The following is a 55,029-nucleotide window of genomic DNA, read 5'->3' on the forward strand; positions in this document are numbered from 1 at the left end:
CGCCCCGCTCAACGTGCCGCCGATCACCGAGAAGGAAGTGGCCCCCGCGCCGCCGCCGGCCGCCGAGGCCAAGCCCCCGGGCGTTCCCGAGCGCCGCGCGCGCTACGACGTCGCCGTCATCGAGGCCCTCGACAAGGTGACCGCCCAGAGCCTGCGCTTCGAGGCCGCGGTGGGCCGGCCGGTGCGGTTCAAGAGCCTGGTCTTCACGGTGAAGGCCTGCGAGCGATCGGCGCCCGAAGAGGCGGTCGAGGACTCGGTGGCCTATGTCACCGTCGACAGCCAACCGCGCGGGGCGCCGGGCAAGCCGGCGCTGGCGCCGCGCCAGGCCTTCAAGGGGTGGATGTACGCCTCGTCGCCGGGGCTCCATCCGCTGGAGCACCCGGTCTATGACGCCTGGCTGATCACCTGCAGGGCCGCCGCGCCGCCCATCGCGCCCGCGCGCTGAAACTCGCCCTCGGCCGACAGCGCCGTGTTCAGCCGGCGGTGATAGTCGCGCCGTGAGATCTCCACAGCCCCGAACTGGGTCAGGTGCGCGGTCATGAACTGGGCGTCCAGCAGGCGGTAGCCGCCGGCGATCAGTCGGGCGACCAGGTGGACCAGGGCCACCTTGGAGGCGTCGCGGCGGCGCGAGAACATGCTTTCGCCGAAGAAGGCGCCCTCCAGCGATACGCCGTAGAGGCCGCCCACCAGCTCGCCGTCCTCCCAGCATTCCACGCTGTGGGCGAAACCCAGCTCCTGCAGCCGGACATAGAGATCCTCGATCGGGTGATTGATCCAGGTCTCGAGCCGCCCGGGGCCGGCCTCGGCGCAGGCCTGGACCACGGCGCGGAAGGCGGTGTCGGTGCGGATCTCGAAGGGCTCGGCGCGCACCGTCCGCGCCAGGCGACGGGAGACGTGGAAGCCGTCGAGCGGGATCACGCCGCGCCGCTCCGGATCGATCAGGAAGACGCGCTCGTCCTCGCGCGCGTCGGCCATCGGGAAGACGCCGCGCGCGTAGCAGGCCAGGAGATCGCGGGCGTCGAACTGCGCCATGGGCCGACAGTACAGAGGTTCGGCGTGGCCGGTAGCGTCTAGCCGCCCGCCGGCGCCACCGGCAGCACGATCCGCGAGGCCATGTCCGGCGCCGCATAGACCTTCTGGGTCGCGGCCACGAAGTCGCCGGCCTTGGCGTCGTAGATGCTGGGGGTGAAGGTCTGCGGATTGCGGTCGATCAGCGGGAACCAGCTCGACTGGACCTGCACCATGATCCGGTGCCCGGCCTTGAACACATGGTCGCGGTCGCGCAGCGGCACGTCCCATTTCACCGGCTTGTCGGGCGTCAGCGCCTGCGGGTGCTCGAAGCTCGTCAGATACCGGCCGCGGCGCACCTCCATGGCGATGGGCAGCTCATACCCGTCGGGGCTGCGGGCGTATTGGCCGGGCAGGGGGCCGTCGTCCGGCGCCCATGCCGGCTTCTGGGCGTCCTCCGGGGCCACGTCGATCAGCTTGACCACGAAGTCGCTGTCGCTGCCGGAGGTGGAGGCGAACAGCTCCGCGGCCACCGGGCCGGAGACGGTCAGGTCCTCGGTCAAGGGCGCGCTGACGTAGGTGAGCACGTCGGGGCGATGATCCACGAACCGCTGGTCGGCCGACTCCCAGGTGCGCCAGTCGCCGCCCGGGTAGGTCGGCGAGATCGGGCGCTGGCGATAGGGCACGGGGTTGGCCGGGTCGGAGACGTAGGTGCGGTGCGCGCCGGCCTCGCCGGGGCCGGGCGCCGTGAAGCTCAGGGTCCCGTCGGCGTGGAAATAGAGGCTGGTCGGCTTGGCGGCGGCCGGCGGCCACGCCGCGTAGGTCTTCCAGGCGTTGGAGCCGGTCTGGAACATGGTCGCCGCCCAGGCGGGCTTCTGCCCCTTGCCGTGCAGCCAGTAGGCGAAGAACGGCGCCTCGATCGTTTCGCGGAACGCGAGGCTGGTGTCCTGGCCGAGCGGGGTGGCCCCGATCGTGCCCACGCTGCGCCGCCAGCCGCCGTGGTACCAGGGGCCGGCCACCATCAGGTTGGTGTGCTTCGGATCGTTCTGGGCGGCGTGGCGATAGATCTGCCAGGGGCCCCAGGGGTCCTCCTGGTCCCAGAACCCGGCGACGTTGAGGTTCGGCACGGTCGAGCCGTGCAGCGCCTGCACCCAGGCCTGGCTCTTCCAGAAGTCGTCATAGTCCGGGTGGGCGATCGTCTCGTTCCAGTAGCGGATCTTGCCGTGGGTGTAGTCGGCGTTGAGCGTCGAGAGCGGCCCGGCGGCCAGGTACCACTCGTAGGTGTCCCACCTGTCGAAGGCGAAGTGGGTGTTGGCGTTCTTGTCGGCCTCCTCGTAAACCGCATATTCGAAGTCGTAGCTGAGCCGCAGGGCGCCGTAGCGGTGGTCGTCGTCGTTCATCCACTGATCGACCGGCGAGGCCTGTTCGCTGACCGCCTTCAGCGCCGGGTGCGGGCCGAGCAGCGTCGCCCCGGCGGTATAGCCGTCGTAGGAGACGCCGTAGATGCCGACGCGGCCGTTGTTCCCGGCGACGTTCTTCACCAGCCAGTCGACGGTGTCGTAGGCGTCGCGGGTCTCGATGGTGCCCTTGCCGGGGTCGACCTTCACGTCCTCCGACAGGCTGAAGGTCCCCTCGGACTTGAAACGCCCGCGGATGTTCTGGATCACGAAGATGTAGCCGTCGGCGTAGAGCTGCTTCAGCGGGTCCGGCACGTCCGTGTAGGGCTTGTCTGGCACCCCGTAGGGCGAGCGCCGCAGCAGGATCGGCAGGGGCCCCTTGGCGTTGGTGGGCGTCATGATCACGGTCTGCAGGCGCACCCCGTCGCGCATGGGGACCATGACTTCCTGATAGGTGAAAATCTGGGAGGCCGCGGGCGCCGCCGCGGCAGGCGCCGCCGTCGCCGGAGGTTGGGCGAGCGCAACCCCGCCGCCTGCGCAAACAGCCGCGGCCGCCACCCAAGCCAACACTGTCTTCATGCCAGGCTTCCCCCGAGACTCCCGCGAGCCTAAGGGATGGCGCGGCGCGCTGGAAGGCCGCCCGTTCAGGCGGCGGCCTGGGCCTTCATCCAGTTTTCCAGCCAGTGGATGTTGTAGTCGCCCGCGATGATGTCCGGCTGGGTCAGAAGCTCCTGGAAGAGCGGGATGTTGGTGTCGATCCCGGCCACCACCACCTCGCCGAGGCAGCGGTTCAGGCGCGCGATGCACTCGGCCCGGTCGCGGCCGTGAACGATCAGCTTGCCGATCAGGGAGTCGTAGTAGGGCGGGATCGTGTAGCCGGCGTAGAGGGCGCTATCCATCCGCACGCCCAGGCCGCCCGGCGCGTGGAAGTCGGTGACCAGGCCTGGCGAGGGGGCGAAGGTCTTCGGGTTCTCGGCGTTGATCCGGCACTCGATGGCGTGGCCCTCGAAGACCACGTCCTTCTGGGCGAAGCTGAGCGGCAGGCCGGCGGCGATGCGAATCTGCTCGCGCACCAGGTCGATGCCGGTGATCGCCTCGGTGACCGGGTGTTCCACCTGCAGGCGGGTGTTCATCTCGATGAAGAAGAACTCGCCGTTCTCGTAGAGGAACTCGATGGTGCCGACGCCCAGGTAGCCGATCGCCTTCACCGCATCGACCACCACCTTGCCGATCTTCTCGCGCGCGGCGGCGTCGATGGCCGGCGAGGGCGCCTCTTCCAGGACCTTCTGGTGGCGGCGCTGAAGCGAGCAGTCGCGTTCGCCCAGGTGGCAGACGTTGCCGAAGCTGTCGGCGACCACCTGCAACTCGATGTGCCGCGGGGTCTGGAGGTAGCGCTCCATGTAGACCGCGTCGTCGCCGAACGCCGCCTTGGCCTCGGAGCGGGCGGTGGACACCGCCTCGTAGAGATCGGCTTCGGTCTGGGCGACCTTCATGCCGCGCCCGCCGCCGCCCGCGGCGGCCTTGATCAGCACTGGGAAGCCGATGGCCTTGGCCGCCGCGAAGGCTTCCTCCTCGCTGGTCACCGCGCCGTCCGAGCCGGGCACCACCGGGATGCCAACCGCCTTCACCGCCTGCTTGGCGGTGATCTTGTCGCCCATCATCTTGATGTGCTCGGGCTTGGGTCCGATGAAGGTGAAGCCGTGAGCGCCGACGATCTCGGCGAAACGGGCGTTTTCCGAAAGGAATCCGTAGCCTGGATGGATCGCCTGAGCCCCGGTGATCTCCGCGGCGGCGATGATCGAGGGGATGTTCAGATAGCTCTTGGCCGCCGAAGGCGGCCCGATGCAGACGCTTTCGTCGGCGAGCCGCACCCACATGGCGCCCGAGTCGGCCTCGGAGTGCACGGCGACGGTGGAAATGCCCATCTCCTTGCACGCGCGGTGCACGCGAAGGGCGATCTCGCCGCGGTTGGCGATGAGGATCTTGTCGAACATGGGTCTAGTGTCCCGACCTCGAAATTCGCCAGCGCCTGGATCGATCTCGGGCGAATTTCGAGGTCGATGAGGACACTAGCAAGTATATGTTTTCTAGCGTGGTTTTCGGATTTGAAGTTCCCAGCGGCGCTTGCCGCTGGCGGGGTGGGAACTTCAAATCCACCACGCTAGCCGATGACCGCGAGCGGCTCGCCGAACTCCACGGGCTGGCCATCCTCCACCAGGATCGCCACGATCCGGCCGGCCTTGGGCGCGGGGATCGGGTTCATGGTCTTCATGGCCTCGATGATCATCAGGGTCTGGCCGGCCGCCACGGTGTCGCCGACCTTCACGAAGGGGTCGGCGCCCGGCTCGGGCTGCAGGTAGACGCTGCCCACCATCGGCGACTTCACCTCGTCGCCGGCGGCGCGGGCCGACGAGGCGGCCTCGGCGGAGGCGGCGGCCGACGCCACGGCGGCCGCGGCGACGGGTGCGGCCATGGCGGCGGGCGCGGCGTGCATCACCTGCATCGGCTGGGCGGTCAGGGTCTTGGCCACGCGGATCTTAAGGCCCGAGTGCTCGACCTCGATCTCCGACAGGCCGGTTTCCGTCAGGATGTCGGCCAGTCTGCGCACCAGGCGCGCGTCGATCGGATCGGCGGCGGGGGCCTTGGGAGGGCTAGCCATGGAGTTACCTTCGCTTCTTGTCTTTAGGCGTGTGGTCTAGGTCGGGCCGGTCAGGCCCGCGGCAGCCTCGACGGCCAGTTCATAGCTCGCGGCGCCGAACCCGGACACGACGCCGGTCGCGGCGAGGGAGACGTAGGTCTGATGCCGGAACGCCTCGCGCGCGGCGGGGTTCGAGAGGTGGCATTCGATCACCGGGACCCCGACCATCTTCAGCGCGTCGAGGATCGCCACCGAGGTGTGGCCATAGCCCGCCGGGTTGATGACCACGGCGCAGGCCTTCTCGCGGGCCTCCTGGATCCAGTCGATCAGCTCGCCCTCGTGGTTCGATTGCCGGAACACGACGGTGCGGCCCAAGGCCGACGCGCGGGCCTCGCAGAGCCGCTGCACGTCTTCCAAGGTCTGATGTCCGTAAATCTCCGGCTCGCGGGCGCCCAGGAGGTTGAGATTGGGCCCGCTCAGCACATAGATCGGTTTCGGCATTCGGCTCCGCCGTCGATTCCGGTGTCTTGTACCGGTAGGGCGACAGGGTCACAAGCTTGCTGGATTTCGAGGAGCCCGCATGAACCTCATCGTCAACGGAGAGGCCCGCACTTTCGAGCCGCTGCCGCACCTGGCGGCCCTGGTTTCGGCCCTGGGCCTGGACGGGCGCAAGGTGGCGATCGAGCGCAATCTGGAGATCGTGCCGCGGTCGGCCTATGGGAAGATGGCGCTCGCCGACGGCGACCGGATCGAGATCGTGCACTTCATCGGAGGCGGCTGACATGGACGGATCGACCCACGCAGCCCCGGACACCTGGACCGTCGCCGGCCGCACCTTCACCTCGCGGCTGATCGTCGGCACGGGCAAGTACAAGGACTATGCCGAAAACGCCGCGGCGGCCGACGCGGCGGGGGCCGAGATCGTCACCGTGGCGCTGCGCCGGGTGAACCTGTCGGACCCCAGCCAGCCCATGCTGGTCGACTATGTGAAGCCCGACCGCTTCACGTTCCTGCCCAACACCGCCGGTTGTTTCACCGGCGAGGAGGCCGTCCGCACCCTGCGCCTGGCGCGCGAGGCGGGCGGCTGGGACCTGGTGAAGCTGGAGGTGTTGTCCGACACCAAGCACCTACTGCCGGACATGGAGGAGACGCTTCGGGCGCTGAAGCTGCTGATCGCCGACGGCTTCCAGGTGATGGTCTATTGCTCGGACGACCCGGTCTACGCCCTGAAGCTGGAGGAGGCCGGCGCGGCGGCGATCATGCCGGCTGCGGCGCCGATCGGGTCGGGGCGCGGCATCCAGAATTTCCTCAACCTCGGCCTGATCATCGAGCAGGCGAAGGTGCCGGTGCTGGTGGACGCCGGCGTCGGCACGGCCTCCGACGCGGTGCTGGCCATGGAGGCCGGCTGCGACGCGGTGCTGATGAACACCGCCATTGCCGGGGCCAAGGACCCGATCCGCATGGCGGTCGCCATGAAGCACGCGGTGATCGCGGGCCGCGAAGCCTTCCTCGCCGGACGGATGGCCAAGAAGTCCTACGCCGATCCGTCCTCGCCGATGGCGGGGTTGATCTAGACCCCTTCCTTTCCCGCGTTGTGGCAAGGGAAAGTCAGGCGGCGGCGCGCTCGCGCACCCGCTCGATGTCGAGCTCCGGCGAGAGCCCGAGGCCCTGCAGCATCTCGGTCCGCTCGGGACCGCCGCGGGGCCGGTAGGCCTCGGCGTTGGCCGCCTTGCCGCGCGCCCAGTAGCCCAGCACCTTGGCCAGGTTCTTCGGCCGCTTCAGCCAGGCCTGCGGGTCCTCCAGCATGTGGAAGCCGCGCAGGGCGGCGCGCAACAGGTCCACGTCGGAGCGCACGGCGATGGCCACGCCGTCCTCCAGAAAGCCCTTGGCCAGGCGGCTCCTGAGGCTGGGCTGGTGGCCGGGGGTCAGCGCATGGCGGGCGCGGCGGATGGCGCTGCGGTCGGCGTCGCGCATGACCTTGTAATAAGGGCGAAGCTCCGCCTCCGTGCGGCGCTGATAGGCCTCCAGCCGCGCGGCCGGGTCCTCGAACATCTGCAGGGCGTCGCGCAGCAGGTGGGCGCTGACCGCGGCGAAGGAGCAGCCGCGCCCATAGAGCGGGTTCGACCGCACCAGGCTGTCGCCGACGGGGAAGAAGCCCAGCGCCGCGGCCTTGCCGCCGGGTGCGAAGTCGCGCCAGCGGCTGTGCAGGTCGCCCATGCCGAACACCCGGCTGATCGGCGTCGCGGTCGCCGGGTCGATCCAGGGCGCCAGGCCGGGCAGGCGCGCGCAGACGCCGTCGAACGTGGCCGGGTCGACCACCTTCTTGCGCAGCTCTTCCTCGACCTCGGGCACGCACAGGGTGATGGAAAAGCAGCCGTTGTCCCCCGGGAAGACCCCGAACTTCAGGTATTCCAGGTCCCCGGTGACCGGCGCCTTGCCGCGCGGCGGCTCCTCGACGCCCGGGTTCAACCGGTAGTGGCGGGTGAAGTAGAGGATGCCGCAGTCCTCGGACTCCTCGATGATCGTGGCGCCGGCCTCGCGCAGTTGCTCCACGGCGTCGGAGGTGCGGCCCGCGGCGTCGACCACGATGTCGGCCGAAAGCTCATGGACCCCGTCGGCGTCCTCGACGATCACGCCGGTGACGGTTGGAACCGGGCCGGGCGCGATTCTGAGCCCCTTCACGAAGGCGCTCGGGCGGATCGTGACATTGGGCTGGCGCTCGACGTAGCGGCGGATGATCAGCTCCAGCGTGGTGCGCCGGCTGGTCAGCACGGCCAGATCGCGGTCCACCGGATCGGGCGCGTAGCTGCGCTTGTGGATGTCGGTCAGGCCGCCCTCGAAGCCGAGGTCGCGGCAGCCGGCCGCCAGCAACTCCGCCAGCAGCTCCGGGTGCTGGTCGCGGATCAGCAGGCGCAGGCGGGCCAGGAAGGCGTGGCTGTGCCGCAGGTGGCCGACGCCGCGCCGGGCCCAACTGTCGAAGGCCGCGTCCGCGCCGCCCTCCGGCGGGCACGGGTCGCGTTCCAGCAGGGTCACGTGGCGACCCGTCGGCGCGAGCGCCAGCGCCGTCCAGAGCCCGGCCATGCCGGCGCCGATCACCAGCACCCGTTGCATCATCTCGTCGGCTCCCATTCGTCAGGACCGAACACTACGCCAAATGCTCGCTGCCCTCGCGTCAAGGCGCCGACCGCGGGTCAACTTGTGCTTTTGGCCGGGGCCGGGCCGCCCTTGGCGGCGGCGATGGCGGCCCGCAACGCGGGCAGGTCGGCGCCCGGGATCATGGTGTCGCCGATGATGAAGGCCGGCGTGCCTTCGATCTTCAGGTTCTCGGCGAGTGCGTGCGAATCGAGGATCTGGCGCTCGATCAGCGGATGCTCGGCGTCCTTGCGCGCCGCGGCGGGATCGATCCCCAGCTCGGTCAGGTGGCGGTCCAGCGCCGCGTCGTCCAGCGCCTTCTCGCTCATCAGGGCCTGATAGAGTTGCACGCCCTTGGCCTTGGCCTCGCGGGTGAGGGCCACCTTGGCGGCGGTGTCGGACACCTCGCCGAAGATCGGGAATTCCTTGAAGACGAACCGGATGTCCGGGTTCTGGTCGATCAGCTTGACCACCTCAGGCGCGGCCAGCTTGCAGTAGCCGCAGCGGTAGTCGAAGAACTCCACCACCGTGACCTTGCCGTTCGGGTTGGCGACGAAGTCGCGCGGGTCGTGCTCCAACTGGCCGCGAAACTTGGCGATCGCGTCGGTGGAGGCCTTCTCGGCCGCCAGTTTCTCGTTGTGATTGAGCTTCTCGGCCGCCTCGCGGATCACCTCGGGATGGGCCATCAGATAGGCGTGGACGCGTTGGCCGAAGGCCGCGTCGTCGGCTCTCTGGCATCCGGCGAGGCCGGCCGCGGAGAGGACCAGGACAGCGAGGGTGCGGGCGCGCAGGCCGCGAAGCAGGAATGTCATGCCCGCCAGATAGGCCGGATTGGCGACTTTTGCGAGGCGATCCAGCTAGACCCTGTCCCGGCTGACTTGGATCAAGTCAGCCGGGAAAGAACAGGGTCGTCGCCTATATCTGGAGCCCTTCTGGTCCACTGAGGTTGATTCAACCTGAGTGGGAAGGGCTCTTGGCCGTCAGTGGAACTGGCTGGTGATCTGCAGGCCTTGCCCGCCGCCGCGCCGCAGGTCGTCGCCGGTCGGCTGGGAGACCAGCACGATGTCCGTGGCGCGCCGCCAGTCGGCGCTGTCCTTCGGCAGCCGGTCACGGGCGCGGATCGCGAACTGGCGGGCCAGGACCATGTTGCCGACATTGAACTGGAATTCGGCGGTGGCCAGCCGCGCGAGGCCCTCGTCGCCATGCTTGTCATAGGCCTCGGCGAGGACCCGCCAGGCCGCGGCGTTGTCCGGTTCCTGGGTCAGCGCCTTCTTGAGCTCCGAGATGCCCTCCTCGGTCTTGGGGCGGCTATTGAGCGCGATCAGCGTCTGGCCAAGGTTGATCCGCAGCAGCGGGGCGTCAGGGCGCAGCTCCACGGACTTGCGCTGCGGCGCTTCCGCGCCCTCGACCTGGCCGAACTCGAACATGATCTGGCCCTTCAACTCGTAGAGGAAGGCGTTGTTCGGCTGTTCCTCGAGCAGGGCGTCCACCCGCTTCAACGCCTTTTCGGGCTCCTTCATCTGGTAGTAGGCGATCGCCCGGGCGTAGCGCGCCGGATAGGACGTGTCCTTCTCGTCGTACTTGCTGGCCGAGACCTGCGGATTGATGAAGCCGTCCAGCTTGGCCTTCATGATCTCGTGCTCGGCGATCGCCTCGGGGCTGTCCTTCTTGTAGTAGTGCGGCAAGGCCGCCACCCGGCTCTGCAACGACTCGATGCGGTCCGACGACAGCGGGTGGTCGATGAAGAACTTGTAGCGGCGGTACTGGGCGAAGACTTCCTGGTAGCGGTACTTGTTGAAGAACTCGGCCAGGCCGCGGGCCGAAAGGCCGGCCTTCTCCATGTAGGTGGCGCCGGCCTGGTCGGCTCGGCCTTCCTGTTCGCGGCTATAGCCGGCGGCGCCCAGGGCGCCGAAGTAGGGCGCGCTGGAGATGAGCCCCGCCGCGGCGTCCCCGGCGCCGGCGACGGCGGCCAGCACGCCCAGGCCCATGGTCAGGATCATCGGAACCATGCCGGCGCGCTGCATCTCCCCGGATCGGAAGCTGTGGCCGCCGGCCAGGTGGCCGATCTCGTGGGCCATGACGCCCTGCAACTCGTTGGGATTGTCCGACTGCAGGATCAGCGCCGTGGTGACCATCATCACCCCGGGCGCGGCCGCGGCGTTGGGCTCCTTCGAGCCCACCAGGACGATCTGGATGCCCTTCGGGTCGATTCCCGCGGCGGCGAAGATCGGCGCCACGTCGCGGTGCAGGATCTCCTCGATCTCGGTGTCGCGGATGAGGCTGTCACCGGGCGCGAATTGCGCCGCCGCGATCCCCGGCCTCAGCACCGTGCTGAAGGCCAGGGTCGCAGCCAGGGCCATGCGGAAGACCGAACGGGCAGGAGCGGCCATGCTCAACTCTCGACTGCGCCCCCCTGTTCGGAACCTAGCGCGTCAGCCGCGCCGCCACCAGCCTTTGCGGGGCGCGGCGGGCGGCGCGGAAATCTCCGCAGGGTCCGGCTCGCGCGGGGCGACGGCCACGGGTTCCGGAGCCGGTTTCGGCTCGGGCGCGACGATCGCTTCCGGTGCGGGCTCGGCGACCGCCTTCGCCTTCGCCCGGCTGGCGCGCGGCTTCTTGGCGGGCGGCGCGGCCTCGGCGGCGACAGGCTCCGGCGTGGGCTCGGGCTCCGGCGCCGCGACGGCGACCGCTTCCGGCTCCAGGACAGGCGTCGGGGCCTCGACGAGGGACTCCTCTGCGCCGCCGCGGCCGCGGCCGCGACCGCGGCGGGGACGCTTCGGGCGATCCTCGGCGGCGGGCAGCTCGACCCAGATCTCCTCGCCGCCGCTGTCGGCGGCGCGGGCCGCGGTGGTGGGAGCGGGGGCCGCGGCCTCAGCCGCCACGCGCGGCGCCTCACGCTGGTCGTTGGCGGGCGACGGCGCGGGTTCCTGCGCCTTCTTCATGTCTTCCGACGGGTCGTACCAGACGAACGGGTCGTCGCCGTAGGGCACCCAGGGGCGGGTCCAGGAGAACGGGTCGGCCGGGCGGCTGTCGTCGCGCATCCGGCGTCCGCCGCGGCGGCCCCGGCGGCGGCGGCGGCCCTCGCCGCCCTCGCTGTCGTCGCGCGGACCGTCGGCGGGGCGAGGCGCGGAGGCGCCGGCTTCGCGCGGCTCCCGCGGTTCGCCGTCCCTGCGGCCCCGGCGGCGGCGGCGGCGGCCGCGGCGGGCGCCTTCGCCCTCCTCGGACTCGTCGTCGCGCCGGGCGCGATCGGCGCGGGCGTGCGGCTCGTCGTCGTCGGTGTCTTCACGCTCGAGAGCGACCTCTTCCTCTTCGTCTTCCTCGTCCTCGTCCTCGACGGCCTCGTCGTCGTAGCCGTCGTCGACCATCGGCGCATAGGCCGCGGCCGGCGCGGCGACCAGGGCGTGGTCAGGCCGCTGCTCCATCGAGGTGCGCTCGATCAGGCAGTCGGCCTGGGTCATGGCGTCGTCCACCAGGATGGTGACGAACAGCCCGAGCGTCTGCTGCAGCCGCGCCAGGTGGGCGCGCTTCTCGTTCAGGATGTAGAGGCCGACCGCGCGGGGCGTCTTCAGCGTCGCCTCGCCGCCGCCCTTCAGGGCCTCCAGCTCCAGGCTGCGCAGGGCCGCGAGCGCGCTGGACTCCACCGAGCGCACCCGGCCGGTGCCGGCGCAATGTTCGCAGACGTGGGTGGTGCCCTCCAGCACGCCGGTGCGGCGGCGCTGGCGGGAGATTTCCATCAGGCCGAAGGCCGAGATCTTGCCCATCTGGACGCGCGCGCGGTCGTCCTTCAGGCAGTCCTTCAGCTTCTTCTCGACGGCGCGGTTGTTCTTCGACTCATCCATGTCGATGAAGTCGATGACGATCAGGCCGGCGAGGTCGCGCAGCCGGAGCTGGCGCGCGGCCTCCTCGGCGGCTTCCATGTTGGTCTTGAGCGCCGTGGCCTCGATGTTCCGCTCGCGCGTGGACTTGCCGGAGTTCACGTCGACGGCCACCAGGGCCTCGGTCTGGTTGATCACCAGGTAGCCGCCGCTGCGCAGCGGGACGACCGGCGAATAGATCTGGCTGAGGTGGTCCTCGACCCGGTGCTTGACGAACAGCGGCGTCGGCTCGCGGTAAAGCTGCACCTTCTTGGCCTGGCTGGGCATCAGCATGCGCATGAACTCGCGTGCTTCCTTGAAGCCGGCCTCGCCCTCGACGAAGACGCCGTCGATGTCCTTGTCGTAGAGGTCGCGGATCGCCCGCTTCACCAGGTCCTCTTCCTCGTAGATGAGGGCCGGCGCGATGGAGTGCAGCGTGGTCTCGCGGATGTTTTCCCAGAGCCTGAGCAGATAGTCGTAGTCGCGCTTCAGCTCGGCCTTGGTGCGCTTGGCGCCGGCGGTGCGCACGATCAGGCCCATGCCCTGCGGCACGTCCAGGCTCTGCACGATGCCCTTCAGGCGGCGGCGGTCGGTGGCGGTCTCGATCTTGCGGCTGATGCCGCCCCCTCTTGCCGTATTGGGCATGAGCACGCCGTAGCGGCCGGCCAGCGACAGGTAGGTGGTGAGCGCCGCGCCCTTGTTGCCGCGCTCTTCCTTGACGACCTGGACCAGCATGATCTGCCGGCGGCGGATCACTTCCTGGATCTTGTACTTGCGCATCAGCCGCCGGCGGCGCCGGGCGACCTCTTCCTCCATGACGTCGTCATCGTCCTCGGAGACGGCGTCGTGATCCTCGTCCTCGTCCTCGGAGCCGCCCTCGGAGGCGTCGGCCGACTTGCGGCGGCCGCGCGGTTCGTGGTGGTCATCCTCTTCCTCCGCCTCTTCGCGCATCAGCGCTTCGCGGTCGGCGACCGGGATCTGGTAGTAGTCGGGGTGGATTTCGTTGAAGGCCAGGAAGCCGTGGCGATTGCCGCCGTACTCGATGAACGCTGCCTGCAGCGACGGCTCAACGCGCGTCACCTTGGCGAGATAGATATTTCCCCTGAGCTGCTTTCGGTTGGAGCTCTCGAAATCGAACTCTTCAACGCGGGTTCCGTCGACCACCACCACGCGCGTCTCTTCCGCGTGGGCAGCGTCGATCAACATGTTCTTGGACATTAAGATTATCTCCGCGGCGCGCTCTGGGCTTTCGGACCAGGCGCAGCTCGCTTTTTGTGGGATGGACGCGCGCGCCGGCGGAGCAGGCGCCGCGAACGGCGTCTCCGAGGGCCTGAGGCCGGTATGTGGCGTGAGCAGCGCTGCCCATCGAGTGTGTTCCTAGGCGCGCCGGAATGGCGCGGATCGGATAGGGCGTCGGTCGCCGAGAAACGGTCAGCTGACGCGGGCTTTTGTTCGCGCGACCCTTCGCCCCGCATGACGCGAGAGGCGGTTTGGCGCGCGGCGGGACATTGCAACACCAGGCGGCAAAAGGAAAGCCGAACCGCGAAGGTCGCATGCCGCAAGGTGTGGTTAATCTTTTCTCCACCGGCTCAGCGCGTATATGGCTGTCGGATTGAGGACTTGAAGTACTCCTCGAGGGGTTGAGGCCAGAATGCGGTTGGGGGCAGGGGTCCTGATGCGGAACCGGGGGCGCGTGGCGATAGCCGCGGCGGCCGCCGTCGCCGTGGGCCTGGCCGGCGCCGTGGCCTCGCACGCCGCGGGCGCGCTGGGGGGTCTGCTGAAGGTGCGCCTGGGCGGCGATGCGCAGGCGACCCGGCTGGTCATGGACCTGGACCAGGCCGCCAGCGGCCGGCTGGTCGCCGACGGCGCCGGCGACGGCCACGCCGTCCTCGTCCTGCCCACCGTTTCGGCCGCCGGCGGCCTGCAGGGCCAGGGCCAGGGCCTGGTGAAAGCCTGGTCCGTCGACCAGACCTCCGGCGGCGCACGCCTGCAGATCGACCTCGCGCCCGACGCCAGGATCAAGGGCCGCTTCCTGCTGCCGCCCGCCGACGGCATCGACCACTACCGCTATGTGGTGGACGTGATTTCCGCGCCGGGCCAGGTGCGGATGACCAGCGCCAAGGCCTCTGCGATTCCGGTGTCCCTGAAGCTACGGCCGCAGATCGTGCCGGTGATCCACGCCGCGCCGGTCTCGCTGAAGAAGGTCATCGTCATCGACCCGGGCCACGGCGGCCACGATCCCGGCGCGGTCGGGGCCCAGGGCTTCGAGAAGGACGTCAACCTGGCCGCGGCCCTCGCCCTGAAGGAGCGCCTCGAGCGCTCGACCCGCTATCGCGTGGTGCTGACCCGCGAGGACGACACCTACGTGCCGCTACAGGACCGGGTGCGGATCGCCCAGCGGTCCGGCGCCGACCTGTTCATCTCCTTGCACTCCGACTCGGGCGGCGACGCCAGCGTGCGCGGAGCGTCCGTCTACACCCTTTCCGACAAGGCCTCGAACCGCGCCGCGCGATTCGTGAAGCAGGACGACTGGTTCATGAAGGCGAGCCTCACGGGCGACCGCGGGGTGCAGGACATTCTCTTCGACCTGACCCAGCGCAACACCAAGAACCGCTCGGCGGCCTTCGCCAACACGCTCGTCACCCACATCGACGGCAAGGCGCCGCTGCTGCGCCGCAGCCAGCGCGACGCCGGCTTCATGGTGCTGCTGGCCCCCGACGTGCCGGCCGTCCTGCTGGAGATGGGCTTCGTCACCAACGCCGAGGACGAGGCGTTCCTGCGCGACCCGTCCGAGCGCAAACGCCTGATGAGTTCGGTCGGCGACGCCATCGACGACTACTTCGCCGAGGCCACGCGGTTGGCGTCGCGCTGACGCAGGCGCGGCGCGCGCCCCGTTGGCGCCGCATTCGAAGCCGTTTAGACCGGGCCTGATGGGGCGGGGCGCCTCTGGAGGCCGTTAGTCCGTTGGATCTTCCCCGCGAAAGATGGGTCGCGATCGCCGGCGTGACGGTGCTGAGCCTCATCGCCGTGGCCGGCTTCGCCGTCGCCATCTGGGCCGCGTGGCTGTTCCACGACATGCCCGACGCCTCGGACCTGGCCGACTACCATCCGCCGACGGCCACCCGCGCCTACGCCTGGGACGGGACCCTGATCGGGGAGTTCTCCCGCGAGCGGCGGATCTTCGTGCCCTACGACAACATCCCGCCGCAGCTCGCCCAGGCCTTCCTGGCGGCGGAGGACCGCAATTTCTTCAAGCACGCCGGCCTCGACTACACCGGCATCGTCCGCGCCAGCGCCAAGGACATCATCAACATCGCCCAGGGCCGGCGGCTGGAGAGCGGCTCGACCATCACCCAGCAGGTGGCCAAGAACATCCTGCTGACCAACGACGCCACCCTCGGCCGCAAGCTGAAGGAGGCGATGATCGCCCAGCAGCTCGACGGCGCGCTCTCCAAGGAGCGGATCCTCGAGCTCTATCTGAACGAGATCTGGCTGGGCTACCGGTCCTATGGCGTGGGCGCGGCGGCCTACAACTATTTCGGCAAGTCGATCACCGACCTGGACCTGGCCCAGTGCGCGTACCTGGCGTCCCTGCCCAAGGGGCCGGACAACTACCACCCGATCCGGCACAAGGCCCAGGCCATGCAACGCCGCAACTGGGTGCTGGATCAGATGGCCGATTCCGGCTGGGTGACCCGCGCCCAGGCCGCCGCCGCCAAGCAGGAGGACCTGGTCGTCCAGCCGGAGCCGACGCGGGCGAAGTACCGCGACGCCGACTATTTCGTCGAAGAGGTGCGCCGCCGGGGCCTGGCGACGCTCGGCCCCCGCCTCACCGAGGGTGGCTACTACATGCGCACCACCCTGGACCCGCGCCTGCAGAGCGCGGCGCGTACGGCGCTGATGGACGGGCTGGAGCGCTACGACCACCGCCACGGCTGGCGCGGCGCCTGGGGCCATGTGGCGACCTTGGCCGGCTGGGAAGCCGTCGCCAAGAAGACGGTCACGCCCGCCGAGCGCCGCACCTGGCGCGCCGCCGTCGTCACCGACGTGAAGGGCGGAGCCCATATCCAGACGGTCGAGGGCCAGTCCGGCGCGCTCGCGCCCGAGGACGTCGCCTGGGCCCGCGCGGGCAAGGGCATCGGCGCCGGCGATCTGATCTTCGTGGCGCCCAACGAAAAGGGCGGGCCTGACTTCCGCCTGAAGCAGGTGCCCGCGGTGAACGGCGCCCTGGTGGCCATGGACCCGGACTCCGGGCGCGTGCTGGCCATGGTCGGCGGCTATTCCTTCTCGCTCTCCAGCTTCAACCGCGCCACCCAGGCGCTGCGCCAGCCCGGCTCGGCCTTCAAGCCGATCGTCTACGCCACGGCCCTGGAGAACGGCTACACGCCGGCCAGCGTGGTGCTGGACGGGCCGATCACGCTCACCGGCGCCAACGGCCAGGCCTGGACGCCGGAGAACTACGAGCACGACTACCTGGGCCCGCTGCAACTTCGGAAGGGCCTGGAGCTCAGCCGCAACACCATGACCGTGCGCCTGGCCCAGGGCGTCGGCATGCCGAAGATCAGCGCCTCGGCGATCCGGCTGGGCGTCGTCACCAAGATGGAAAACGTGCTGGCCATGGCGCTGGGCGCCGGCGAGACCACGGTGTTCAAGCTGACCGGGGCCTATTCCGCCTTCGTCAACGGCGGCCGCAAGGTCGAGCCGCACCTGATCGAGCTGGTCCAGGACCGCGAAGGCAAGACCATCTTCAAGGCCGACCAGCGCGAGTGCGACCGCTGCACCGCGGGCTTCAACGGCGACGAGAGCCCGCGCATTCCGCCGACCGGCGCCCAGGTCTGGGACCCGATCACCGCCTATCAGATCACCTCCATGCTGCAGGGCGTGGTCCAGCGCGGCACGGCGGCGGCGGCCAACGTCCTGGGTCGGCCCACCGGCGGCAAGACCGGCACCACCAGCGAGTTCCGCTCCGCCTGGTTCGTGGGCTTCACCCCGCACATCGTGGTGGGCACCTATGTGGGCTTCGACGACAACCGCAGCCTCGGCAACGGCGAGACGGGCGCCCAGGCCGCCCTGCCGATCTTCATCGGCTTCATGCAGGAGGCCAACAAGCTCTACGTCCCCGACGACTTCAAGGCGCCGGTCAACGCCCGCTACGCCATGGTCCGCGGCATCCGCGAAGCCTTCAAGCCCGGCACCGAGCCGAGGGTGGCCGACATTCAGGACCTGACCGGGCCGCAGCCCTACGACAAGGTGTTCGGCGCGGGGATCACCGGCGCCCCCAACGCCGCGGCCGCCGTCAACCCGCCGCCCAAGCCGCCCGCCAAGAAGGACGAGGTCAACGGCCTGTACTGACCCCAATCCTCTCCCCCGAGCGAAGCGAGAGAGGGAAGAGGCGAGGAGAGGGCGGCCCGACATTTCAGCCGCGCCGGAGGTTGACCGAGGATCATGGCGTGAACGTCTCGACGGGATCGTGCGCCGGCGCCGCTCTCTCCCGGCCCCTCCCTCTCGCTTTGCGGGGGAGAGGAGTTGTCGCGCCCGCTTGTCCTCGCGCCCGGAGCAGCCTATCTGGCCCGTCCGCTACCTGGAGTGTCCCCATGAGATTGGATGTCGAGGCCGCCAAGGCCGACATCGAGCAGTCGGTCGAACTGCTCAGGAGGCGTCTTTGACTGGGAGCCCGCGCTCCGCAGGCTCGACGAGCTGAACGCCCGGGTCGAGGACCCGACCCTCTGGGACAACGCCGAGGCCGCCCAGGCCCTGATGCGCGAGCGCAACCGCCTGGCCGGCCAGATCGAGGCCGTGAAGGGGCTGGAGCGCGATCTCGCCGACGCCCTGGGCTACGCCGAAATGGCCGACGAGGAGGGCGACGAGGCCTCGCTCGAGGAAGCCCGCGGCCAGCTCAAGGCGATCAAGGAGCGCGCCGGGCGGGCCGAGCTGGAGGCCCTGCTGAGCGGCGAGGCCGACGGCAACGACGCCTTCGTGGAAATCAACTCCGGCGCCGGGGGCACCGAGTCCTGCGACTGGGCCGGGATGCTGCTGCGCATGTACACCCGCTGGGCCAACGCCCACGGCATGGAGGTCGACTTCCTGGAAGAGACCGCCGGCGACCAGGCCGGCATCAAGTCGGCGACCCTGCAGGTCAAGGGGCCCAACGCCTACGGCTGGCTGAAGACCGAGGCTGGCGTGCACCGCCTGGTGCGCATCTCGCCGTTCGACGCGGCCGCCAAGCGGCATACCAGCTTTGCCTCGGTCTGGGTCTATCCGGTGGTGGACGACACCATCGTCATCGACATCAATCCCGCCGACGTGCGCACCGACACCTACCGGGCCTCGGGCTCCGGCGGCCAGCACATCAACAAGACCGATAGCGCCGTGCGCCTGACGCACATCCCGACCGGGATCGCGGTGGCCTGTCAGGCCGGCCGATCGCAGCACCAGAACCGGGAAGAAGCCTGGAAGATGCTGCGCGCGCGGCTCTATGAGGCGGAACTTCAGCGGCGCGAGGCGGCGCAGCAGGCGCTGGAAGACCAGAAGACCGACATCGGCTGGGGCCACCAGATCCGCAGCTACGTCCTGCAGCCCTATCAGATGGTCAAGGACCTGAGGACCGAGGTCGAGACCTCCGACAGCCAGGGGGTCCTCGACGGTGACCTCGACCCGTTCATGGGCGCGGCCCTGGCGCAGCGCGTGGGCGTGACGCGGGAAGCCTAATCATCCTTCCCCATGAAGGGGAGGGAAGGCTACTCCGCCGCCATCGGCAGGCTGAGCTGTTCCTGTTGCGGCTCGCCCAGCTTGACGCTGCGGCCGGCGAAGTGGGCGCCGGGTTCGATGGCGAGCTGGGCGTGGGTGATGTCGCCGTCGACCTTGGCGGTCGCGTAGAGGCGCACCGTCTTGGCGGTGATCGTGCCGGCCACCCGGCCGCGGATTTCCACGGCCTCGGCGCTGATCGCGCCTTCGACCTGGCCGGTCTCGCCGATCGACAGGTGGGCCACCTTCAGGTCTCCGTGCACCGCCCCGTCGAGCTGGATGTCGCCGTCGCTGGCGAGGTCGCCGTCGACGCTGACGTTCTCGGCGATCAGCGACATGGCGATCGCCTTGCGCGGCGCGGCGTCCGCCAGCTCCTGGCGGGCGGAGGAGGACGGGGCCTTAGCCGGCTTGCTGAACATAGTCGCCTGCCTTGAGGAAACGGTCCGGGTTCATGGCGCGGCCGTTCAGCCACACCTCGTAGTGCAGGTGGGTGCCGGTGGAGCGGCCGGTGGAGCCCATGCCGCCCAGGCGCTGGCCCACCGCCACCTGCTGGCCGACGGCGACGGAAATTACCGCCAGGTGGGCGTAGCGGGTCTTCAGCCCCTTGCCGTGGTCGATCTCGACGGTATTGCCGTAGCCGGACCGCACGCCGGTGAAGGAGACGACGCCGGGGCCGGTGGCGTGGATCGCCTCCATGCGCGCGCCGGAGAAGTCCTGGCCGGAGTGGAAGGCCGGCCGGCCGGTGAACGGGTCGACCCGCACCCCGAAGCCGCTCGACCGCTCGGCGTCGGTCGTAGGCTTGGCGAAGGGCAGGTCGTGGGCGGCCTGTTCCAGGGCGTGGGCCTCGCTCATGTCGCCGGCGGCGTGCTGGATGCGGTCGGCGAAGCCCTCGTCAACGTCGAGCACCGCGGCCAGGGCGCGGGGGTCCTTGGATTCGATCAGCGGCCCGCCCAGCGCCGCGCCCTGCGAGACAAAGGTCGAGGGCGTCAGGCCGGCGAGGCGGAAGGCCAGGCGCAGCCGGTCGGCGCGGCTCTTGGCGAAGGTGTCGGCGGCGTCGAGCAACTGCTCCTGGCTGACCCGCACGGTCTCGACGATGTGCGCCGGGTTGCGGTCGTTGGAGGCCACGGCCCTGTTGATCACCGGGGTCAGGGCGGCGGCCGCGCCGGGCGCGCTCTTCATGTCGGTGAGCAGCATGGCCAGCGCCGCGTGGCGCTTCTCGATGTCCGCGGCCACCCCGGCGTTCGCGCTTCCGCCGCCGGCGTTGAGCTGCGCTACCGCCGAGTTCAGCCGCGCCTGGCGGTCGGCGATCCAGCGTTCGTACTTCGCCTGGGTGCGGGCGATCTCGCGGTCGGCGGACGAGGCCGACAGCATGTTGACGAGCATGGCCGCGCTGCAGACGCCCATCCACAGCGCCGCGGCGGAAATCCCGGCGGCCACCAGCATCTGGGTTCTGGGGGTGAGGACGTAGCCCTTCATCTCACCGCCCGAGCGGACATAGAGATGGCGCTCCGGAAACAGCTCGAGGAGCGTGCGGCGGAGGCGCGCTAGGCGTGACATGCGGTCGCTGAAGTCCCCATCCCCGTGGACCCCGGGGATATGCAATGAGATTTTCCGGGCGCGCAAGATGGTTTACGCCCGGAGTTGGCGGAAGGTTAACGCTTGCGCATTTGGGATATCCGAATCGCCGAAATCCGGACGTCGGATGGGGCGGACGCCGCCGGTTCAACGCCCTGGGCGGACGCGGAAAGGAAGGACGCGCGTCGCATCGGCCGCGTCGACGCCTCAGCTCAGCTGCCGTCGTACGACCCCAGGTCGCGCCGGATCAGAGCGCCTTGGCCGCGTCCAGCACCGCCTGGGCGTGGCCGGCAACCTTCACCTTGCGCCAGATGCGCTTGATGACTCCGTCCTTGATCAGGAAGGTCGAGCGGTCGATGCCCATATATTCGCGGCCGTAGAGCTTCTTCTCGACCCAGCTTCCGAAGGACTCGATGGTCCTGCCCTCGGGGTCGGAGCCCAGGGGGATGGTCAGGCCGTACTTGGCCGCGAACTTCTCGTGGCTCTTCACGCTGTCCTTGGAGGCGCCGACCACGGTGACGCCGGCCTTGTCGAAGGCGGCCTTCAAGGCGCTGAAGTCCTGGCCCTCGGTGGTGCAGCCGGTCGTGTCGTCCTTCGGATAGAAGTAGAGCACCAGGGTCTTGCCCTTGAAGTCGGCCAGGCGGATCGGGCCCGCGGCGCTCTCCATCGCAAAATCGGGGGCGGGCGCGCCTTCGGAAATCTTGCTCATCTTCGTGTCTCCTCAGACCGGTTTCACCAGGACGATCTTCTTCTTGCCGGCGGCCAGCTTTACGACCCCCTCGATCAGGTCGGCGTCGGTCACCAGGCGGTTGGCGTCGGCTTCGGCCTTGTCGTTGACCCTCAGGCCGCCGCCTTGCGCCAGCCGCCGAGCTTCGCCGCGCGATCCCGCGAGGCCCACGTCCGCCGCCAGGGCGGCCAGCACGATGCCGGCCGACAGCTCTGCGGCCGGGACCTCGTGCGTCGGCAGGTCGTCGGAAAGGCGCCCCTGCTCGAAGGCCGCTTCCGCCGCCGAGGCGGCCTTGGCGGCTTCCTCGGCGCCGTGCAGCAGGGCGGTGGCCTCGTTGGCCAAAACCTTCTTGGCCTCGTTGATCTCCGCGCCCGGCAGGGCCTCCAGCCGGGCGACCTCGTCCAGCGGCAGGTCGGTGAACAGCCGCAGGAAGCGGCCGACGTCGGCGTCCTCGGTGTTACGCCAGAACTGCCAGTAGTCGTAGGGGCTGCGCAGGTCCGCATTGAGCCAGACCGCGCCCTGGGCCGTCTTGCCCATCTTGGCGCCCGAGGCGGTGGCCAGCAGCGGGGTGGTCAGGCCGAACGCCGGCTTCTGGTCCACGCGGCGGATCAGTTCCACCCCGTTGACGATGTTGCCCCACTGGTCCGAGCCGCCCATCTGCAGCACGCAGCCGTAGCGGCGGTTCAGCTCCAGGAAGTCGGTGGCCTGCATCAGCATGTAGTTGAACTCGATGAAGGTCAGCGGCTGCTCGCGCTCCAGCCGCAGCTTCACGGAATCGAACGCCAGCATGCGGTTGATCGTGAAGTGCACGCCGTAGTCGCGCAGGAAGTCGATATAGCCCAGCTTCGACAGCCACTCGTCGTTGTCGACCATGATGGCGTCGGTGGGCCCGTTCCCGAAGGTCAGGAAGGTCTCGAAGACCGTGCGGATCGAGGCGATGTTCGCCTGGATATCGGCCTCGGTGAGAAGCTTTCGGCTCTCGTCCTTGCCTGATGGATCGCCCACCTTGGTGGTGCCGCCGCCCATGACCACGATCGGCTTGTGGCCGGTCTGCTGCAGCCGGCGCAGCATCATGATCTGGATCAGGCTGCCCACGTGCAGCGAGGGCGCCGTGGCGTCGAAGCCGATGTAGGCCACCACCGGGCCGGAGACCGCCGCTGCGTCCAGTTCCTCCGGATGGGTGATCTGGTGGATATAGCCGCGGTCCCGCAGGACCTGCAGGAACGTGGACTTGAAGGCGACGTCGGTCATTCGGGGATTCTCAAGCAACGAGCCGGTGCGCTCTAGCACGGCCTTGTCGGCGGTTTCGAGGGACATCGCGGGACTCCGGTGGGAAGGAGGCCGGCGCTTTGTCTCTGATCTGAGGAAAGGGCGCCGGCCGGGTGAGGGCAGGCGCGTCGGATCGGTCGCCTGCGGCTAGGGCAGGCGGTAATAGCGGCCGAAGCGGGCGGCTTTTCCGAACATGGCGGCTGACTACGGGCGCGGCGCATGGCAGTCAAGCCGGATGCGCGTGCTCGGATTCATGACCGGAACTTCCCTCGACGCCGTCGACATGGCGGTGCTGGAGACCGATGGCGAGGCCATCTCCGCCTTCGGCCCGGCGGGCGAACGCAAGCTGACGGACGCCACCCGCGACCTCATGCTGGAGGCCACCAAGCAGGCCCTGGCCTGGCCGCGCGGCGCGCCGGAGCCTGCGATCTTCGCCGAGGCGGCGTTGGCCGGAGCCGAGGAGCATTTTGCAGCCGCCGAGGCGTTTCTCGCGGCCGACGGCCTGAAATGGTCCGACATCGACCTGATCGGCATGCACGGTCAGACGGTGCTGCACGAACGTCCGCAGGAAGGCCGGGCCGGCCGAACGGTCCAGCTCGGCGACGCCGCCTGGCTGGCCAAGGCGACAGGCGTGCCGGTCGCCTACGATTTCCGCACCGCCGACCTCGCTGCGGGCGGGGAGGGCGCGCCGTTGGCGCCGATCTACCACCTGGCCCGCGCGGTCGCCTCGGGGCTCAAGGCGCCGCTCGCGGTGCTGAACGTCGGCGGCGTGGCCAACGCCACCTTCTGGTCGGGCGGCGACGAGATCGCGGCCTTCGACACCGGCCCCGGCAACGGCATGATCGACCTGATGGTGCAGGCCAGGGGCGCCGGCCGCTTCGACGACAAGGGCCGCTACGCCAGCGTGGGCCGCGTCAACGAGGGGGTGCTGGCGGGCCTGCTGGGCCATCCCTACTTCTCAGCTCCGCCGCCCAAGTCCCTGGACCGTTTCGATTTCTCGCTGGAACCGTTGGAGCCCCTGGAACTGGAGGACGCCGCAGCGACCCTGGTGGCCTTCATGGCCGAGGCGGTGCGGCTGGGCTTCGATCTGATGGGCCAGAACCCCACCGAGGTGATCGTCGCCGGCGGCGGCCGCCACAATCCGGAGATCATGAAGGCGCTCGCCGCGCGCCTGCCGATGCCGGTGAGGGCGGCCGAGGACCATGGCTGGCGCGGCGATTCCATCGAGGCCGAGGCCTTCGCCTACCTGGCCGCCCGCACGGCCAGGGGGCTGCCGATCAGCTTCCCGAAGACGACGGGCGTCCCGGCCCCGATGACCGGCGGGAAGATCGCGCGGCCTTAGGCGAGCAGCAGGTTGTCGATCAGGCGGGTGGTTCCAAGCCGCACGGCGGCCGAGGCCAGGGCCTGCGATGTGACGCGGGTGAGCTCCCGCAGGGTCTCGGGATCGGCGACGCTGACGTAGTCGATAGACATCTGCGGCTCGGCCTCGACGGCCGCGCGGATCGCCCGGCGCAGGGCCTCGGCGTCGCGCTCGCCGCCATCGAACAGGGCCTTGGCCGCCTGGAGGCCGCGGTAGATCGCCGGCGCGACGGCGCGCTGCTCGGGCGTGAGGTAGCTGTTGCGGCTGGAGAGCGCCAGGCCGTCGGCCTCGCGCACCGTCGGCGCGACCACCACCTCCACCGGCAGGTCCAGGTCGCGGGCCATGGCGCGGATCACCACGCACTGCTGGGCGTCCTTCTGGCCGAAATAGGCCCGCGTCGGCTGGACGATGTTGAACAGCTTGGCGACGACGGTGGCGACGCCGGCGAAGTGGCCGGGGCGCACCGCGCCTTCCAGCACGTCGGTGACGCCGCGTACTTCGACGGCCGTGGCGAAGCCCGGCGGATAGATCTCCGCGGCCTCGGGAACGAACACCAGGTCGACGCCGGCGGCCTCGAGCAAGGCGAGATCCCGCGGCAGGTCGCGTGGATAGCGGGCGAGGTCCTCGTTGGGCCCGAACTGCGTCGGGTTGACGAAGATGCTGGCGGCCGTGGCGGCGTTCTCGGCCCGGGCGCGGGCCACGAGGCTCAGGTGACCTTCGTGCAGGTAGCCCATGGTGGGCACGAGCCCGAGGTCGCCCACCGCGTGGCGCGCGGCGCGCATCTCCGCGACGGTCCTGACGACTTTCATCGGCGTGGCGTCAACCGAGGGCCTTGGCCAGCTCGTCGGCGTCCATGCCGGCGCTCTGGGCCTGGGTCGGGAAGCGTTCCGCCGCCACGTCCTCGGCGTAGGCGCGGACGGCGGCCTCTATGGCCGCGCCGATTTCGGCATAACGCCGGGCGTGCCGCGGCGAGGTCTCGAACAGGCCGAGAAGGTCGTGCCAGACCTGCACCTGCCCGTTGCAGCCGGCGCCCGCGCCGATGCCGATGGTGGGAATCCGCAGCCGGGCGGTGACCTCGGCGGCCAGCGGCGCGGGCACGAGTTCCAGGACCAGGGCGAAGGCGCCCGCCGCCTCCAGCGCCAGGGCGTCCTCGATCAGGCGCTTGGCGCAGGCGGCCTGCTTGGCCTGGACGCGGACGCCCAGGGTGTGTTGCGACTGCGGCGTGAAGCCCAGGTGCCCCATCACCGGAACGCCATGCTGGACCAGGTGCTCGACCACCGGCGTCACATGCGCGCCGCCCTCGAGCTTCACCGCCTGGACCTGGGCCTCCTGCATCAGCCGGCGGGCCGCGGCGACGGCGGAGCCCTTGTCGGCATAGGTCAGGAAGGGCAGGTCGGCGATCACCAGGGCGCTTTCGGATCCCCGGACCACGGCGGCGGCGTGGCGGACCATGTCGTCAAGGGTCACGGGCAGGGTGGTGCCTTGCCCCTGCATCACCATGCCGAGGGAGTCGCCGACCAGCAGCAGCGGGACGCCCGCGCGGTCGGCGATGCGCGCCGCCGCATAGTCGTAGGCGGTGAGCATGGCGATCCGGCGGCCGTTCGCCTTCATCTTCCGGATGTCGAGGAGGGTGGTCCGCATCGGGTACTCCATACAGCCCGTACAGGTGGGGCTCCCGCCCCCAATTCGCCAGCGCCCCCGCGCTTGTCCGATCAGTCCTTGGCGCGCTCGTGGTAGGAAAAGTCTTCGGTCAGCACCACGACCCGGGTGCCCGCCGCGATGTAGGGCGGCACCATGATCCGCGCGCCGTTCGACAGGATCGCCGGCTTGTAGGACGAGGACGCCGTCTGGTTCTTCACCGCCGGTTCGGTCTCGGTGATCTCCAGGGTCAGGAGGCGCGGCAGCTCCAGGGCGATCGGCACGCCGTCGTGGGTCGATAGCATCACCGTCATGCCGTCCTGCAGCCAGGGCGCGGCCTCGCCCACGACCTCGGGGGTGCAGACCACCTGGTCGTAGGTTTCCGGGTTCATGAAGTGGAAGCCCTCGCCGTCCTGGTAGAGGAAGGTGAAGTTGCGGTCGTCCACGAAGGCGCGCTCGACCTGCTCGGTCGTCCGCCAGCGTTCCGACACCTTCACCCCGTCGGAGATGCGGCGCATGTTGAGCTGGGTGACCGGCGTGCCCTTGCCGGGATGGATGTTCTCGGCGGTGAGCACGACGTAGAGGCGGCCCTCCATGTCGACGACGGCGCCCTTGCGCAGCGAGCTGGCGATCACTTTCAAAGTCGGTCTTCCTTAGGTGACGGCGGCGGCGATCTGAGGTCGCGCGATTCCGCTGATGAAATTCTTGTCGCGCCCCTATAGCGATTGGCGGCGAAATCGCCACCCCCTCCAAAACCGCAGAGGCGGTCGCAGCCTTGCCCGAACTTGAACCCTCGCCCTGGTGGACGCCGGACCGGCTGGCCGATCGCAGGCCCTATCTGATGGCCCGCGGGCGCATCGTCGCGGCGATCCGCGGCTGGTTCGCGGGCTGCGATTTCGTCGAGGTCGAGACGCCGGCCCTGCAGGTCTCGCCGGGCAACGAGGCGCATCTGCACGCCTTCGCGACCGAGGCGGTGGGGATAGCCGGGGCGCGCGCGCCGCTCTACCTGCGCACCTCGCCGGAGTTCGCGGCCAAGAAGCTGCTGGCGGCCGGCGAGCCGCGGATGTTCGAACTGGCCCGGGTGTGGCGCAACCGCGAGCGCGGCCCGCTGCACCATCCGGAGTTCACCCTGCTGGAATGGTATCGGGCGGGCGAGCCCTATGAGACCCTGATGGCCGACAGCGCGGCCTTGCTGGCCCTGGCGGCAGAGGCGGCGGGCGCGAAAGCGCTGAGCTTCCGGGGCCAGGAAGCCGATCCCTTCGCCGAGCCGGAGCGGGTGACCCTGGCCGAGGCCTTCGATCGCTTCGCGGCCATGGACCTGCTGGCGACCGTCCAGGCCGATGGGGCGACCGATCGCGAAGCCCTCGCCGCAGCCGCGTCCCGGCAGGGGATCCGCGTCGCCGCCGACGACACCTGGGCCGACGTCTTCAGCCGGGTGCTGGTGGAGAAGATCGAGCCCAATCTCGGGCGGGGTCGCGCGACGATCCTCTGCGAATATCCGGTGAGCGAGGCGGCGCTGGCCCGGCCCAAGGCGGCCGACCCGCGGGTCGCCGAGCGCTTCGAGTTCTATGCCTGCGGGGTCGAGCTGGCCAATTGCTTCGGTGAGCTCACCGACCCGGCCGAGCAGCGGCGGCGGTTCGAGGCCGAGATGGCCGAGAAGGCCCGCGTCTACGGTGAGCGCTATCCCATCGACGAGGACTTCCTGGCGGCGCTGGCGGCCATGCCCGAGGCCAGCGGCGGGGCGCTGGGCCTGGACCGCCTGGTGATGCTGGCGACCGGAGCACGCCACATAGAGCAGGTGCTCTGGGCGCCGTTGGCGGAGGGCTAGGCGGGCGCGGCAGCCGGCGCCGCGGCGAGGACGGGGCGCGGCTTCCACACCCAGGCGAGCAGGGCGTAGGCGAGCATCGACACCACGCCCAGGCCAGCCTCCGTCAACAGCATGCCTGTCGAGCCGTGCTGACGAAACCCATCTGCAGGCCCACGGGCAGGAAGGTCGGCGCATAGAACGGCGGCGCGAGGCCCCGCGGCATGAAGCCGTCTGCGACCGTGTCCAGCGCTTCGTCCATCGGCGTCCCCGAATTGCACCGACATGCGCGCCCTTTTTGCGCTGCCTACCTGGCCGCCGTTATCCTGATTGGGATCGTCATTGGACTATCGATCAGTACAGAGCCACCAGATGTTTCTTGAGCCAAATGCCTCTAGTTCCAGCCTGACGATGCGGAGGTCAAGGCGGCGTTGGTGAAGGTCCGATTTCCGCCACCGTCCACCGGCCTGTTCGCGCCACCGTCTCCGTTTGAAGTATATCCGAAGACGCCGCTTTCAAGAATGCAGTTGGTGATCGTAACGGGCGTCACTTGTCCATAGGTGATGAAATATGGAATGTGGTTGTTGCCCACCGTGCTAGCGTTCATCTCGGTCAGGCCGATGAAAATGCAGTTCTGATAGAGAACTACCCCAGTGCCGACAGGAGACGTGACAATGGCGGTCCAGCCATAATTTGACTGTCCAGATCCAACATTTGGCTGACCTTCCGCAGCTACATTAACCAGGCAACTCTGCCAAGTCATCGTCGCTGGAGAGTTGGCGTTAAACTGAATAGCCTCAATATGGATTGTTCCAGAGGTTGGTGGCGCAACGCCAAGTCCTGGCACGTAACACCACGTGTTGGTGATCGTCGCCGCGGACGCGCCGCCCCACTGTTGGTTCAGGTTAGTGCCTAGGCAGTGGTCATTCGCCCACGTCCCACTGCCCGCAAAGAATACGCCTTGGTTGTAGGTGCAGTAGTTGCAGGTCGTCGTGAGGGTCGAACCGGGCGTTGTGTTGATGGTGCCGTTTATGTTGCACGGGGAAGCGAGGGCGTTCCCCAGGAACGCCGCGGTCTGCGGGAACGTGCAGTCGTTGAAGATCACCGCGCCAGTCCCATCCCAAGTTATCGGGGGGGCTAGGGTGAAGTCGTAGTTCGAGATGGTGACTGTGCTGGAGCCGACATTGAGGAAGATCGCCCCGTCGTGATTGGCCCACACGAAGCCGACTCCGGTGGAAATGATGTTCGCTAGATAGGCTGGGATGCCCGTGTTGGTATTTCCCGATCCCGGCGTGATGCCGCTGGGCCACGCCCCATTGATGTAGCCGCCCCGGGGGCCCGTCCCGCTGTACTGCAGGTTCCATATCGCTACGAGGCTCGTGCCCTGGACTGGGGTGCTGACTGAGGGTGGAGGCGCTCGGCCGCGAAGGACGGTGAACGCGCCCATCAGGTCATATCGAAGATCGAACCAGCGATAGTCTCATAGGTCTCGGTCGCCCAATTCGTCCATGAATAAGACGTGTTGGAAACGGTCGTGAGATTGTCGCTGATCGTGCTGAAAAATACCGGCCCGATGCCCGGGTCGATGCCGCTGGCGCTGTTTAGCCGTGCGGTCCAACCGGACGGCGGCGTCATGGGGGTGTTGTGACCTCCGTTGATCCGTTGGCCGATGAAGGCGAGCGCGCCGCGGCTGGTTCCGACCGGGGTGTAGCCGGTGATGCTGACCGACGTGGCAGTGACCGCGCTGTTGCCGAAGCTCTTCTTCGTCAGGGTCGTAGGGCCCATGTAGATAATCGAGACTGCGGTGGAGTTGCCGCTGCTGGTCGCTTGGGTGTAGGTCGCCGCCACAACTCCTGCCGAAATATCAGCTGCCTGCAAAATGTATAAATAGGTCGATGCCACGTATGTCCCATCCCCGGTCGGAGGCGTAAGCGTCGTATTGTCCACCACCGCCGCGGTCGCGCCGCTGCCCGTGATGGTGATAACCGGCGCCGCGTCGGTGTGGTAACGCATGACGTTGATAAACAGGGCATCGCCTGCCGACGCGCCTGTGGCGGTGATGTTCCACGCGCCACTCGACGACATGGCGTTGAGGGCTCCCGCTGCGCGGAAGACAGCGGGGGTGGCCGATACCGTGGTCTCCAGGGCAGCAACGTTCGTCGCGATAGTGGCCTGTCCGATCATGGGGTGAACTTGCCAACCGCAATGACTGATACGTTGGCCCCGGTGGTGACCTTCCATGCTCCGCTGACGCTGGCGGCGGAGTTCAGGGCGATCCAGAACGGAACTAGGTTGGAGACGGATGGCGATCCTCCAGCAAACACCGTGATCGAGGTCGCATTGTCGAGGATGATGACGTTTCCGGCATTTACGGAAGCCGGGACGATCAGGAGGCCGTCGAGAACGTCGCCGGTCGCGCCCGTGCCGAGGGTCTGGGCCGTCTGTGAGGCCGCAATGGTCTTGTAGGTCCGGCCGGTGGGGGCGACGGTGCCGATGGCCGCGGCCCCCGCCACAAGCCCGACCGTGCCCCCGGTCGCCTGCATCGGCGTGCCAAGCGTAGTATTGATGGTCGTCAGCGCCGTATTGCCGGTTGTCTGAAGGGCGGAGGTCGCCGCGCCGGTCGGAAGGCTTACCGTTCCAGAGATGTTGGCGAGGCTCCAGGTGCCGCTCTGGGTGACCGGTGAGGCTACCGAGAAGTTGATATCGGCGCCGGTGTTGTCGCTCAGGACGACGCGCTGGAGTTTCCTGGTCTCGGCGTCCTCGGTGATGTCGTAGGTTGCGACGTTGTTGCCCGATCCTGGGGTGATCTTGACGTCAGAGGTCGTGGCCATGTCAGGATGCCTTGGTTAAAGCGAGGAGGAGCCCAATGGGCTCGCCCTCTTCGGCGGGCGGCGAACTTCGAGTCAGAGCGAGCAAAAGACCGATGGGTTCGCCCTCCTCGCTAAGTGGCGAACTTCGGGTCAGAGCGAGGAGGAGCCCCAGCGATTCCCCTGGGCCACCGGTGCTCATTGGGAAATCAAGATTCGATCAAACACGTGATTGTTCGATCTCGATACTACGTCCACGCGGAACTCCCTCTGAGTGGCGCTCGGTGAAAATGAACGCAACGATTAGTGTTGCGCGTTCGCGTATAAGTTGCAAGGTCGCGGCCCATCTTCCTGACATTCTTCAGAAAGATTTTTCATCGGCTGACGGGCCACATCCAACGTCAGATGCTGGTTGAGGCGCGCCTCGTTCCCGCCCGGACCTACCTAGCCGCTTTGCGAACGGCTATTGGTGGATGTCCAGTTTCTGGAACGAAGGCAGGTTTCGCCAGTGGCGCTCAGCCGACCATCTGACTAGCAAGCCAAACGCGCCTGCTGGCGGCCGGACAGCTTCACGTTAGTGGCTTCACGCGCCCCGTGAACTGCAGATTTTTGACGGGGCCGCCCACGCAGCCCATAAGCCCGCGCAATGACCACCAAGACACTTCGCACTGTGCAGGATCTGGCCGCTGCCGGCCTGGTCGCCCCCGATCGCCTGGCGGCGCTGGAACGGGTGGCGGCGCAGTACGCCGTCGCGATCACCGGGCCGATGGCCGAACTGATCGACGCCGCCGACCCGCACGACCCCATCGCGCGGCAGTTCATCCCCTCCGAGGCCGAGCTTGAGCTGCGCGCCGATGAGTCCGCCGACCCCATCGGCGACCTCGCCCATTCGCCGGTCGAGGGGATCGTCTACCGCTATCCCGACCGCTGCCTGCTGAAGCTGAACCACGCCTGCGCGGTCTACTGCCGCTTCTGCTTCCGCCGCGAGATGGTGGGGCCGGAGGGCGTCCGCCCTCTCTCGCCGGACGCTCTGGACGCCGCCATGGCCTACATCGCCGAGCGCCCGGACATCTGGGAGGTGATCGTCACCGGCGGCGATCCCTTCATCCTGTCGCCGCGCCGGCTGCGCGACGTCATGCGCAGGCTGGGCGAGATCGGCCACGTCAAGGTCGTGCGCTTCCACACCCGCGTGCCGGCGGTGCAGCCGCAGACCGTCACCGACGAGCTGGTCGCTGCGCTCGAGGCGCCCGGCAAGGCGGTCTATGTGGCGCTGCACGCCAACCACGCCCGCGAGCTGACGCCACAGGCCCGCGCCGCCTGCGCCAGGATCGTCGACGCGGGCATCCCCATGCTCGGCCAGACCGTCCTGCTCGCCGGGGTCAACGACGACCCGGAGACGCTCACCGCCCTGATGCGGGCCATGGTCGAGACGCGGATCAAGCCCTACTACCTGCACCACGCCGACCTGGCGCTCGGCACCGGCCACCTGCGGACCTCGGTGGAAACCGGCCAGGCGATCCTGCGGGCCATGCGCGGCGCCGTCTCCGGCCTCTGCCAGCCGACCTATATCCTCGACATCCCCGGCGGCCACGGAAAGGTCCCGATCGGGCCGGGCTATCTGGCCGACGGCGGCGTCGAGGACCCGGCGGGCCGTCGCCACGCCTATCCGGCGCAATCTTCGACAAGGAAGAGCTCCGGCTGATGGCCTGGACCGGACGCTACGACGAGGCCGAGCCGCAGCGGGTCAACAAATGGCTGGGCCAGAGCGGCGTCTGCTCGCGCCGGGAGGCCGAGGGCTTCATCGAACGCGGCCTGATCTCCATCGACGGCGAGGTGGTCACCGACACCGGCCGAAAGATCCTGCCGGGCCAGACCCTGACGCTCGCCGACGGCGCCGGGCCCGCCCCGCTCAGCGTCGTGCTGCACAAGCCCATGGGGATTGTTTCCGCGCAACCGGAGCCCGGCCAGACGCCGGCGGTGCGTCTTCTGACGAAAGCCGCTCTGGTCGGTGACAGCCCCACCATTCCCGACCGTGACACCCGACTGGCGCCGCTCGGCCGGCTGGACATGGACTCCCGCGGTCTCTTGCTGCTCTCCGACGACGGGGTGCTGGCCAAGGCGATCATCGGCCCCGACTCCGATCTGGAGAAGGAGTATCTGGTCCGCGTCACCGGCAAGATCACGCCCGAGAAGATCGCCCGCCTCTGCCACGGCCTGACCATGGACGGCCGCCAGCTCAAGCCCGCCAAGGTCAGCGTCGTCCAGCGCCAGGAACTTCGCTTCATCCTCAAGGAAGGCCGCAACCGCCAGATCAGGCGGATGTGCGAGCTGGTCGGCATGCACGTCATGGACCTGGTCCGCATCCGCATCGGCTCGCTGCGGCTGGGGGACTTGCCCGAGGGGAAATGGCGGGTGCTGAGCGATCAGGAACGGGCGGCCCTGATCGCACCCCACGCGGGTCAAGGCGCGGGCTAACCCGCCGGCAGCATGAGCTGGAAGACCGCCCCGTTCGGCGAGGCGGCGCGGTGCTCCAGCCGCCCGCCGTGCCCGAGCGCGATCTGCCGCGCCACCGTCAGGCCGATGCCCGAGCCGCCCGGCTTGGTGGTGAAGAACGGCACGAACACGCCCTCCGGATCGTCGACCGGAAGGCCGGGCCCGTTGTCGGCCACGGTGAGGACCACCTGGTCTTCGTCCAGCGAGAGGGTGAGCCGCACCTTCGCGTCCGCCCGTCCGCGCACCGCGTGCACGGCGTTCTTCAGGAGGTTGATCGCCGCCTGCTCCAGGAGATCCGGGTCGGCCTCGAGGGTCAGCCAGGAGGGCTGCACGGTGCTCGAATAGGCGATCGGATCCTCGCCGATCATCGCCACGGCGAGGCTGTCGAGGTCGCGGACCAGCTCGGCGCCGGAGGTCCGGCTCTTCACCGCGGCCGGGGCGTCGGTGAGGCGGCGGTAGCGCTCCACGAAATGCATCAGGCCGTGGCCGCGGCGGGAGATCACCTCCGCCGCCTCGACGATCTCGGCCCGGGCGGCCGGGCTTTCGGCCTCCGCCAGCCGCGCGGCGATGCTTTCCGACAGGGAGCAGATGGGCGTGAGCGAGTTCATCATCTCGTGGGCCAGCACCCGCACCAGGTCCTGCCAGGCCTTCACCTCCACGGCGTCGAGGTCGGCCGAGACACTCTGCAGGGCGATCAGCCGTCGCGGCCCGCCCGCGGCCGTGAACCCGGAGACCTGGGCCAGCATGGCCCGCTGGTCGGCCAGCCGCACGATCTCACGCGCGCCCGCCGGCAACTCGCGGAGCCGCTGCGCGGTCGCCGCGCCGAGCGCCGGGATGGCCGATATCGGGCCGGGGCCGGCGTCCAGGCTGACCCGCGCCGCGCGGTTGACGGCGGTGACCAGGCCGTCGTCGTCGATCACCAGCAAGGCGGCGCTGACGGTGTCGGCGAGGGCTTCCAGGAAGTCGGTGCGTTGCTGCCGCTCGGCGCGGGTCGCCGCCAGCCGGTCGAGCGCGCCCTGAATCGCCACGCCCAACTCGCTCAGGCCCATCGGTGTCGTGGGCCGCTCGTAGCCCTCGGCCATCAGCCCATCGACGAACTGCGCCAGGGTGCGGTCGGCGGCGCGTGTGCTGCGGATCAGGTCCATGACCACCAGGGCCAGGACGCCGGCCAGCACCAGGGCCGTGGCCCAGAGCGCGCGCTCGCCCGCCAGCAGGGCGCCGAACGCCAGGACGCTGATCGCCACGGCCCTCAGGCCCGCGCCGAGCGCAAATCCCGCGGCTCCGCCCCAGCGGGAGCGCCTAGAGGCCATGCCGTTCCATCCTGCGGTAGAGCGCCGGCCGCGTCAGGCCGAGCGCGACGGCGGCGTGGCTGACATTACCCTCATAGAGGGACAGGGCCCGCACGATCGCCCGGCGCTCCATATCGTCGAGATTGAGCGCCGCGCCGGACGCCCGCCGCTCGGCGGTGAGGGCGCTGGCGGCGGCCATGGCCTCCACCAGGGCCTCGTTGCGCCAGGGCTTCAGCACGAAGTCGGCGGCGCCGCGCTTCAGGGCCTCCACCGCCAGCGCCACGCCGCCAAAGGTGGTCATCAGCACGACCGACAGCGCCGGGTCGGCCTCATGCAGGCGGTCGAGGCTGTCGAGCCCCACCATGCCGTCCCGGGCGCCGGCGGCGAAGTTCATGTCGAGGAGGACGGCGTCATAGAGATGCGCCTGCGCGGCCAGCCCGTCCGGAGAGGTCGCGGTGTCGACGCGTTCCGCCGCCCGGGCCAAGGTCGCGGCGGCGGCCTTCAGGACGTCGGGGTCGTCGTCGACGATGAGCAGGGTGGGCGGCACAGTTCGAATCTACGGGGTTGCGCCGCTCCCGGCAAAGCCAGCGCCGTCAAAGACTTGCACCGGGGCGCCTGCGGGAAGGACCCGCCGGCTGTCCGTTTCCGGACAGTCCGGCGAGGTGCAGGCGTCGCGATACGGCCTAACCGCTTGAAGCTGTAGCGTTTCGTCTGAGGCCGGGAGCGGGCGACACTGATCGCCATGAGTTCGGATATGGACAGACGGATCGTCCTGCCCTGGTGGCGTCGCCGCAGGACCCTGATCGCCGCGGGCGCAGTGGCCGCTGCGCTGGCGGCCGGTGGCCTGGGCGTGGCGGTGGTGGGCGCGGCCAAGCCGAGCGTCCGCGTGCCGGCCCAGAACGTGACCATCGCCGCCGTCGAGCGTGGCGTGTTCCACGACTTCGTGGTGCTGCGCGCCATCGCCCAGCCCAAGGACGTGATCTACCTGGACGCCCTGGAGGGCGGACAGGTGCAGCAGGTGATGGCCCAGGCCGGCGACATGCTGGCCGCCGGCCAGCCGCTGCTGCGCTTCCGCAACACCGAGCTGGAGCTCGAAGTCCTGGATCGCGAGGGCCGGCTGGTGGAATCCATCACCCAGTTGCAGACCTATGAGAAGCAGCTTGAGGACGCCCGCGTCGCCAACGAGAAGGCCGCCGCCCAGATCGAATACGACATCACCCGGCTGCAACGGACCGCCGAGCGGCGCGACGCCCTCGCGGCCAAGGGCTACGTCACCAAGGACCTCTACGAACAGGTGCACGACGAACTCGACCACGACCGCAGGCTGCTGCCGCTGCAGACCACGTCCAACGCCCAGCAGGACGCGCTGCGCCGCCGCCAGATCCCGCAGATCCAGAACGAGCTGGCGACCTTGCAGGAGAGCCTGCGGGTGACGCGGGGCAAGCTCGACAGCCTGGTGGTGCGCGCGCCGGTCGCCGGGCGGCTGACCGACATGGACATCAAGGTCGGCGAGATCCGCAACCGCGGCCAGCGCCTGGGCCAGATCGTCGCCGACACCGGCTTCAAGCTGCAGGCCCAGATCGACGAATACTACCTGGAGCGCGTCCGCGCCGGCCAGACCGGCGTCGTCACCGTCGAGGGCCGCGAGGTCCCGGTGCAGATCACCCGCGTCGATCCCCAGGTGAAGAATGCGACCTTCCAGGTGGATATCGCCTTCGAAGGCGCCATGCCGCGTGGCCTCCTCCCGGGTCAGGCCCTTGAGGGCCGGTTGACGCTAGGCGGCGATCAGCCGGCCCTCGTTTTACCGGCCGGGCCCTTCCTGGAGCGCACCGGCGGCGACTGGGTCATGGTGGCGGACTCAGGCGGGACCAAGGCGGACCGTCGCCGCATCAAGATCGGGCGACGCAGCGCCGAACAGGTGGAAGTGCTGGGCGGCCTGAAGGCCGGCGAGCGGGTGATCATCTCGGATTACGCGGCCTTCGAAAAGGTCGACCGCGTCGATTTGGCGAAGAAATAGGGGGGGCAGGCATGCTCAAGCTCACGAACGTCAGCAAGATCTACCGCACGGCCGAGGTCGAGACCCTGGCGCTGAATGAGATCAGCATGGAGGTCGGGGGCGGGGAGTTCGTGGCCGTCATGGGCCCCTCGGGCTGCGGCAAGTCGACCCTGCTGAACACCCTTGGCCTGCTCGACACGCCTTCCAGCGGGTCGTTCGAGTTCTTCGGGCAGGAGGTCGCGCGGCGCTCCGAGCGCGAACTCACTGCGCTCCGCTGCGAGCGCATCGGTTTCGTCTTCCAGAGCTTCAACCTGATCGACGACCTGAGCGTGGCCGAGAACGTCGAGGTGGCGCTGCTCTACCGCAAGGTTCCCTCGGGCGAGCGCCGCCGCCGCGTGGCCGAGGCGCTGGAGACCGTCGGCATGGGACACCGCGCCAAGCACCGGCCGCAGCAGCTCTCCGGCGGCCAGCAGCAGCGGGTCGCGGTGGCCCGGGCCCTGGTCTCCAACCCCAGCCTGATCCTCGCCGACGAACCCACCGGAAACCTGGACACCCACAACGGCGAGGCGGTGATGGCCATGCTGACCGCCGCCGCCGACAGCGGCGTCACCGTGGTGATGGTCACCCACTCCCTGGCCCACGCCGCCGCCGCCCAACGCACCGTCAAGCTGCTCGACGGCCGGGTGGTCTCCGAAACCCTGCTCGCGGCCTGAGGAGGAGGTTTTCCGATGTTCGGCAACTATCTCTCAGCGGCGCTCCGCAACCTGCAGCGCAACGGCGTCTACGCCTCCCTGACCGTCACCGGCCTCGCCATCGGCTTCGCCTCGGCCATCCTGATCGGCCTCTACCTGCGGCACGAGCTGACCTACGACCGGTTCATCCCCGGGCACGAGCGGGTGTTCCTGATGAGTCAGGCGATCATCCCTCACGATAAGCCTCGGATCACCATGGACTTCAGCTCAGGGCGGCTTGCCGACGACCTGAAGCTCGACTTCCCGCAAATCCAGTATGCGGCGCGGATCAGCAACTCCGGCTTTCCGCCCACCCTGCGCCACGGTGACATCAGCATCAGCGAGCAACCCTTCGTCTATGCCGATCCGGACTTCTTCAAGGTGCTGCCGATGCCGGCGGTCGCCGGCGATCCGGCGACCGCCCTGGAGGCCCCCGACGCCGTAGTGATGACCCGCTCGGTGGCGCGCAAGCTGTTCGGCCGTGACGCGCCGCTGGGCGAACAGCTACTGGTGGATGGTCACCCTTCGCGCGTTGGCGCGGTGATCGAGGACTTGCCCACAAACAGCCATCTCGGCTTCGAGTTCTTCATCTCCTCGAAAGCCCCCAATTCGATCCTCCCCAGCCTCCGCGCCGCCGGATACACCTCCAACTCGAACCTGACCTATATCCGCCTGAAGCCGGGGGCTTCGGCAGCGGCCATGCAGGCGGCGATGCCTGCTTTTATCGAGCGGCGGATCATGCCCGACATCCGGGCGACGAACCCCGACCAGAAGCTCGACCGCTATCAGCTCACGCTGAAACCCTTGACCGCGATCCACCTGCAGCCGGCCGATGGCGGCGACTACAAGCCCGGCGCCGACGTGAAGGTGCTGGCCGGGATCGGCATCATCGGTGTGCTGATCGTGGTCGTCGCGGCGATCAACTTCGTAACCCTGATGACCGCACGGGCGTCGCGCCGGGCCATGGAAGTCGGCGTGCGCAAGGCGCTGGGCGCCCAGCGTCGCGACCTCATCATCCAGTTCATGGGCGAGGCGATGATCTATGTCGCCGTCGGCCTGGTCCTGGCTGTATCGCTCGCCGAGCTGCTGTTGCCCCCCGTGAGCGCGGCCCTGCAGCGAAAGATCGCCTTCAACTATCTCGCCGATCCGCAGCTTCTGGCGGCCACCCTGGGCGTCACCCTGGTGACCGCACTGCTGGCCGGCATCTATCCGGCGCTCGTGCTCTCTTCGTTCCGACCCTCTTCGGTGCTGAAGGGCGGTCCGGTCGCGGCGTCCGGGGGCGGCTTCGTCCGCCAGGCCCTGGTGGTGGCGCAATTCGCGGTGCTGGTCGCGCTGCTGCTGAGCGCGCTGACCATCTACCGTCAGACCGCCTTCGCCCTAAAGGACGCGAGCCATATCAACAAGGACGGCGTGGTGATGCTGTTCGCCTCGCCCTGCACCGCGTCACTGCGCGACGCCGTCAAAGCGGTGCCAGGGGTTCGCGATGCGGCCTGCGCCTCGGCGAGCGCGGTTGGTCTGGGCAACAGTAACGATATGACCTTCGCCCGCGGCCACAAGGCCATGCTCAGCTATTCGCCCATCGATTTCGGGTTCTTCGAGGTCTACGGCGTCAAGCCTCTAGCCGGGCGCCTACCGGATGCGGCCAGGCCGGCGGACGACGGAGGCAAGCTCGGCGACATGCCGCCACCGATCGTCCTGAACGAGACCGCGGTTCGCGAACTTGGCTTCAGGTCACCCCAGGCCGCCCTCGGCCAGTCTTTGACCTGGCACTACAACCCGCGCATGAACCTGGACAACCTTGACTTGCCGACGCCTCCCGGGCGGGCCTCCGAGGTGATCGGCGTGGTTCCGGACTTCACCTTCGGCTCGATCCGCCAGAAGGTCGGCGCAACCTTCTTCTACGTCGGCCCCAAGACCAATGTGCTGAATTCGGTGGCGCTGAACATCAAGCTCGGTCCGGTGGGCGCCGCCGAAACCCTGACGCGCGTCGACAAGGTCTGGGCGAAGATCAGCCACGGCATGCCCCTGCAGCAGTATTTCGCCGACCAGTTCCTGCTGAGGCTCTACATCGACAACGTCATCCAGGGCGGATTCATCGCGGTCTGCGCGCTGATCGCGGTGTCGATCGCCTGTCTTGGCCTCTTCGCACTCTCGGCCTACACCGCTGAGCGCCGGACGAAGGAGATCGGAATTCGCAAAGCCATGGGCGCGACCTCGTCGGATATCCTGCGGCTGCTGCTCTGGCAGTTCGCCAAGCCGGTGCTCTGGGCCAATGTCCTGGCCCTGCCGTTGGCCTGGCTCGCCATGGACAACTGGCTGAAGGGCTTCGCCTATCACGTGACCCTGGCGCCCTGGACGTTTGTCGCGGCCGCCGGCGCGGGCGTGGTCATCGCCTGGGCGACCGTGTTCGTTCACGCCCTGCGCGTCGCCCGCGCCCGGCCAGTGGGAGCGCTGCGCTATGAGTAGGATCGTCATCTGGGTTGCGGGCCTGCTGGCGGCTGTTCTGGTTGTCGCCCAACAGGCGCGGGCCGCGACGGACCCGGTGTTCGGCGTCTGGCTGACGCAGACCAGGGACGGCAAGGTCAGGATCGCGCCCTGCGCCGCCGATCCGGCGCTGACCTGCGGGACCATCATCTGGGCGCGCGGGCCGAAGGGCGAGGACGGGCGCACGCTTACCGACCTGCGCAATCCCGACGCGGCCCTGCGCAATCGCCCGGTCATCGGCATGCCGATCATCTGGGACTTCCGCCGCGACGCAGCCGGCGGCTGGACGGGCGGCAAGATCTACGACCCGGCCGGCGGCAAGACCTACAAGGCCAAGATGGAAGGCGGCGCCGGCGGCACGCTGAAGGTGGCCGGCTGCGTGCTGGTGTTCTGCCGGGCCGAGACCTGGACCCGGGCGGAGTAGGCGCAACCCTCCGGGGGTTCAGGCCAGGGTGACGTAAAGCTCGCTCTCGATCACCCACTGGCCGGTCACCTTGCGCCAGGCGGCCAGGTAGCTGCCGGACATGCCGTTGCCGGTCCAGCGGCCGGTCTCCGCGGCGCGCAGGCCGGCGGCGTCCACCTCGATGGCGTCGGGGGTCCGCACATAGGCGACGAAGCCGGGCTCGCGGAACTGCGCGGCGAAGGCCTCGACGATGGCGTCCGCGCCGAGGATCAGCCCGCCGCCGCCGGGGATCAGTTGGGCGTCGACCGCGAAGAACGGCCGAAGGCCCTGCGCCTCCCGGGCGGCGATCCGCTTGTTGGTGAGGCGCCGCCGCGCCGCGATGGCGTCCTGCGGGGCGGCCACGGCGCGGCCCTAGGCCGGATCGGCGGCCAGGCGCTTGTCGAGATAGGCGCCCACGCGGCTTTCGACGTCCGGCAGGTTCTCCATCCAGAAGTGGCTGGCGCCGTCCACCACGTCGTAGTCGATGACGATTCCCTTCTGGGTGCGCAGCTTGGAGACCACGCGCTCCACCTCGATCGGCGGCACCACGCTGTCGGCGCCGCCGTGCAGGATCAGGCCGGAGGCGGGGCAGGGGGCGAGGAAGGAGAAGTCGTAGGCGTTGGTCGGCGGCGAGACCGAGATGAAGCCGTCGGTCTCCGGGCGGCGCATCAGGAGCTGCATGCCCACCCAGGCGCCGAAGCTGTAGCCGGCGACCCAGCACTGCGAGGCCGCGGGGTTCGTCGATTGGAGCCAGTCGAGCGCCGTCGCGGCGTCCGCCAGTTCGCCGATGCCTGAGTCGAACTCGCCCTGGCTGCGGCCGACGCCGCGGAAGTTGAACCGCAGCACCGAGAAGCCACGCTTCATGAACAGGTGGAAGAGCTGGACCGTCACCGGATTGTTCATCTGGCCGCCCGCCTTGGGGTGCGGGTGCAGGATCAGCGCCACCGGCGCGGTCTCCGTCTTGCCCTGCGAATAGCGGCCTTCGATCCGCCCCGCCGCGCCAGTCAGAACCACTTCCGGCATCAGAACCCTCTCAGCTCGCCCGCGAATTCAGGGCGTTGGAATACTTGACTACTGCGCTGGGTCTTCCTAAGTCGCATCGCGACCGCGAGGACCGGTCCTGCGCAAGGCGGCGGCCTATAACATAGGGTCGCTGCGGAACGCGAGAAAACTGCACTGGACGGACTTGAGATGCGTCTCTCCACCAAAGGCCGCTACGCCGTCATGGCCATGGCCGACCTGGCGCGGCGCCAGGACGAGCCGTGCCGCGCCGTGGCGCTGGCCGACATCGCCGCGCGCCAGGAAATCTCGCTCTCCTACCTCGAACAGCTCTTCGCGCGCCTGCGACGCAAGGGCCTGGTGCAGAGCGCCCGCGGGCCGGGCGGCGGCTATCGCCTGAGCCGCACCGCCGAAGACACCTCCATCGCCGACATCGTGCTGGCGGTCGACGAGCCTTTGCACGCCACCCGCTGCGCCGAGCAGGGCAAGGGCTGCATGCTGAAGGGCGAGCGGTGCCTGACCCACGACCTCTGGGACGACCTGGGCCACCGCATCGAGGACTACCTGGCCTCGGTCAGCCTGGCCGACGTGATCACCGGGCGCCTGGGCGCCAAGCGGCAGGCCGCATGAGCGTCTATCTGGACCATAACGCCACGGCCGTGGTGCGGCCCAAGGCCCGCGAAGCCATGGCGCGCGCGCTGGAGATCGGCGGCAACCCGTCCTCGATCCACGCCGCGGGCCGCGCGGCCCGCGCCCTGGTGGAGACCGCCCGGGAGCAGGTCGCGGCCCTGATCGCCGCCCCGGCCTCGACGGTCGTCTTCACCTCGGGCGGCACCGAGGCCAATGCGCTCGCCATCGAAAGCGCCGTCGCGGCGGGGTCGCACCGGCTGATCGTCTCGGCCATAGAGCACGACAGCGTGCAGGAGACTTCCCGCGTCCTGGGCGTGGCGGTCGAAGCCCTGCCGGTGGACGCCGACGGCCGCGCCGACCTGGGCTGGCTCGCCGCGCGCCTGGCCGCTTGGGACGCCGCCGACGGCAAGCCCTTCGTGGCCCTGATGCTGGCCAACAACGAGACCGGCGTGATCCAGCCGGTGGCCGAGGCGGCCGAGATCGTCCGCGCCGCCGACGGCTGGCTGCACGTCGACGCCATCCAGGCGGCCGGCAAGATCCCCGTCGACAGCCGCGCCCTCGGCGCCGACACCCTGGCCATCTCCGCCCACAAGATCGGCGGGCCGCAAGGCGTGGGCGCGCTGACCTTCGGCTCGCGCGCGACCTTGTCGCGCCGCCAGCACGGCGGCGGGCAGGAGCGCGGCCGCCGCGGGGGCACGGAGAACGTTCCGGGCATTTCCTCGTTCGGATCCGCGGCCTCCGAAGCCCGCGAAGGGCTGGAGGAATTTCACCGCCGCGCGACCTGGCGCGACGCCGCCGCCCAGCGGCTGAAGGCGGCCGGGGCGGTGGTGATGGGCGAGGCCGCGCCGCGCCTGGCCAACACGCTTTGCGTCGCCACCCCGGGTTTCCCGTCCGACGTCCAGGTCATGGGCCTGGACCTGGCCGGCGTCATGGTCAGCGCAGGCTCGGCCTGCTCGTCCGGCAAGGTGAAGGCCTCGCCGGTGCTGGAGGCCATGGGCCAGGGCGAACTCTCCGGCTGCGCCATCCGCGTCAGCGGCGGCTGGAGCACGACGCAGGACGACTGGGACCGCTTTGTGGAAGCCTGGTCCGCCGCCCGCGCCCGCCATGCGGCGCGTCACCTTCAATCCGCGACCGTGGGAGCCTGACCATGGCCGCCGTCAAACAGACCGTCGAGCACGTCGAAAGCCTCGAAAAGTACAAGCACGGCTTCGTCACCGACATCGAGCAGGACTTCGCGCCGAAGGGCCTCAACGCCGACATCGTGCGCTTCATCTCGGCCAAGAAGGACGAGCCGGACTGGATGCTGGCCTGGCGCCTGGACGCCTTCGAGCGCTGGCAGGCCATGGATGAGCCCAACTGGGCGAAGGTGAACTTCCCGCGCATCGACTACCAGGACAGCTACTACTACGCCGCGCCCAAGGAGAAGGTCGGGATCAAGAGCCTCGACGAGGTCGATCCGGACATCCTGGAGACCTACAAGAAGCTGGGCATCCCGCTGCGCGAGCAGGAGGTGCTGGCGGGCGTCGAGGGCGCGCCGCGCTACGCCGTGGACGCGGTATTCGATAGCGTCAGCGTGGTCACCACCTTCAAGAAGGAGCTGGCCCAGGTCGGGGTGATCTTCTGCTCGATGAGCGAGGCGATCCGCGAGCATCCGGAGCTGGTGCGCAAGTACCTCGGCTCTGTCGTGCCGGTCAGCGACAACTACTTCGCCTGCCTGAACGCGGCGGTCTTCTCCGACGGCAGCTTCGTCTATGTGCCGCCGGGCGTGCGCTGCCCGATGGAGCTCTCGACCTATTTCCGGATCAACGCCGAGAATTCGGGTCAGTTCGAGCGCACCCTGATCATCGCCGACGAGCGCGCCTACGTCTCCTACCTGGAGGGCTGCACGGCCCCGATGCGCGACGAGAACCAGTTGCACGCCGCGGTCGTGGAGCTGGTGGCCCTGGACGACGCGGAGATCAAATACTCCACCGTCCAGAACTGGTATCCGGGCGATCCGCAGACCGGCAAGGGCGGCATCTACAACTTCGTCACCAAGCGCGCCGACTGCCGCGGCGACCGCTCCAAGGTGTCCTGGACCCAGGTCGAGACCGGTTCGGCGATCACCTGGAAGTACCCGTCCTGCGTCCTGCGCGGGGAGGGTTCGTCCGGGGAGTTCTACTCCATCGCGATCACCAACGGCCGCCAGCAGGCCGACACCGGCACCAAGATGATCCACCTGGGCGCCAACACCCGCTCGCGGATCATCTCCAAGGGGATCAGCGCCGGGAAGTCGTCCAACACCTACCGCGGCCTGGTCTCGGCCCACCCCAGGGCAAAGGGCGCGCGGAACTTCACGCAGTGCGACTCCCTGCTGATCGGCAAGCACTGCGCGGCCCACACCGTGCCCTACATCGAGGCCCGCAACGGCCACGCCAAGTTCGAGCACGAGGCCACCACGACGCGGCTCTCCGAGGACCAGTTGTTCTACGTAATGCAGCGCGGCCTTTCGCAGGAAGAGGCGGTGCAGCTCCTGGTCAACGGCTTCGTCAAGGACGTGCTGCAGGAACTGCCCATGGAGTTCGCCGTGGAAGCCCAGAAGCTGGTCGCGATTTCGCTGGAGGGGAGCGTCGGATGAGCATGCCCAGCCGCCGCAACGCGCCGACCACGCTGTCGCTGCGCCACGCCTTCGAGGTGGAGCAGGCGCGCCGCGAGGCCGAACGCTATGCCCGCGAAGAGGCCGAGCGCCGGCAGCAGGAAGAGGACCTCTCCCGCGCCGAACAGCTCTATGACGCCCTGATCGGCGACCCGATCTTCCTGTCGGCCCACCACCTGGTCGCCGACTGGCGGCGCTACACGGTGCTGCTGGAAAGCCCGGACTTCCGCATCCGCGCCTATTTCGAGGCCGGCCAGGCCACCGTCACCGTCGGCGACAAGCGTAACGTCGCCGTTTCCGCCACCCCGGCGCCCCTGAAGCGCGAGGAGGTCGACAGCGTGGCCGATGCGCTGCGCGTGGTCGCCCAATTCCTTGCCGATGAGATCCAGTGATGTTGAGTGTTTCGAACCTGCATGCCGCGGTCGACGGCAAGGAGATCCTGAAAGGGCTGTCGCTCGACGTCCCCGCGGGCGAGGTGCACGCCATCATGGGTCCGAACGGGGCGGGCAAGTCGACGCTGTCCTACGTGCTCACGGGCCGCGACGGCTATGAGGTGACGCAGGGCTCGGCGACCCTGGACGGCGAGGACCTGCTGGCCCTGGCGCCCGACGAGCGGGGGGCGCGGGGCGTCTTCCTGTCGTTCCAGTATCCGCTGGAGATCCCCGGCGTCCCAGCCCTGACCTTCATCCGCACGGCGCTGAACGCTCAGCGGCGCGCTCGCGGCGAGCCGGAGATCACCGCCCCGGAGTTCCTGAAGCTCGCGCGGACCAAGGCCGCCGAGCTGAAGATCGACTTCGAGATGCTGAAGCGCGCGCTCAACGTCGGCTTCTCCGGTGGCGAGAAGAAGCGGATGGAAATCCTTCAAATGGCGATGCTTTCGCCGCGATTCCTCATCCTGGACGAGACCGACAGCGGCCTGGATATCGATGCGCTGCGCATCGTGTCGGACGGCGTCAACGCCCTGCGCTCGCCCGACCGGGCCATGCTGGTGATCACCCACTACCAGCGCCTGCTCGACTACATCAAACCCGACCGCGTCCACGTGCTGGCCGGCGGTCGGATCGTGGCCTCCGGCGGGCCCGAGCTGGCCCACGAGCTCGAGAAGAACGGCTACGAACGCTACGAGGAGGCCGCGTGAGCCTCACCACCGCCATCCGCGACCGCGACGTCGCCGAGCTGCCGGGCAAGCGCGACGAGGACTGGCGCTGGACGGACCTGCGCGGCCTGATCCGCAAGCTGCCGCCGCCGTCGGAGCCTTTCACGGCCGAGGTCGGCGCGGGGCCGTTCGACGCGCTGGCGTCCGACCGGCGGCTGATCGTCAACGGCCGCGGCGCCGACCCGATCGAGATCGCCCGCGGCAAGACCGCGCTCGTCGCGGCGCGCTTCGTCTCGCGCGGCGCCGGGGTCCATGTGGCGCGGCTGAACATCATCGTCGGGCCCGACGCGCGGCTGACGCTGCTGGAGAGCTACGAAAGCGACGGGGCGTCCCTGTCGCAGGCGGCCATCACCATCACCCTTTACCCCGGAGCGCGGATCGAGCGGCTGGTCCTGGCCCAGGACCATGCCGAAGCGGTCTCGGTCAGCCAGGCCCAGGTAAGCCTCGCGGCGCGCACGCATTTCGCCCAGACCGTCGTCACCTCGGGTGCGCGCCGGCAGCGGCTGGAGACCCGTGTCCAGCATCCGGGCGCCGGCGCGGAGCTGCGCCTCGATGGCGTCTACCTGCTGGCCGACAAGCGCCATTCCGACCAGACCACGGTGGTCACCCACGCCGGCCCTGACGGCGTCACCGTCCAACTCGCCAAGGGCGTGGTCCGCGATCAGGCGCGGGGCATCTTCCAGGGCCGCATCGTGGTGGAGGAGGGGGCCGACCGCACCGACGCGCGGATGGGCCACCACGCGCTGGTGCTCTCCGACCGGGCCGAGGTCGACGCCAAGCCGGAGCTGGAAATCTACGCCGACGACGTGGCTTGCGCGCACGGCAACACGGTGGGCGCGCTGGACGAGGACGCGCTGTTCTACGCCCGGCAGCGCGGCATGCCGGAAGCCGAGGCCCGCGCGCTGCTGACCGAGGCCTTCATCGGCGAGGTCGTCGACCGCATCGGCCACGAAGGGGCCCGCGAGGTGGTCCGCGCCTGGGCCGCCGAACGGCTGTGGGACTGACCATGGCCTTCGACGTCGAAACTGTCCGCGCCGAGTTCCCGATCCTGGGGCGCCAGATCAACGGCAAGCCGCTGGTCTACCTGGACTCCGCCGCCTCGGCCCAGAAACCGCGGGCGGTGATCGACGCCATGACCCGCGCCATGGAGCACAGCTACGCCAACGTCCACCGCGGCCTGCACACCCTCGCCAACGAGACCACGGAGGCCTACGAGGCCGCCCGCAAGTCCGTGGCGGGCTTGCTCGGCGCCGACCCGGCGGAGATCGTCTTCACCAAGGGCGCGACCGAGGCGATCAACCTCGTCGCCTCCGGGCTCGGCGCGGACCTGAAGGCCGGCGACGAGATCCTGCTCAGCGAGATGGAGCATCACGCCAACATCGTGCCCTGGCACTTCCTGCGCGAACGCCAGGGCGTGGTGCTGAAGTTCGTCCCGGTCACCGACGACGGGCGGCTGGACGTCGAGGCGTTCAAGGGCCTGTTGACCGAGCGGACCAAGGTCGTGGGGCTCACCCACATGTCCAACGTCCTGGGCACCGTGAACCCGGTGGCCGACCTGACCCGCCTGGCGCATGACGCCGGCGCCCTGGTCCTGCTGGACGGCTGCCAGGCCGTGGTCCACCAGCCGGTGGACGTGAAGGCCCTGGATTGCGACTTCTACGTCTTTTCAGGCCATAAGCTCTACGGCCCCACCGGCATCGGCGCCCTCTATGGCAAGGCCGAGCGGCTCGCGGCGCTGCGTCCCTACCAGGGCGGCGGCGAGATGATCGGCAACGTCAGCCTCGACACGATCACCTACGCCGACCCGCCGCACCGCTTCGAGGCGGGTACGCCGCCGATCCTGGAGGCCATCGGCCTGGGCGCGGCCATCGACTGGCTCTCGGCCCTGGACCGTGCGGCGATCGCCGAGCACGAGCACGCCCTCTATGACCGTGTGCGCACCCGCCTGAACGGCGCCAACTGGCTCAAGGTATTGGGCGAGGCGCCGGGGAAGGGCGCGATCTTGAGCTTCACCGTGGACGGCGCCCATGCTCACGACGTGGCCCAGATTCTCGACAAATACGGGGTGGCGGTGCGCGCCGGGACCCACTGCGCCGAGCCGCTGATGAAACGTTTCGGCGTCACGTCGAGCGCGCGCGCCTCCTTCGCCCTATATAACACCCACGAGGAGGCCGACGCCTTCGTGGACGCCCTTACCAAGACTCAGGCCTTTTTCGCGTAGCATGACCCCGATGGACGACGCCGCCCAACTCGACAGCCAGACCGCCGCCCCGCTCTCGCAGGCGGAGCTCGACGTGCTGACCGACAAGCTGATCGAGAAGCTGAAGACGGTCTACGACCCGGAAATCCCGGTCGACATCTATGAGCTCGGCCTGATCTACAAGGTCGACGTGTCCGACGAGAAGGACGTGGTGATCGACATGACGCTCACCGCCCCGGGCTGCCCGGTCGCCGGCGACATGCCGGGCTGGGTCGAGGACGCGATCAAGGAACTCCCCGAGGTGAAGTCCTGCAAGGTCGAGCTGGTGTTCGATCCGCCGTGGGACCCCTCGCGGATGTCCGACGAAGCCAAGCTGCAACTGAACATGTTCTGATGGACCTCAACGTCGCACCCCAGCCCCGCGCCCGCCGCGAACGCCCTAAGGTGGTCTCCCTGACTGACGCCGCCGCCGAGCGCGTACGGGAAATCATGGGCAAGGCCGAGAAGCCCTATGCGGGCCTTCGCGTGGGCGTGAAGAACGGCGGCTGCGCGGGCCAGGAATATGTCCTGGAATACGCCGACGCCGCCGGTCCGCTGGACGAGGTCGTCGAGGACAAGGGCGTCACCATCCTGGTCGAACCCAAGGCCGTGCTGTTCCTGATCGGCACGGTGATCGACTACGACGTGACCAAGCTCTCGGCGAAGTTCACCTTCCGCAATCCCAACGAGACCGACGCCTGCGGCTGCGGCGAGAGCGTCACCATCCAGCCGGCGACCCCCGACTAGCTTTTGCGGTGGCGGATGGCGTCGATGGCCAGGGCGGCCGCGGCGATGATCAGCGGCAGGATGTAGAAGGCCAGCCGATAGCCCAGGAAGGCCGCCGCCAGCACGGCGGGATCGATTTCCGGGAGCAGCGCCGCCATGGCGCTCTCGAACACCCCGGCGCCCCCCGGCACCGATGAGGCGAGGCCCGCGATACAGGCCACCGCATAGGCGCCGACGAAGGTCCCGTAGCTGGGGCCGCCGGCCGGCAGCAGGATCCACAGGATCGCCGCGGCGATGCCGTTGTCGACCACGCCCAGCACGAGCTGCGCCAGGGCGTCCCACACGTCGGGCAGGGTGACGCTGCGTCCGAAGGCGGTGAACGGACGCCGGCGCAGGGCGCAGAGGGCCACATAGGCCAGGGCGCCGGTCAGCAGGGCCGCTCCAAGCCAGTGGCCGACCGTGGGGGCGATCGCCGTGGCGTCCAGTTCCGCGCTCGACGCCAGCAGCAGGCCCGCGCCCGACAGCGCCGCTAGGCCCACGCCGAACGAGGCGGCGGCGAACACCGTGGCGCCCGCCACCTGGGTCAAGGTCACCCCGTGCCGGTCATAGGTCCGGGCGCGGATGGCGCCGGAAATCAGCAGGTTGGCCCCGATGGCGTGGGCGATGGCGTTGGCCAGGAACGAGCCGAGCGCGACCGTCCGCAGCGGCACGCGGGCGCCGGTCCAGCGCAGGCCCACCCACTCGATCACCGCCATCAGCACGAAGCTGGCGGCCGACAGCGCGATCGCCGCCGCCACGGCTGCCACGCCCCAGCCGGCGATGGCGTGGGTGACGGCCTGGAGGCTCAGCTTGTGGAACTCGCGCCAAAGCACCCAGGCCGCGGCGATCAGCATGACCACCGGCACGACGCGCAGCGCGATCCGCGTGGCGCGCGTCAGCCGCCGGCGCGGCGCGGGCGGAACCCCGGCGAGATCCACCTCGACGGGCTCTGTCTCCAAGGAGCGGGTCGGGTCTGGAGCTTTCACGGCGATGGACACTCTCGGTTGAGTCGGGCGACGGAGTCAGGCCGCGCGACCGCAAGCCGGTTGGCCTCAAATGGGAACCGAAGTCCACGGCGCCGGTTCTGCCGCGGGGGAGTCCGCAACGTAGAGGAGACCAGGTCATGGCGCGCGAAGATTGGCAGGACCGCGAGGAAGACCGCCGCCGTGCGGCGCTCCGGGGCCGCGATCGCGACGATTTCGGCCAGGCTGACTACTCCCGGGACTATGGCTACGACCCGGGGGCCCGCTCCGGCTACCGGGTCGATGACGAGCTGCGCCCGGCGCACGACGACTATGGACAGGCCGATTATTCGACGGATTACGCCTATGACGCCGAGCGGGGCGAGGCCTATCGGCGTCAATCGCCGCTGGACCGTGACGACGGCCGGCGCCCGGATGGCGGTGACTACCGACCGGCGGGCCCGCCGCGGTCGTGGATGGACAAGGCCGGCGAGTTCTTCTCGCCCGGTCCCCGCGAGCCAAGGGTCGAGACCCGCGCCGGGCGGCTGCGCCGCGGCCCGTCCGACCGCGTGCTGTGGGCGGTGATCGTCGAGCGGCTGGAGGACCAGCGCGGCCTCGATCTGCGCGACCTCGAGGTGATCGTGCAGGACGCCGAGGTCACCTTGAACGGCACGGTGCGGCACAAGGCCGACAAGCGCCGGATCGAGGACGTCGCCGATGTCGACGGCGTGCGCCACGTGCAGAACAACCTTCGCCTGCGCAGCCACAGCCACTGGACCTTCCTCTAGGCCTGCGAGCGTGTTCTGCGCCCGGTGTTTCGGGCAACCTAGCCAGGCCTTGCGGGTTCTAGTCCCACGGCAACAGCCGAGGAGACACCGATGACAGGCAAGCAGACCCAGGACGAGGCCCGGCGCGCCTTCAGCCACGGCTCCGGCGGCGCCAACGCCGACATGGCCGTGGAAGCGGCCCCGATCCACGAGGACCGGCACGTCGACGTCCCGCATTCGCGCGAAGTCGAGCCTTTGAAGGAAGGCGAAAAGCACGACCACATGGCCGCCCGCGAAAAATGCGCCGAAGACCGGCAGGAGGCCCTGCTGGACGAGGCGATCGAGGAGACCTTCCCGGGCAGCGACCCGATCAGCCCCAAACACATCACCTGACGACCGCCGGCGGCGCGGCGGGTCCTTCGACGGGTCCGCCGCGACGTGCTAGCAAGGCGGCGTGAAACTGCCGCCGCCCCGCATCGACATGAGAGGCATGAGCGCCGTGAAGGTCGGCGTGCGGCGCTTCGCCATCGACGATCCCTACTATCTGATCCTCGCCCTGCGCTGGCCGGCCTTCCTGGGCCTCGTGCTGCTGATGTTCCTGGCGGCCAACCTTTTCTTCGCGCTGCTCTTCTGGCTCCAGCCGGGCTCCGTGGCCAACGCCAGGCCGTACGCCTTCGGGGACGCCTTCTTCTTCAGCGTCGAGACCCTGGCCACCGTCGGCTACGGGGTGATGACGCCGGCGAGCCTCTATGGCCACGCCGTGGCGACGGCGGAGATCTTCGTCGGCATGTTCCTGACGGCCCTGGCCACGGGCGCCTTCTTCGCCCGCTTCGCCCGGCCGCAGGCGCGGATGGTGTTCAGCGACTCCGCCGTGGTCGCGCCCTACGAAGGCCGCCAGGCCCTGATGGTCCGGGTGGCGAGCCGCCGCCTGCAGGGGATCAGCGAGCCCACGGCGCGGCTCAGCTATCTGCGCAACGTCCCGGTCGGCGAAACGAGCTTCCGCCGGTTCGACGAGCTGAAGCTGGTTCGCAGCAACATTCCTGTCCTCAGCCTGACCTGGACCCTGATCCATCCGATCGACGAGGACAGCCCGCTCTGGGGCTTGAGCGAGGAGCGCATGGCCGCCGAGGCGCCCACGGTGATGGTCTCGATCGCCGGCTTCGACGAGGCCATCTCGGCGGTGATCAACGACCGCAAGACCTACCGCCGCGAGGACGTCCGCTTCGGCCACGTCTTCGCCGACATCCTGCGCGACCTGCCGGGCGAGATGGTCGAACTCGACATCACGCGCATCAGCGAGACCCGGCCAGCGGCGCCGCCCCTGAAGGCGGTGGAGGTTCAGGAATCGGCGGTGAGGGCCTCGTAGGCCTCCTGGGCGGCCAGCCATTCGGCCTCGGCGGTTTCCACCGCGGCCTGCGCCGCGTCGCGCTTGCGTCCCAGGTCGGCGGCCTTGGCCGGATCCCTGGCGAAGACGGCGGGATCGGTGAGCTGCGCGTCGATCGCGGCGAGGGCCGCCGTCGCGCGCCCCAGCGCCGCCTCCGCGGCCCCCGCCCGGCGGCGCGCGTCGCCGGTCGGGACCTTCGGCCGGGACGCCGGCGGCGGGGGCGGAGCCTTCGCCGGCTCGGCGGCCACCTGGGTCGGGGCGCGAGCGGCGACCCGAGCGCGGTCCAGCACGAACCTGGCGTAGTCCTCCATGTCCCCGTCGAAGGGCTCGATGCCGCCGTCGGCCGCCAGCCACAGCCGGTCGGCCACCAGCTCCATCAGCGAGCGGTCGTGGGTGATCAGGATCACCGCCCCGTCATAGTCGTTGAGCGCGTCCAGCAGGGCGCGGCGCGAGTCGATGTCCAGGTGGTTGGTGGGCTCGTCCAGGATCAGCAGGTGCGGGGCTTCCATCGCGACCATGTTCAGCAACAGGCGCGCCCGCTCGCCGCCCGAGAGGTTGGCGACCGTGGTCTCGACCTTTTCGTAGCCGAGGCCGAACTGGGCGAGCTTGGAGCGGCGCTGAGACTCGCTGCTCTGCGGCATGGCGCGGCGGATGATCTCCAGCGGCGTATCCGCAGGATCCATCGCCTCGATCTGGTGCTGGTGGAACCAGCCCACCTTCAGACGCGAGCTGCGCAGCAGGGTTCCGCTTTCCACGTCCAGCGCGCCCGCCACCAGCTTGGCGAAGGTGGACTTGCCGGCGCCGTTGACGCCCAGCAGGCCGATGCGGTCGTCGATGTCGAGGCGCAGGTTGAGCCTTTTGAGGATCGGGGCGCCGCCGTATCCGACCGCGGCGCCTTCCAGCCGCAACAGGGGCGGCGGCAGGGGCCGCTCGGGCGAGGGCAGGGTGAAGGGCGCGACGCGGTCCTCAATCACGTTGGAGACCGGCGGCAGCTTGGCGATCATCTTCAGGCGCGACTGGGCCTGCGTGGCCTTGGAGGCCTTGGCGCCGAAGCGGTCGACGAAGGACTGCATGTGGGCGCGCTTGGCCTCGATCTTGGTCCGCATGGCCTCCTGCAGGCGCAGCTTCTCGATCACCTGGCGCTCGAAGCTGTCGTAGCCGCCGGTGTAGAGGTCGAGCTTGCCGTTCTTCAGATGGAGGATGTGGTCCATCGAGTTGTCGAGCAACTCGCGGTCGTGGCTGATGACCATGGCGGTGTGCGGGTATTTCTTCAGGCGGGCCTCGAGCCAGAGCGCGCCTTCCAGGTCGAGATAGTTGGTGGGCTCGTCCAGCAGCAGCATGTCCGGCGCGGCGAACAGGGCCGCCGCCAGGGCCACGCGCATCCGCCAGCCGCCGGAGAACTCGGACATGGGGCGTGAGAGGTCCGGGGTGGAAAAGCCCAGGCCCGCCAGGATTTCCGCCGCCCGCGACGGCGCGCGGTCGGCGTCGATCTCGATCAGGCGGTTGTAGATGTCGCCCAGGTCCTCGGGCTCGGCGGTCTCCAGCCGCGCCAGCAGGTCGGCGCGCTCGACGTCGGCGGCCAGCACGGTGTCCAGCAGGGGAATCGGCGTCGCCGGGTGTTCCTGGTCGACGGAGCCGATGCGGGCCGCGCGAGGCAGGCCGATCTCGCCGGAGCCGTGGACGAGCTGGCCGAGGATCAGCTTGAAGAGCGTCGACTTGCCGACGCCGTTGCGGCCCACCAGGCCCACCTTGGCGTCCTTGGGCAGGCTGACGGTCGCGCCGTCGAAGAACCGGCGGCCCCAGGCGTCGAAAACGAGGTCTTTGATCTGCAGCATCGGGACACGAACAATGGGGCGCGGACCAGCATTCGCCGGACCTGCGGGAGAAGGGGAAGGTCAGGGATGAGAAGCCGCGCTGCCGCCTGACCGGGCGGGTCCATAGCAGACCGCCACGCCCGCGTCTTCCCTGCCCATGGAAGGAGAGGGAAAAGCCGGCAGCGCCTTGGCGAGCGCGGGCGAGGCGGGTATAGAGCCCGCCACCGCGTGGCGCTTCGCGGAAATCCCACTCGCTTTGACCGTAAAGAGACCCATGACCGAACGCACCTTCTCGATCATCAAGCCGGACGCCACCAAGCGCAATCTGACCGGCAAGATCAACGCCGTGATCGAGGACGCCGGCCTGCGGATCGTCGGCCAGCGCCGCATCCGGATGACGGAAGCCCAGGCCAAGAAGTTCTACGAGGTGCACGCCGCCCGCCCGTTCTACGGCGAGCTGGTCGAATTCATGATGTCGGCGCCGGTCGTGGTGCAGGTGCTCGAAGGCCCGAACGCGGTGGCCAGGTACCGCGAAGTGATGGGCGCCACCAACCCGGCCGACGCCGCCGCGGGCACGATCCGCAAGCTCTACGCCGAAAGTGTCGGCGAAAATTCGGTGCACGGCTCCGACAGCGCCGAGAATGCGGCGCTCGAAATCGCGCAGTTCTTCACCGAGGACGACATCGTCGGCTGAGCCCGACTGTCGTCAGTGTTTCGCAAAGGCTTGCGAAACCCAAATCGCAACCCAAATCCGCCGGGCGGGAGTTCTCCCCGTCTGACATCCAACCCCATACGAAAGCCGCGATGAGAGAAGACAAGATCGGGGGCTTCAACGAGCGCCTGGCGTCCCAGGCCGAAGCCCGCAAGGCCCTCCTGGAGAAGTTCAAGCCGAAGCCGATGATCCAGGCCGAAGTCCTGGAAACCCGGGCGCAGCGCAAGGCGCGCGAGATCGAAGAGGTCCGCGCCAAGCGCGCCGCCGAAAAGGAAGCCGCCCGCCTGAAGGCGGAGGCCGAGGAGCAGGCCCGCCTGCACGCCCTTGCCAACGACGAAGAGGCTCAGCTCGAGCTGAAGCGGCAGGAGCGCAAGGACCGCAAGGCCGCCGCCAAGGCCGAGGCCCGCGCCAAGCGCGAAGCCAAGTCCGCCGCCCGCCGCAACTAGAGCGCGCCTGGGGAAGTCGCAGCCGGCTCAGGTGTTTCCCCGCCTGAACCGCGGCGGGTCTAGTCGGGCGACTTGCCGTCCGCGCCGCCGGTCAGCTTGCGGGCCAGGTCGCCGTAGTAGCCCTGGATGAGCAGCTCGACGGTGTCGCCACGCTCCTCGGCCTGGAAGGCCATATCCTTGGCCATCTGGATCGCGGCGGAGCGGCTGAGGCCGTGTTCGATGGGCTTGCCGTCGGAAAAGACGGTCCAGTCGCCGTCCTTCAGGGTCACCGCATATTGAACCATGTTCTCCAGTTCCTTCGCTCAGGCTTGAGCGCACGAACTGCGGTGACGGTTCCCTAGAGCTCGACGGGTCTTCCGTGTGCGGTGCGCCGATAGGCCTCCGCCCAAGCTTCCTTCCGCTCGGCGAGCTCAGAGCCGGCGGCAAGCCGTTTCTCCCGCACCAGATCCTCCAGCGCCGCCAGCCAGTGCTCGTAGTAGCGGGCGCCGTCGTCGTCCGGCCCAGCCGCCTTCAGGCGCCGCGACAGGGCCTCGGCCCATTCCGTCCAGGCGAAGCAGCCCTGGGCGTGCAGTTGCAGGGCGAGCGCGAAGGCCTGCGCCTGCCAGGGCTCGGCGAAGACCGGGCCGTCTGCGTCGCGCGGCAGGCGCGGCAGGGCCAGCGGATCAGGCGCGCTCAAGGTAGGGCTCCCACAGGTCCAGGCAGACGCTGTCGCGCGGGTTGGCCGCCTCGCCCCACAGCTCACGCGCGGTAAATCGCACCGTATAGAGCGGGCGCGGGTCCTCGCCCTTGCCGTGGGCGTGGCTGTCGGGGAAAACGTGCGCCCCGCGCCGGGCGACGATCACGCCGCGGCGGCCGCGCACATAGCGGGGCAGGCGCGTGTGGCCATGCGGATTGAGGTCGCGGGCCCGCACGGCGTCGCCCTCGGCGAACAACGGCGGGGCGGCGGCTTCGCGAACATAGGAGCCGCGGCGCATGAATCGCGGCGTCACCTCCTCGGCGCTCAGCAGCGGCGTGGCCTTCGCCGCCCCGGGCGCAGCGTGGCCGGAGGCCATCTCGGCGGGCGACACGAAGCCATGGGCGACGAGCAGTTCGCTCAGGCCCCGGAACCATTTTTCGTAGTAGCTCATCGCCAGAT

The 55,029-nt window shown here is 69.2% G+C and carries 57 protein-coding genes (1 of these 57 only partly in view); 28 read left to right on the forward strand and 29 right to left on the reverse strand.

Annotated elements, in window-relative coordinates; translation table 11 throughout:
• Positions 1-445 (forward strand): DUF2155 domain-containing protein (locus VNW53_RS13990; RefSeq protein ID WP_325556317.1); only part of this gene is annotated, 445 nt, incomplete at its 5' end.
• On the opposite strand, the gene aat is transcribed toward VNW53_RS13990, so the two are convergent.
• The 5 genes from aat to aroQ form a co-directional block, all read right to left on the reverse strand.
• Positions 385-1,032, reverse strand: coding sequence for a leucyl/phenylalanyl-tRNA--protein transferase (gene aat / locus VNW53_RS13995; RefSeq protein WP_325556318.1), 648 nt, complete (start codon positions 1,030-1,032; stop codon positions 385-387). The genes VNW53_RS13990 and aat overlap by 61 nt on opposite strands.
• A 38-nt stretch (positions 1,033-1,070) precedes the next feature.
• The gene (locus tag VNW53_RS14000; protein ID WP_325556319.1) at positions 1,071-2,984 is read right to left on the reverse strand and encodes a CocE/NonD family hydrolase; all 1,914 of its coding nucleotides are present in this window, start codon (positions 2,982-2,984) and stop codon (positions 1,071-1,073) included.
• A gap of 65 nt (positions 2,985-3,049) precedes the next feature.
• Positions 3,050-4,399 (reverse strand): acetyl-CoA carboxylase biotin carboxylase subunit, encoded by a 1,350-nt coding sequence (accC, locus tag VNW53_RS14005; RefSeq protein ID WP_325556320.1) that lies wholly within the window; start codon positions 4,397-4,399, stop codon positions 3,050-3,052.
• A gap of 167 nt (positions 4,400-4,566) precedes the next feature.
• Positions 4,567-5,064 (reverse strand): acetyl-CoA carboxylase biotin carboxyl carrier protein, encoded by a 498-nt coding sequence (accB, locus tag VNW53_RS14010; RefSeq protein ID WP_325556321.1) that lies wholly within the window; start codon positions 5,062-5,064, stop codon positions 4,567-4,569.
• 36 nt (positions 5,065-5,100) lie between these two features.
• A complete protein-coding gene (gene aroQ / locus VNW53_RS14015; protein ID WP_325556322.1) occupies positions 5,101-5,544 on the reverse strand; it encodes a type II 3-dehydroquinate dehydratase in 444 nt (147 codons plus the stop codon).
• Between the two features lie 79 nt (positions 5,545-5,623).
• Here aroQ and thiS point away from each other — a divergent pair, with 79 nt between their 5' ends.
• Positions 5,624-5,824 carry a sulfur carrier protein ThiS gene (thiS, locus tag VNW53_RS14020; RefSeq protein ID WP_325556323.1) on the forward strand — a complete coding sequence of 67 codons (201 nt, stop codon included), beginning with the start codon at positions 5,624-5,626 and terminating at the stop codon, positions 5,822-5,824.
• A 1-nt stretch (position 5,825) separates the two neighbouring features.
• Positions 5,826-6,617 carry a thiazole synthase gene (locus VNW53_RS14025; protein ID WP_325556324.1) on the forward strand — a complete coding sequence of 264 codons (792 nt, stop codon included), beginning with the start codon at positions 5,826-5,828 and terminating at the stop codon, positions 6,615-6,617.
• A 34-nt stretch (positions 6,618-6,651) separates the two neighbouring features.
• On the opposite strand, the gene VNW53_RS14030 is transcribed toward VNW53_RS14025, so the two are convergent.
• From VNW53_RS14030 to VNW53_RS14045, 4 genes are all read right to left on the reverse strand, one after another.
• Complete coding sequence (locus VNW53_RS14030) at positions 6,652-8,157, reverse strand: FAD-dependent oxidoreductase (protein WP_325556325.1); 1,506 nt, start codon at positions 8,155-8,157, stop codon at positions 6,652-6,654.
• Positions 8,158-8,234: 77 nt separating this feature from the next.
• Positions 8,235-8,987: a DsbA family protein gene (locus VNW53_RS14035; RefSeq protein ID WP_325556326.1), complete on the reverse strand. Its 753-nt coding sequence runs from the start codon at positions 8,985-8,987 to the stop codon at positions 8,235-8,237.
• A 168-nt stretch (positions 8,988-9,155) separates the two neighbouring features.
• Positions 9,156-10,565, reverse strand: coding sequence for a M48 family metalloprotease (locus VNW53_RS14040; RefSeq protein WP_325556327.1), 1,410 nt, complete (start codon positions 10,563-10,565; stop codon positions 9,156-9,158).
• Between the two features lie 42 nt (positions 10,566-10,607).
• Positions 10,608-13,244: a ribonuclease E/G gene (locus VNW53_RS14045; RefSeq protein ID WP_325556328.1), complete on the reverse strand. Its 2,637-nt coding sequence runs from the start codon at positions 13,242-13,244 to the stop codon at positions 10,608-10,610.
• A 475-nt stretch (positions 13,245-13,719) separates the two neighbouring features.
• Between VNW53_RS14045 and VNW53_RS14050 the strand changes: the two genes are divergently transcribed.
• The 3 genes from VNW53_RS14050 (at position 13,720) to prfB (ending at position 18,734) form a co-directional block, all read left to right on the forward strand.
• Positions 13,720-14,898: an N-acetylmuramoyl-L-alanine amidase gene (locus VNW53_RS14050; RefSeq protein WP_325556329.1), complete on the forward strand. Its 1,179-nt coding sequence runs from the start codon at positions 13,720-13,722 to the stop codon at positions 14,896-14,898.
• Positions 14,899-14,990: 92 nt separating this feature from the next.
• Entirely contained in the window at positions 14,991-17,378 is a 2,388-nt protein-coding gene (locus tag VNW53_RS14055) for a penicillin-binding protein 1A (RefSeq protein ID WP_325556330.1), read from the forward strand.
• 242 nt (positions 17,379-17,620) lie between these two features.
• A protein-coding gene (prfB, locus tag VNW53_RS14060) for a peptide chain release factor 2 (RefSeq protein ID WP_325556331.1) occupies positions 17,621-18,734 on the forward strand; the annotation gives its coding sequence in 2 pieces (ribosomal slippage) (positions 17,621-17,689 and positions 17,691-18,734; 1,113 coding nt in all).
• A gap of 29 nt (positions 18,735-18,763) precedes the next feature.
• Here prfB and VNW53_RS14065 read toward each other — a convergent pair.
• The 4 genes from VNW53_RS14065 to tyrS all read right to left on the reverse strand — a co-directional run bounded on the left by VNW53_RS14065 (position 18,764) and on the right by tyrS (position 22,323).
• Positions 18,764-19,189 (reverse strand): polymer-forming cytoskeletal protein, encoded by a 426-nt coding sequence (locus VNW53_RS14065; protein WP_325556332.1) that lies wholly within the window; start codon positions 19,187-19,189, stop codon positions 18,764-18,766.
• The gene (locus tag VNW53_RS14070; RefSeq protein ID WP_325556333.1) at positions 19,170-20,327 is read right to left on the reverse strand and encodes a M23 family metallopeptidase; all 1,158 of its coding nucleotides are present in this window, start codon (positions 20,325-20,327) and stop codon (positions 19,170-19,172) included. The genes VNW53_RS14065 and VNW53_RS14070 overlap by 20 nt, the downstream gene beginning before the upstream one ends.
• Positions 20,328-20,592: 265 nt before the next feature.
• On the reverse strand, positions 20,593-21,054 hold the full coding sequence (locus tag VNW53_RS14075; protein ID WP_325556334.1) for a peroxiredoxin: 462 nt from the start codon (positions 21,052-21,054) through the stop codon (positions 20,593-20,595).
• 12 nt (positions 21,055-21,066) lie between these two features.
• Positions 21,067-22,323, reverse strand: a complete 1,257-nt coding sequence (gene tyrS, locus VNW53_RS14080; protein ID WP_414693283.1) for a tyrosine--tRNA ligase — start codon at positions 22,321-22,323, stop codon at positions 21,067-21,069.
• 253 nt (positions 22,324-22,576) lie between these two features.
• Here tyrS and VNW53_RS14085 point away from each other — a divergent pair, with 253 nt between their 5' ends.
• Complete coding sequence (locus VNW53_RS14085; protein WP_325556336.1) at positions 22,577-23,683, forward strand: anhydro-N-acetylmuramic acid kinase; 1,107 nt, start codon at positions 22,577-22,579, stop codon at positions 23,681-23,683.
• On the opposite strand, the gene panC is transcribed toward VNW53_RS14085, so the two are convergent.
• The 3 genes from panC to efp all read right to left on the reverse strand — a co-directional run bounded on the left by panC (position 23,680) and on the right by efp (position 25,980).
• A complete protein-coding gene (gene panC, locus VNW53_RS14090) occupies positions 23,680-24,510 on the reverse strand; it encodes a pantoate--beta-alanine ligase (protein WP_325556337.1) in 831 nt (276 codons plus the stop codon). The genes VNW53_RS14085 and panC overlap by 4 nt on opposite strands.
• 10 nt (positions 24,511-24,520) lie before the next feature.
• Complete coding sequence (panB, locus tag VNW53_RS14095) at positions 24,521-25,342, reverse strand: 3-methyl-2-oxobutanoate hydroxymethyltransferase (RefSeq protein ID WP_325556338.1); 822 nt, start codon at positions 25,340-25,342, stop codon at positions 24,521-24,523.
• A 71-nt stretch (positions 25,343-25,413) separates the two neighbouring features.
• The gene (efp, locus tag VNW53_RS14100; protein WP_325556339.1) at positions 25,414-25,980 is read right to left on the reverse strand and encodes an elongation factor P; all 567 of its coding nucleotides are present in this window, start codon (positions 25,978-25,980) and stop codon (positions 25,414-25,416) included.
• A gap of 200 nt (positions 25,981-26,180) precedes the next feature.
• Between efp and epmA the strand changes: the two genes are divergently transcribed.
• Entirely contained in the window at positions 26,181-27,167 is a 987-nt protein-coding gene (epmA, locus tag VNW53_RS14105) for an EF-P lysine aminoacylase EpmA (protein ID WP_325556382.1), read from the forward strand.
• Positions 27,168-27,270: 103 nt separating this feature from the next.
• On the opposite strand, the gene VNW53_RS14110 is transcribed toward epmA, so the two are convergent.
• The 4 genes from VNW53_RS14110 to VNW53_RS14125 form a co-directional block, all read right to left on the reverse strand.
• Positions 27,271-27,405 carry a hypothetical protein gene (locus VNW53_RS14110; protein ID WP_325556340.1) on the reverse strand — a complete coding sequence of 45 codons (135 nt, stop codon included), beginning with the start codon at positions 27,403-27,405 and terminating at the stop codon, positions 27,271-27,273.
• 132 nt (positions 27,406-27,537) lie between these two features.
• Entirely contained in the window at positions 27,538-28,590 is a 1,053-nt protein-coding gene (locus VNW53_RS14115; RefSeq protein WP_325556341.1) for a hypothetical protein, read from the reverse strand.
• The gene (locus tag VNW53_RS14120) at positions 28,590-29,327 is read right to left on the reverse strand and encodes a hypothetical protein (protein WP_325556342.1); all 738 of its coding nucleotides are present in this window, start codon (positions 29,325-29,327) and stop codon (positions 28,590-28,592) included. Before VNW53_RS14120 ends, VNW53_RS14115 begins: the two co-directional genes overlap by 1 nt.
• Positions 29,324-29,974, reverse strand: coding sequence for a hypothetical protein (locus VNW53_RS14125; RefSeq protein WP_325556343.1), 651 nt, complete (start codon positions 29,972-29,974; stop codon positions 29,324-29,326). The genes VNW53_RS14120 and VNW53_RS14125 overlap by 4 nt, the downstream gene beginning before the upstream one ends.
• 622 nt (positions 29,975-30,596) lie before the next feature.
• Here VNW53_RS14125 and VNW53_RS14130 point away from each other — a divergent pair.
• A complete protein-coding gene (locus VNW53_RS14130) occupies positions 30,597-31,652 on the forward strand; it encodes a lysine-2,3-aminomutase-like protein (protein ID WP_325556344.1) in 1,056 nt (351 codons plus the stop codon).
• Entirely contained in the window at positions 31,652-32,425 is a 774-nt protein-coding gene (locus VNW53_RS14135) for a pseudouridine synthase (protein WP_325556345.1), read from the forward strand. Before VNW53_RS14130 ends, VNW53_RS14135 begins: the two co-directional genes overlap by 1 nt.
• On the opposite strand, the gene VNW53_RS14140 is transcribed toward VNW53_RS14135, so the two are convergent.
• Both VNW53_RS14140 and VNW53_RS14145 read right to left on the reverse strand, forming a co-directional pair.
• Positions 32,422-33,753, reverse strand: coding sequence for a sensor histidine kinase (locus VNW53_RS14140; RefSeq protein ID WP_325556346.1), 1,332 nt, complete (start codon positions 33,751-33,753; stop codon positions 32,422-32,424). The two genes, VNW53_RS14135 and VNW53_RS14140, sit on opposite strands and share 4 nt — an antisense overlap.
• Positions 33,743-34,279 (reverse strand): response regulator, encoded by a 537-nt coding sequence (locus tag VNW53_RS14145; protein ID WP_325556347.1) that lies wholly within the window; start codon positions 34,277-34,279, stop codon positions 33,743-33,745. The genes VNW53_RS14140 and VNW53_RS14145 overlap by 11 nt, the downstream gene beginning before the upstream one ends.
• Positions 34,280-34,486: 207 nt before the next feature.
• Between VNW53_RS14145 and VNW53_RS14150 the strand changes: the two genes are divergently transcribed.
• The 4 genes from VNW53_RS14150 to VNW53_RS14165 are packed head-to-tail and all read left to right on the forward strand — an operon-like array spanning position 34,487 to position 39,367.
• Positions 34,487-35,749 carry an efflux RND transporter periplasmic adaptor subunit gene (locus VNW53_RS14150; protein WP_325556348.1) on the forward strand — a complete coding sequence of 421 codons (1,263 nt, stop codon included), beginning with the start codon at positions 34,487-34,489 and terminating at the stop codon, positions 35,747-35,749.
• Positions 35,750-35,760: 11 nt separating this feature from the next.
• Positions 35,761-36,441, forward strand: coding sequence for an ABC transporter ATP-binding protein (locus VNW53_RS14155; RefSeq protein WP_325556349.1), 681 nt, complete (start codon positions 35,761-35,763; stop codon positions 36,439-36,441).
• 15 nt (positions 36,442-36,456) lie between these two features.
• Positions 36,457-38,925, forward strand: a complete 2,469-nt coding sequence (locus VNW53_RS14160; RefSeq protein WP_325556350.1) for an ABC transporter permease — start codon at positions 36,457-36,459, stop codon at positions 38,923-38,925.
• Positions 38,918-39,367: a DUF2147 domain-containing protein gene (locus tag VNW53_RS14165; protein ID WP_325556351.1), complete on the forward strand. Its 450-nt coding sequence runs from the start codon at positions 38,918-38,920 to the stop codon at positions 39,365-39,367. Before VNW53_RS14160 ends, VNW53_RS14165 begins: the two co-directional genes overlap by 8 nt.
• 18 nt (positions 39,368-39,385) lie before the next feature.
• Here VNW53_RS14165 and VNW53_RS14170 read toward each other — a convergent pair whose 3' ends face one another.
• Positions 39,386-39,748 (reverse strand): DUF4440 domain-containing protein, encoded by a 363-nt coding sequence (locus VNW53_RS14170; RefSeq protein WP_325556352.1) that lies wholly within the window; start codon positions 39,746-39,748, stop codon positions 39,386-39,388.
• A 9-nt stretch (positions 39,749-39,757) separates the two neighbouring features.
• Positions 39,758-40,408 carry an alpha/beta hydrolase gene (locus tag VNW53_RS14175; protein WP_325556353.1) on the reverse strand — a complete coding sequence of 217 codons (651 nt, stop codon included), beginning with the start codon at positions 40,406-40,408 and terminating at the stop codon, positions 39,758-39,760.
• Between the two features lie 168 nt (positions 40,409-40,576).
• On the opposite strand from VNW53_RS14175, the gene VNW53_RS14180 reads away from it, so the two are divergent.
• From VNW53_RS14180 to VNW53_RS14220, 9 genes are read left to right on the forward strand one after another with little or no spacing between them, the layout of a single operon-like run.
• The gene (locus VNW53_RS14180; RefSeq protein ID WP_325556354.1) at positions 40,577-41,014 is read left to right on the forward strand and encodes an Rrf2 family transcriptional regulator; all 438 of its coding nucleotides are present in this window, start codon (positions 40,577-40,579) and stop codon (positions 41,012-41,014) included.
• Positions 41,011-42,159 carry a cysteine desulfurase family protein gene (locus tag VNW53_RS14185; protein WP_325556355.1) on the forward strand — a complete coding sequence of 383 codons (1,149 nt, stop codon included), beginning with the start codon at positions 41,011-41,013 and terminating at the stop codon, positions 42,157-42,159. The genes VNW53_RS14180 and VNW53_RS14185 overlap by 4 nt, the downstream gene beginning before the upstream one ends.
• Before the next feature lie 2 nt (positions 42,160-42,161).
• Complete coding sequence (gene sufB, locus VNW53_RS14190; RefSeq protein WP_325556356.1) at positions 42,162-43,631, forward strand: Fe-S cluster assembly protein SufB; 1,470 nt, start codon at positions 42,162-42,164, stop codon at positions 43,629-43,631.
• Positions 43,628-44,041 (forward strand): hypothetical protein, encoded by a 414-nt coding sequence (locus tag VNW53_RS14195; RefSeq protein WP_325556357.1) that lies wholly within the window; start codon positions 43,628-43,630, stop codon positions 44,039-44,041. The genes sufB and VNW53_RS14195 overlap by 4 nt, the downstream gene beginning before the upstream one ends.
• Positions 44,041-44,787: a Fe-S cluster assembly ATPase SufC gene (sufC, locus tag VNW53_RS14200; RefSeq protein WP_325556358.1), complete on the forward strand. Its 747-nt coding sequence runs from the start codon at positions 44,041-44,043 to the stop codon at positions 44,785-44,787. The genes VNW53_RS14195 and sufC overlap by 1 nt, the downstream gene beginning before the upstream one ends.
• On the forward strand, positions 44,784-45,809 hold the full coding sequence (sufD, locus tag VNW53_RS14205) for a Fe-S cluster assembly protein SufD (RefSeq protein WP_325556359.1): 1,026 nt from the start codon (positions 44,784-44,786) through the stop codon (positions 45,807-45,809). The genes sufC and sufD overlap by 4 nt, the downstream gene beginning before the upstream one ends.
• Positions 45,810-45,811: 2 nt before the next feature.
• Positions 45,812-47,026 (forward strand): cysteine desulfurase, encoded by a 1,215-nt coding sequence (locus VNW53_RS14210; protein WP_325556360.1) that lies wholly within the window; start codon positions 45,812-45,814, stop codon positions 47,024-47,026.
• A gap of 10 nt (positions 47,027-47,036) precedes the next feature.
• Positions 47,037-47,399: an SUF system Fe-S cluster assembly protein gene (locus VNW53_RS14215; RefSeq protein ID WP_325556361.1), complete on the forward strand. Its 363-nt coding sequence runs from the start codon at positions 47,037-47,039 to the stop codon at positions 47,397-47,399.
• Complete coding sequence (locus tag VNW53_RS14220) at positions 47,399-47,791, forward strand: iron-sulfur cluster assembly accessory protein (RefSeq protein WP_325556362.1); 393 nt, start codon at positions 47,399-47,401, stop codon at positions 47,789-47,791. The genes VNW53_RS14215 and VNW53_RS14220 overlap by 1 nt, the downstream gene beginning before the upstream one ends.
• Here the strand turns inward: VNW53_RS14220 and VNW53_RS14225 are convergent.
• Positions 47,788-48,768 carry a lysylphosphatidylglycerol synthase domain-containing protein gene (locus VNW53_RS14225; protein ID WP_325556363.1) on the reverse strand — a complete coding sequence of 327 codons (981 nt, stop codon included), beginning with the start codon at positions 48,766-48,768 and terminating at the stop codon, positions 47,788-47,790. The genes VNW53_RS14220 and VNW53_RS14225 overlap by 4 nt on opposite strands.
• Positions 48,769-48,932: 164 nt before the next feature.
• Here VNW53_RS14225 and VNW53_RS14230 point away from each other — a divergent pair, with 164 nt between their 5' ends.
• From VNW53_RS14230 to VNW53_RS14240, 3 genes are all read left to right on the forward strand, one after another.
• Positions 48,933-49,559 carry a BON domain-containing protein gene (locus tag VNW53_RS14230; RefSeq protein ID WP_325556364.1) on the forward strand — a complete coding sequence of 209 codons (627 nt, stop codon included), beginning with the start codon at positions 48,933-48,935 and terminating at the stop codon, positions 49,557-49,559.
• 90 nt (positions 49,560-49,649) lie between these two features.
• On the forward strand, positions 49,650-49,931 hold the full coding sequence (locus VNW53_RS14235) for a hypothetical protein (RefSeq protein ID WP_325556365.1): 282 nt from the start codon (positions 49,650-49,652) through the stop codon (positions 49,929-49,931).
• A gap of 97 nt (positions 49,932-50,028) precedes the next feature.
• Positions 50,029-50,904, forward strand: a complete 876-nt coding sequence (locus tag VNW53_RS14240; RefSeq protein WP_325556366.1) for an ion channel — start codon at positions 50,029-50,031, stop codon at positions 50,902-50,904.
• Here VNW53_RS14240 and VNW53_RS14245 read toward each other — a convergent pair.
• Positions 50,877-52,757, reverse strand: coding sequence for an ABC-F family ATP-binding cassette domain-containing protein (locus VNW53_RS14245; RefSeq protein WP_325556367.1), 1,881 nt, complete (start codon positions 52,755-52,757; stop codon positions 50,877-50,879). The genes VNW53_RS14240 and VNW53_RS14245 overlap by 28 nt on opposite strands.
• A 253-nt stretch (positions 52,758-53,010) precedes the next feature.
• Between VNW53_RS14245 and ndk the strand changes: the two genes are divergently transcribed.
• Entirely contained in the window at positions 53,011-53,430 is a 420-nt protein-coding gene (gene ndk, locus VNW53_RS14250; RefSeq protein ID WP_325556368.1) for a nucleoside-diphosphate kinase, read from the forward strand.
• A gap of 110 nt (positions 53,431-53,540) precedes the next feature.
• Positions 53,541-53,894, forward strand: a complete 354-nt coding sequence (locus VNW53_RS14255; RefSeq protein WP_325556369.1) for a DUF6481 family protein — start codon at positions 53,541-53,543, stop codon at positions 53,892-53,894.
• Positions 53,895-53,953: 59 nt separating this feature from the next.
• On the opposite strand, the gene VNW53_RS14260 is transcribed toward VNW53_RS14255, so the two are convergent.
• The 3 genes in view from VNW53_RS14260 to nthB are tightly spaced (at most 53 nt apart) and all read right to left on the reverse strand, a layout consistent with a single transcriptional unit that may run on beyond the window.
• A complete protein-coding gene (locus VNW53_RS14260; RefSeq protein WP_325556370.1) occupies positions 53,954-54,178 on the reverse strand; it encodes a hypothetical protein in 225 nt (74 codons plus the stop codon).
• A gap of 53 nt (positions 54,179-54,231) precedes the next feature.
• The gene (locus VNW53_RS14265) at positions 54,232-54,570 is read right to left on the reverse strand and encodes a nitrile hydratase accessory protein (protein ID WP_325556371.1); all 339 of its coding nucleotides are present in this window, start codon (positions 54,568-54,570) and stop codon (positions 54,232-54,234) included.
• Positions 54,557-55,029 carry the 3' portion of a nitrile hydratase subunit beta gene (nthB, locus tag VNW53_RS14270; protein WP_325556372.1) on the reverse strand. It continues 181 nt past the right edge of the window, so the window shows 473 of its 654 coding nt (coding positions 182-654); the start codon falls outside the window, past its right edge; the stop codon is at positions 54,557-54,559. Before nthB ends, VNW53_RS14265 begins: the two co-directional genes overlap by 14 nt.

The sequence above is a fragment of the Phenylobacterium sp. genome, assembly GCF_035569475.1.
GTDB lineage: Bacteria > Pseudomonadota > Alphaproteobacteria > Caulobacterales > Caulobacteraceae > Phenylobacterium.

Coding starts and splice junctions, on each gene's coding strand:
- VNW53_RS14115 (WP_325556341.1), bottom strand. CDS start 28,590: ATGGGCGCGTTCACCGTCCTTCGCGGCCGAGCGCCTCCACCCTCAGTC.
- VNW53_RS14195 (WP_325556357.1), top strand. CDS start 43,628: ATGAGCATGCCCAGCCGCCGCAACGCGCCGACCACGCTGTCGCTGCGC.
- VNW53_RS14110 (WP_325556340.1), bottom strand. CDS start 27,405: ATGGACGAAGCGCTGGACACGGTCGCAGACGGCTTCATGCCGCGGGGC.
- VNW53_RS14210 (WP_325556360.1), top strand. CDS start 45,812: ATGGCCTTCGACGTCGAAACTGTCCGCGCCGAGTTCCCGATCCTGGGG.
- thiS (WP_325556323.1), top strand. CDS start 5,624: ATGAACCTCATCGTCAACGGAGAGGCCCGCACTTTCGAGCCGCTGCCG.
- sufC (WP_325556358.1), top strand. CDS start 44,041: ATGTTGAGTGTTTCGAACCTGCATGCCGCGGTCGACGGCAAGGAGATC.
- VNW53_RS14035 (WP_325556326.1), bottom strand. CDS start 8,987: ATGACATTCCTGCTTCGCGGCCTGCGCGCCCGCACCCTCGCTGTCCTG.
- VNW53_RS14130 (WP_325556344.1), top strand. CDS start 30,597: ATGACCACCAAGACACTTCGCACTGTGCAGGATCTGGCCGCTGCCGGC.
- ndk (WP_325556368.1), top strand. CDS start 53,011: ATGACCGAACGCACCTTCTCGATCATCAAGCCGGACGCCACCAAGCGC.
- VNW53_RS14025 (WP_325556324.1), top strand. CDS start 5,826: ATGGACGGATCGACCCACGCAGCCCCGGACACCTGGACCGTCGCCGGC.
- VNW53_RS14185 (WP_325556355.1), top strand. CDS start 41,011: ATGAGCGTCTATCTGGACCATAACGCCACGGCCGTGGTGCGGCCCAAG.
- VNW53_RS14180 (WP_325556354.1), top strand. CDS start 40,577: ATGCGTCTCTCCACCAAAGGCCGCTACGCCGTCATGGCCATGGCCGAC.
- VNW53_RS14220 (WP_325556362.1), top strand. CDS start 47,399: ATGGACCTCAACGTCGCACCCCAGCCCCGCGCCCGCCGCGAACGCCCT.
- VNW53_RS14155 (WP_325556349.1), top strand. CDS start 35,761: ATGCTCAAGCTCACGAACGTCAGCAAGATCTACCGCACGGCCGAGGTC.
- VNW53_RS14255 (WP_325556369.1), top strand. CDS start 53,541: ATGAGAGAAGACAAGATCGGGGGCTTCAACGAGCGCCTGGCGTCCCAG.
- panC (WP_325556337.1), bottom strand. CDS start 24,510: ATGAAAGTCGTCAGGACCGTCGCGGAGATGCGCGCCGCGCGCCACGCG.
- VNW53_RS14165 (WP_325556351.1), top strand. CDS start 38,918: ATGAGTAGGATCGTCATCTGGGTTGCGGGCCTGCTGGCGGCTGTTCTG.
- VNW53_RS14030 (WP_325556325.1), bottom strand. CDS start 8,157: ATGATGCAACGGGTGCTGGTGATCGGCGCCGGCATGGCCGGGCTCTGG.
- VNW53_RS14150 (WP_325556348.1), top strand. CDS start 34,487: ATGGACAGACGGATCGTCCTGCCCTGGTGGCGTCGCCGCAGGACCCTG.
- VNW53_RS14045 (WP_325556328.1), bottom strand. CDS start 13,244: ATGTCCAAGAACATGTTGATCGACGCTGCCCACGCGGAAGAGACGCGC.
- aat (WP_325556318.1), bottom strand. CDS start 1,032: ATGGCGCAGTTCGACGCCCGCGATCTCCTGGCCTGCTACGCGCGCGGC.
- VNW53_RS14245 (WP_325556367.1), bottom strand. CDS start 52,757: ATGCTGCAGATCAAAGACCTCGTTTTCGACGCCTGGGGCCGCCGGTTC.
- panB (WP_325556338.1), bottom strand. CDS start 25,342: ATGCGGACCACCCTCCTCGACATCCGGAAGATGAAGGCGAACGGCCGC.
- VNW53_RS14235 (WP_325556365.1), top strand. CDS start 49,650: ATGACAGGCAAGCAGACCCAGGACGAGGCCCGGCGCGCCTTCAGCCAC.
- VNW53_RS14140 (WP_325556346.1), bottom strand. CDS start 33,753: ATGGCCTCTAGGCGCTCCCGCTGGGGCGGAGCCGCGGGATTTGCGCTC.
- VNW53_RS14040 (WP_325556327.1), bottom strand. CDS start 10,565: ATGGCCGCTCCTGCCCGTTCGGTCTTCCGCATGGCCCTGGCTGCGACC.
- aroQ (WP_325556322.1), bottom strand. CDS start 5,544: ATGCCGAAACCGATCTATGTGCTGAGCGGGCCCAATCTCAACCTCCTG.
- VNW53_RS14120 (WP_325556342.1), bottom strand. CDS start 29,327: ATGATCGGACAGGCCACTATCGCGACGAACGTTGCTGCCCTGGAGACC.
- VNW53_RS14160 (WP_325556350.1), top strand. CDS start 36,457: ATGTTCGGCAACTATCTCTCAGCGGCGCTCCGCAACCTGCAGCGCAAC.
- accB (WP_325556321.1), bottom strand. CDS start 5,064: ATGGCTAGCCCTCCCAAGGCCCCCGCCGCCGATCCGATCGACGCGCGC.
- accC (WP_325556320.1), bottom strand. CDS start 4,399: ATGTTCGACAAGATCCTCATCGCCAACCGCGGCGAGATCGCCCTTCGC.
- VNW53_RS14215 (WP_325556361.1), top strand. CDS start 47,037: ATGGACGACGCCGCCCAACTCGACAGCCAGACCGCCGCCCCGCTCTCG.
- VNW53_RS14240 (WP_325556366.1), top strand. CDS start 50,029: ATGAGCGCCGTGAAGGTCGGCGTGCGGCGCTTCGCCATCGACGATCCC.
- epmA (WP_325556382.1), top strand. CDS start 26,181: ATGGCCCGCGGGCGCATCGTCGCGGCGATCCGCGGCTGGTTCGCGGGC.
- sufB (WP_325556356.1), top strand. CDS start 42,162: ATGGCCGCCGTCAAACAGACCGTCGAGCACGTCGAAAGCCTCGAAAAG.
- VNW53_RS14230 (WP_325556364.1), top strand. CDS start 48,933: ATGGCGCGCGAAGATTGGCAGGACCGCGAGGAAGACCGCCGCCGTGCG.
- VNW53_RS14260 (WP_325556370.1), bottom strand. CDS start 54,178: ATGGTTCAATATGCGGTGACCCTGAAGGACGGCGACTGGACCGTCTTT.
- VNW53_RS14135 (WP_325556345.1), top strand. CDS start 31,652: ATGGCCTGGACCGGACGCTACGACGAGGCCGAGCCGCAGCGGGTCAAC.
- VNW53_RS14075 (WP_325556334.1), bottom strand. CDS start 21,054: ATGAGCAAGATTTCCGAAGGCGCGCCCGCCCCCGATTTTGCGATGGAG.
- VNW53_RS14175 (WP_325556353.1), bottom strand. CDS start 40,408: ATGCCGGAAGTGGTTCTGACTGGCGCGGCGGGGCGGATCGAAGGCCGC.
- VNW53_RS14085 (WP_325556336.1), top strand. CDS start 22,577: ATGCGCGTGCTCGGATTCATGACCGGAACTTCCCTCGACGCCGTCGAC.
- VNW53_RS14000 (WP_325556319.1), bottom strand. CDS start 2,984: ATGAAGACAGTGTTGGCTTGGGTGGCGGCCGCGGCTGTTTGCGCAGGC.
- VNW53_RS14125 (WP_325556343.1), bottom strand. CDS start 29,974: ATGGCCACGACCTCTGACGTCAAGATCACCCCAGGATCGGGCAACAAC.
- tyrS (WP_414693283.1), bottom strand. CDS start 22,323: ATGACCGACGTCGCCTTCAAGTCCACGTTCCTGCAGGTCCTGCGGGAC.
- VNW53_RS14065 (WP_325556332.1), bottom strand. CDS start 19,189: ATGTTCAGCAAGCCGGCTAAGGCCCCGTCCTCCTCCGCCCGCCAGGAG.
- VNW53_RS14070 (WP_325556333.1), bottom strand. CDS start 20,327: ATGTCACGCCTAGCGCGCCTCCGCCGCACGCTCCTCGAGCTGTTTCCG.